Source organism: Algoriphagus aquatilis, from assembly GCF_042657405.1.
Classification (GTDB): Bacteria; Bacteroidota; Bacteroidia; order Cytophagales; family Cyclobacteriaceae; genus Algoriphagus; species Algoriphagus aquatilis.
The window spans coordinates 1-57,671 of the sequence record NZ_JBHSKS010000018.1 but is presented as its reverse complement, the minus strand read 5'-3'; the positions used below and the strand labels follow the sequence as shown (position 1 = coordinate 57,671).

At 44.1% G+C, this 57,671-nt stretch carries 43 protein-coding genes (1 of these 43 running past the window's edge); 11 read left to right on the top strand and 32 right to left on the bottom strand.

Features of this window, described 5'->3' with window-relative positions; genetic code table 11:
- The 6 genes from ACFPIK_RS16695 to ACFPIK_RS16670 all read right to left on the bottom strand — a co-directional run.
- A protein-coding gene (locus tag ACFPIK_RS16695) for a VCBS repeat-containing protein (RefSeq protein ID WP_377917344.1) crosses the window boundary here: on the bottom strand, positions 1-2,932 show its 5' portion. Its footprint begins 344 nt before the window's first position; the window shows 2,932 of its 3,276 coding nt (coding positions 1-2,932); its start codon is at positions 2,930-2,932; the stop codon falls past the left edge of the window.
- Positions 2,932-6,234: a VCBS repeat-containing protein gene (locus ACFPIK_RS16690; protein WP_377917342.1), complete on the bottom strand. Its 3,303-nt coding sequence runs from the start codon at positions 6,232-6,234 to the stop codon at positions 2,932-2,934. The genes ACFPIK_RS16695 and ACFPIK_RS16690 overlap by 1 nt, the downstream gene beginning before the upstream one ends.
- Entirely contained in the window at positions 6,231-6,812 is a 582-nt protein-coding gene (locus ACFPIK_RS16685) for a hypothetical protein (protein WP_377917340.1), read from the bottom strand. Before ACFPIK_RS16685 ends, ACFPIK_RS16690 begins: the two co-directional genes overlap by 4 nt.
- Positions 6,781-10,068, bottom strand: coding sequence for a VCBS repeat-containing protein (locus tag ACFPIK_RS16680; protein ID WP_377917338.1), 3,288 nt, complete (start codon positions 10,066-10,068; stop codon positions 6,781-6,783). The genes ACFPIK_RS16685 and ACFPIK_RS16680 overlap by 32 nt, the downstream gene beginning before the upstream one ends.
- A gap of 139 nt (positions 10,069-10,207) precedes the next feature.
- Entirely contained in the window at positions 10,208-11,698 is a 1,491-nt protein-coding gene (locus ACFPIK_RS16675; RefSeq protein WP_377917336.1) for a RagB/SusD family nutrient uptake outer membrane protein, read from the bottom strand.
- Between the two features lie 19 nt (positions 11,699-11,717).
- The gene (locus ACFPIK_RS16670) at positions 11,718-14,711 is read right to left on the bottom strand and encodes a SusC/RagA family TonB-linked outer membrane protein (RefSeq protein WP_377917334.1); all 2,994 of its coding nucleotides are present in this window, start codon (positions 14,709-14,711) and stop codon (positions 11,718-11,720) included.
- A gap of 514 nt (positions 14,712-15,225) precedes the next feature.
- Here ACFPIK_RS16670 and ACFPIK_RS16665 point away from each other — a divergent pair.
- The 3 genes from ACFPIK_RS16665 to ACFPIK_RS16655 all read left to right on the top strand — a co-directional run bounded on the left by ACFPIK_RS16665 (position 15,226) and on the right by ACFPIK_RS16655 (position 19,466).
- Positions 15,226-17,877 carry a DUF5686 and carboxypeptidase regulatory-like domain-containing protein gene (locus ACFPIK_RS16665; RefSeq protein ID WP_377917332.1) on the top strand — a complete coding sequence of 884 codons (2,652 nt, stop codon included), beginning with the start codon at positions 15,226-15,228 and terminating at the stop codon, positions 17,875-17,877.
- Between the two features lie 1,063 nt (positions 17,878-18,940).
- Complete coding sequence (locus ACFPIK_RS16660; protein ID WP_377917330.1) at positions 18,941-19,147, top strand: hypothetical protein; 207 nt, start codon at positions 18,941-18,943, stop codon at positions 19,145-19,147.
- Positions 19,137-19,466: a type II toxin-antitoxin system RelE/ParE family toxin gene (locus ACFPIK_RS16655; RefSeq protein ID WP_377917328.1), complete on the top strand. Its 330-nt coding sequence runs from the start codon at positions 19,137-19,139 to the stop codon at positions 19,464-19,466. The genes ACFPIK_RS16660 and ACFPIK_RS16655 overlap by 11 nt, the downstream gene beginning before the upstream one ends.
- Before the next feature lie 456 nt (positions 19,467-19,922).
- Here ACFPIK_RS16655 and ACFPIK_RS16650 read toward each other — a convergent pair whose 3' ends face one another.
- The 8 genes from ACFPIK_RS16650 to ACFPIK_RS16615 all read right to left on the bottom strand — a co-directional run bounded on the left by ACFPIK_RS16650 (position 19,923) and on the right by ACFPIK_RS16615 (position 29,811).
- On the bottom strand, positions 19,923-20,990 hold the full coding sequence (locus ACFPIK_RS16650; protein ID WP_377917326.1) for a 6-bladed beta-propeller: 1,068 nt from the start codon (positions 20,988-20,990) through the stop codon (positions 19,923-19,925).
- 54 nt (positions 20,991-21,044) lie between these two features.
- On the bottom strand, positions 21,045-21,266 hold the full coding sequence (locus ACFPIK_RS16645; RefSeq protein ID WP_377917324.1) for a hypothetical protein: 222 nt from the start codon (positions 21,264-21,266) through the stop codon (positions 21,045-21,047).
- Between the two features lie 114 nt (positions 21,267-21,380).
- On the bottom strand, positions 21,381-23,021 hold the full coding sequence (locus ACFPIK_RS16640) for a DUF6734 family protein (RefSeq protein ID WP_377917322.1): 1,641 nt from the start codon (positions 23,019-23,021) through the stop codon (positions 21,381-21,383).
- On the bottom strand, positions 23,022-24,320 hold the full coding sequence (locus ACFPIK_RS16635) for an HlyD family secretion protein (protein ID WP_377917320.1): 1,299 nt from the start codon (positions 24,318-24,320) through the stop codon (positions 23,022-23,024). It abuts the gene before it with no gap.
- A gap of 2 nt (positions 24,321-24,322) precedes the next feature.
- Positions 24,323-26,524: a peptidase domain-containing ABC transporter gene (locus ACFPIK_RS16630; protein WP_377917318.1), complete on the bottom strand. Its 2,202-nt coding sequence runs from the start codon at positions 26,522-26,524 to the stop codon at positions 24,323-24,325.
- A gap of 79 nt (positions 26,525-26,603) precedes the next feature.
- Positions 26,604-27,827, bottom strand: a complete 1,224-nt coding sequence (locus tag ACFPIK_RS16625) for a hypothetical protein (protein ID WP_377917316.1) — start codon at positions 27,825-27,827, stop codon at positions 26,604-26,606.
- A 45-nt stretch (positions 27,828-27,872) separates the two neighbouring features.
- Positions 27,873-28,106: a hypothetical protein gene (locus tag ACFPIK_RS16620; RefSeq protein ID WP_377917314.1), complete on the bottom strand. Its 234-nt coding sequence runs from the start codon at positions 28,104-28,106 to the stop codon at positions 27,873-27,875.
- Positions 28,107-28,239: 133 nt separating this feature from the next.
- Positions 28,240-29,811, bottom strand: a complete 1,572-nt coding sequence (locus tag ACFPIK_RS16615) for a cysteine peptidase family C39 domain-containing protein (protein ID WP_377917312.1) — start codon at positions 29,809-29,811, stop codon at positions 28,240-28,242.
- A 136-nt stretch (positions 29,812-29,947) separates the two neighbouring features.
- Here ACFPIK_RS16615 and ACFPIK_RS16610 point away from each other — a divergent pair, with 136 nt between their 5' ends.
- Positions 29,948-30,202, top strand: coding sequence for a helix-turn-helix transcriptional regulator (locus ACFPIK_RS16610; protein WP_377917310.1), 255 nt, complete (start codon positions 29,948-29,950; stop codon positions 30,200-30,202).
- A gap of 194 nt (positions 30,203-30,396) precedes the next feature.
- Here the strand turns inward: ACFPIK_RS16610 and ACFPIK_RS16605 are convergent, their stop codons facing one another.
- The 13 genes from ACFPIK_RS16605 to ubiE form a co-directional block, all read right to left on the bottom strand.
- Entirely contained in the window at positions 30,397-32,568 is a 2,172-nt protein-coding gene (locus tag ACFPIK_RS16605; RefSeq protein ID WP_377917308.1) for a DUF5916 domain-containing protein, read from the bottom strand.
- 44 nt (positions 32,569-32,612) lie between these two features.
- Positions 32,613-35,006 carry a TonB-dependent receptor gene (locus tag ACFPIK_RS16600; RefSeq protein ID WP_377917306.1) on the bottom strand — a complete coding sequence of 798 codons (2,394 nt, stop codon included), beginning with the start codon at positions 35,004-35,006 and terminating at the stop codon, positions 32,613-32,615.
- 160 nt (positions 35,007-35,166) lie between these two features.
- Positions 35,167-36,123 (bottom strand): calcium/sodium antiporter, encoded by a 957-nt coding sequence (locus tag ACFPIK_RS16595; protein ID WP_377917304.1) that lies wholly within the window; start codon positions 36,121-36,123, stop codon positions 35,167-35,169.
- 90 nt (positions 36,124-36,213) lie between these two features.
- The gene (locus ACFPIK_RS16590) at positions 36,214-37,002 is read right to left on the bottom strand and encodes a 5'-methylthioadenosine/adenosylhomocysteine nucleosidase (RefSeq protein ID WP_377917302.1); all 789 of its coding nucleotides are present in this window, start codon (positions 37,000-37,002) and stop codon (positions 36,214-36,216) included.
- A complete protein-coding gene (locus ACFPIK_RS16585; protein WP_111392661.1) occupies positions 36,999-38,303 on the bottom strand; it encodes an NCS2 family permease in 1,305 nt (434 codons plus the stop codon). The genes ACFPIK_RS16590 and ACFPIK_RS16585 overlap by 4 nt, the downstream gene beginning before the upstream one ends.
- 20 nt (positions 38,304-38,323) lie before the next feature.
- Positions 38,324-38,767, bottom strand: coding sequence for a PIN domain-containing protein (locus ACFPIK_RS16580; RefSeq protein ID WP_377917300.1), 444 nt, complete (start codon positions 38,765-38,767; stop codon positions 38,324-38,326).
- The gene (locus tag ACFPIK_RS16575) at positions 38,764-38,967 is read right to left on the bottom strand and encodes a hypothetical protein (protein ID WP_111392663.1); all 204 of its coding nucleotides are present in this window, start codon (positions 38,965-38,967) and stop codon (positions 38,764-38,766) included. Before ACFPIK_RS16575 ends, ACFPIK_RS16580 begins: the two co-directional genes overlap by 4 nt.
- A gap of 53 nt (positions 38,968-39,020) precedes the next feature.
- On the bottom strand, positions 39,021-39,791 hold the full coding sequence (locus tag ACFPIK_RS16570; protein ID WP_377917298.1) for a 3-ketoacyl-ACP reductase: 771 nt from the start codon (positions 39,789-39,791) through the stop codon (positions 39,021-39,023).
- Entirely contained in the window at positions 39,788-41,230 is a 1,443-nt protein-coding gene (locus tag ACFPIK_RS16565; RefSeq protein WP_377917296.1) for an oxidoreductase, read from the bottom strand. The genes ACFPIK_RS16570 and ACFPIK_RS16565 overlap by 4 nt, the downstream gene beginning before the upstream one ends.
- Positions 41,227-42,606: a glycosyl hydrolase gene (locus ACFPIK_RS16560; protein ID WP_377917294.1), complete on the bottom strand. Its 1,380-nt coding sequence runs from the start codon at positions 42,604-42,606 to the stop codon at positions 41,227-41,229. Before ACFPIK_RS16560 ends, ACFPIK_RS16565 begins: the two co-directional genes overlap by 4 nt.
- Positions 42,596-44,008, bottom strand: a complete 1,413-nt coding sequence (locus ACFPIK_RS16555; protein WP_377917292.1) for a sodium:solute symporter family protein — start codon at positions 44,006-44,008, stop codon at positions 42,596-42,598. Before ACFPIK_RS16555 ends, ACFPIK_RS16560 begins: the two co-directional genes overlap by 11 nt.
- Before the next feature lie 361 nt (positions 44,009-44,369).
- Complete coding sequence (gene porT, locus ACFPIK_RS16550) at positions 44,370-45,179, bottom strand: type IX secretion/gliding motility protein PorT/SprT (protein ID WP_377917290.1); 810 nt, start codon at positions 45,177-45,179, stop codon at positions 44,370-44,372.
- The gene (ubiE, locus tag ACFPIK_RS16545) at positions 45,128-45,850 is read right to left on the bottom strand and encodes a bifunctional demethylmenaquinone methyltransferase/2-methoxy-6-polyprenyl-1,4-benzoquinol methylase UbiE (RefSeq protein WP_377917288.1); all 723 of its coding nucleotides are present in this window, start codon (positions 45,848-45,850) and stop codon (positions 45,128-45,130) included. The genes porT and ubiE overlap by 52 nt, the downstream gene beginning before the upstream one ends.
- 121 nt (positions 45,851-45,971) lie before the next feature.
- On the opposite strand from ubiE, the gene yihA reads away from it, so the two are divergent.
- From yihA to ACFPIK_RS16530, 3 genes are read left to right on the top strand one after another with little or no spacing between them, the layout of a single operon-like run.
- A complete protein-coding gene (gene yihA / locus ACFPIK_RS16540; protein ID WP_377917286.1) occupies positions 45,972-46,583 on the top strand; it encodes a ribosome biogenesis GTP-binding protein YihA/YsxC in 612 nt (203 codons plus the stop codon).
- Positions 46,584-46,621: 38 nt separating this feature from the next.
- Positions 46,622-47,044, top strand: a complete 423-nt coding sequence (locus ACFPIK_RS16535) for a DUF5606 family protein (protein ID WP_377917284.1) — start codon at positions 46,622-46,624, stop codon at positions 47,042-47,044.
- 46 nt (positions 47,045-47,090) lie between these two features.
- Positions 47,091-47,396 carry a hypothetical protein gene (locus tag ACFPIK_RS16530; RefSeq protein WP_377917282.1) on the top strand — a complete coding sequence of 102 codons (306 nt, stop codon included), beginning with the start codon at positions 47,091-47,093 and terminating at the stop codon, positions 47,394-47,396.
- 23 nt (positions 47,397-47,419) lie between these two features.
- On the opposite strand, the gene ACFPIK_RS16525 is transcribed toward ACFPIK_RS16530, so the two are convergent.
- Complete coding sequence (locus ACFPIK_RS16525) at positions 47,420-47,599, bottom strand: hypothetical protein (RefSeq protein ID WP_377917280.1); 180 nt, start codon at positions 47,597-47,599, stop codon at positions 47,420-47,422.
- Between the two features lie 108 nt (positions 47,600-47,707).
- Here ACFPIK_RS16525 and ACFPIK_RS16520 point away from each other — a divergent pair, with 108 nt between their 5' ends.
- Both ACFPIK_RS16520 and ACFPIK_RS16515 read left to right on the top strand, forming a co-directional pair.
- Complete coding sequence (locus ACFPIK_RS16520; RefSeq protein WP_377917278.1) at positions 47,708-48,832, top strand: sugar phosphate isomerase/epimerase family protein; 1,125 nt, start codon at positions 47,708-47,710, stop codon at positions 48,830-48,832.
- Positions 48,833-48,964: 132 nt separating this feature from the next.
- Positions 48,965-50,185, top strand: coding sequence for an ATP-binding protein (locus ACFPIK_RS16515; protein ID WP_377917276.1), 1,221 nt, complete (start codon positions 48,965-48,967; stop codon positions 50,183-50,185).
- A 20-nt stretch (positions 50,186-50,205) separates the two neighbouring features.
- On the opposite strand, the gene rnhA is transcribed toward ACFPIK_RS16515, so the two are convergent.
- From rnhA to ACFPIK_RS16495, 4 genes are all read right to left on the bottom strand, one after another.
- A complete protein-coding gene (gene rnhA / locus ACFPIK_RS16510; RefSeq protein WP_377917274.1) occupies positions 50,206-50,664 on the bottom strand; it encodes a ribonuclease HI in 459 nt (152 codons plus the stop codon).
- Between the two features lie 42 nt (positions 50,665-50,706).
- Positions 50,707-51,288 (bottom strand): MarC family protein, encoded by a 582-nt coding sequence (locus ACFPIK_RS16505; protein WP_377917272.1) that lies wholly within the window; start codon positions 51,286-51,288, stop codon positions 50,707-50,709.
- A 63-nt stretch (positions 51,289-51,351) separates the two neighbouring features.
- Positions 51,352-52,029, bottom strand: a complete 678-nt coding sequence (locus tag ACFPIK_RS16500; protein ID WP_377917270.1) for a DUF2461 domain-containing protein — start codon at positions 52,027-52,029, stop codon at positions 51,352-51,354.
- A gap of 61 nt (positions 52,030-52,090) precedes the next feature.
- A complete protein-coding gene (locus ACFPIK_RS16495; protein ID WP_377917268.1) occupies positions 52,091-53,386 on the bottom strand; it encodes a UDP-N-acetylmuramoyl-tripeptide--D-alanyl-D-alanine ligase in 1,296 nt (431 codons plus the stop codon).
- Between the two features lie 90 nt (positions 53,387-53,476).
- Here ACFPIK_RS16495 and ACFPIK_RS16490 point away from each other — a divergent pair, with 90 nt between their 5' ends.
- Together ACFPIK_RS16490 and ACFPIK_RS16485 are read left to right on the top strand one after the other, a co-directional pair.
- Positions 53,477-55,561, top strand: a complete 2,085-nt coding sequence (locus ACFPIK_RS16490) for a T9SS type A sorting domain-containing protein (RefSeq protein ID WP_377917266.1) — start codon at positions 53,477-53,479, stop codon at positions 55,559-55,561.
- Between the two features lie 215 nt (positions 55,562-55,776).
- Positions 55,777-57,480, top strand: coding sequence for an amidohydrolase (locus ACFPIK_RS16485; protein WP_377917264.1), 1,704 nt, complete (start codon positions 55,777-55,779; stop codon positions 57,478-57,480).
- Positions 57,481-57,671: the final 191 nt, after the last annotated feature.

Below are 57,671 nucleotides of genomic sequence, written 5' to 3'. Positions count from 1 at the left end.
CATAGGCTGGCAGTTTTCTGGCTTTTTCGAGTTGGTCTTCAGGGAAAAGATCAGATGGCTGGCTAATTTTGGCATAGTCGGCATAGGAAGCATGGGTTCGCTTTACTCCTGGAATCTGTCGAATCAGATCATCACGGGTTGGAAAAGGCACAAGCTTTTCACCCATGTAATGAAATAAAATGGGATCAGCCTGCCCATTTGCGTCAAAGTCGTGATGGTACAGCCACACCGGCTTTTCAGCACTGGCTTTCAGCTTGGAGTTCAGTCCCAAATTGCCCACAATCAGGTCGGGTTTGCCGTTTTTGTCTACATCGGCTATACCTAGCGAATTGATCCAGCTGGAGGAAAATTGTAATCCTTTTGGAGTTTTCTCAGTCGCTTTTCCTCCGGATAAGTCAAAAACCCGAATTCCCGTCCAGTCGCCAGCCAAGATCAATTCAGCTTTTCCATCTCCATCCAAATCTGCAAAAGAAGCTGCATTCAGCATTCCCAGTTCGGCTCCTTTCCCAAACCAAGCCTCTGTTTGGTCTTTAAACTGGCCTCTTCCCTGATTGATTAGCAGGCTGCTTTTTGGACTCGCTCCATAGTCTCCTGCACGATGGCTAGCCGTTGCAAAAATGTCCAAATCTCCGTCTCCATCCACGTCATGAAATGCCACTGCTGAGGTATTCTCCCCGATGGGAGGAAGTGAATTCATGGAGAAAAAGAACTTGCCCGTGCCGTCACCAAAGAAGACCCGATCAAAATAAAAGAGATTGCCTGACTCGTATTCCGAGCCTCCACTACCTACGTAGAGGTCCAAGAGTCCATCCCCATTCAGGTCTGCAAATTCGGCCACGGTATCTTCAGCCTTGGCCAGCTGGGTAAACATGGGATTAGCTACTTCTGTAAAACTTCCATCAGCCGACTGGATGAAAATTGCTCCAGGCTGATCTTTTGCGCCACCTAAATAGAGATCATCCAATCCGTCTCCATTGACATCTGCTACTGCCAAGGCCGGTCCCATTCGGGCAAAGCTCTTAGGCGCCAAATACTCGCGCTTGAGTTCGTCCACTTCGTCTTTTTCCAGATGAGTCCAGGAGATTTGAGGAAAAGAAACAGACGCAGGGGTTTCGGAAGTAATCGATTCGATCACCTTACCACTTCCTTTGACAAGTTTCAACGATTGATTCACTGGTCCTCCAGAGAAAATCTCGAGTTCACCAGTTGACCAAGCAACTTGGATGGAATCGACTTGCTGGATTTTTCCCAAGCCAAACACAAGTTCGGCTGCAGGTCCCGACTGAAATCCGCGACTGGTGCTGATTCGCTGAGTCCAGCTTTGGTTTTGGGCAAAAATCTTGACCTGAGCACCGATCGCTTGGCGATTGAAACCATCCTGACTGAGGGTGACTTTCAGGTAGGAGTTGCCCAATCGCTCACTTCGGTTTTGATAGACAAAGGCTTCCTGATCAAGGTTATTGAGTGCCAAATCTAAGTCTCCATCATTGTCCAAGTCGGCATACACCGAGCCGTTGGAATAGGACTCCTGATCCAAGCCCAAGGCTTTTGCCTGATTCTCAAAGCGCAGATCTCCCAGATTTTTCCAGGCAAAATTGGAGATCTTCAGGCTTGGAAGCATGTCGATCTGCTTTTTGCGCAGCTCTGCCAAAGGCGTGCTCGCATCTGCTTCCTGGGAATATTGGATAAAATCTAGGTCATTAGGCCGCTTGACAATTCCGTTGCTCACATGAATGTCAACCAACCCGTCATTGTCCATATCAAATAAAAGCGGTGACCAACTCCAATCGGAAGCAAATACGCCCGCAAAAAGCGCTACCTCAGCAAATCGACCGTTCCCTTGGTTCACTTGGAGGTGGTTGCGCACATACTGATCCTGATAACCAAACTGTTTCTTGATCTGATAGACCTCGGCCTTGTCCTCGCCCACCGATTTCATCCAGATCTCCGGATTTTCTGGAAGCATGTCCGTGGTAAAAATCTCCGGCAAGCCATCTCCATTTAGATCAGCGGCATCATTTCCCATGCTGTAGCGACTGGTGGAGGGGATCATTTCTTCCAGTGCTTCACGAAAGGTGCCGTCCTGATTGTTGAGGTAGAGGTAGTCGTTTTCGGTAAAGTCATTGGACACATAGAGGTCCAACCAACCGTCGGCATTGAAATCCTCTGCGGAGACCCCCAAGCCAAAACCTAGGATACTGGAATAGATTCCTGAGGATTCGGTCACGTCCTCAAAACCGGTTTTTCCTTCGGAAAGGAGGTTTTTATAAAGTTTGTCACCAGTTGGATCGGCTTTGGTCCGATTTTCTGATTTGGCAAAAACCTCCGGTGACTTCACATTATGGTTGAGTAAATAGAGGTCCAAATCCCCATCCCGATCGTAATCAAAAAATACGGAATGCGTGGAAAAGCCTTTGAAATCCAAGCCGTATTCGGCTGCAGATTCGGAAAACTTGCTTTCACCTAGATTGATGTAGAGCTTATTTTGGCCTTTGATGGAACCGTAATCCCCTACTTGACAGACATAGATATCCAAGAGTCCATCACCATTGACATCGGCCATGGTCACTCCAGTGGACCAACCTCCATCACCTGAAACACCGGCAGATTCGGTAATGTCCTCAAACTGGAAATTTCCTTTATTTCGGAAAAGCTTATTAGGAACCTGATTTCCGGTGAAATACAAATCGATCAAGCCATCCTGATCAATGTCTCCTGCGGCTACTCCGCCCCCATTATAGAAATAGAGGTACTCCAAAATATTGGCTTCAGGAGTCGAAGTCAGTCGATTTTCAAAGTGAACTCCAGTTTGTTCCGGACTTTTCAACTCAAAAAGAGGATCCGAAGTGGGTTCGATTTCCTTTTTTTCGCAGGAAATCATCCCTAAAACCCCAACTCCAAATAGAACCCAATAAACGAAATACTTCCGCATCAATACGTCCAGATTTCAGCAGGAGCGCTGTTTTTCACAACCAATAACTGATTTTTCCCGAGTGGGGAAAAAGCCCGGATATCCCCTTCGAGTTTTAAGCCATGCATTCGGTTTGGCCAGAAAGAAAAGGTGCCATCCCCTTTTCCAAGTAGAATCTCCCCATAGCCTGCATCGTATTTTCCGATTTCAGGTTTGACGTGAGAAAGATTTCCTCCCAAAAGTAAATCCTCGATTCCGTCTCCATTCAGGTCCATGGACTGAATGGCAAAAACCCATGTTTTCTGAGCCTCTACCGGAAATGCCTTCCATTCAAATGCACCATTCCCCATATTGATCAACACTCCGGACTGTAGGTGATTCATTTCCTGCACGATGGATCGGTCGATTACTTCTTTTGGGAAGATATCCGAGAGCGACTGGTTGTTGTAATCTGCATATCGGATGTATTTTTTCTTGATACTGGGCACCTGCTTTTCCAACTCATGCTTCAAGGTGTAAGGCACCTGAACTTCCCCCACCTGCTGGGTATAGACCTGCTCAATGGCCCCGTTTTGGTCAAAGTCATTGAGGTACATCCTGATGGGATGAGTGGCAGAACCTTTCATTCGGGTATTCAATCCTTGATTTCCAAGCGCCAAATCAGGTTTTCCATCCCCATTAAAATCTCCTACTTCAAGGGTTCGATACCAGCCTTTAAGCTGCTCCATACCGGTGATAGTGGCTTTTTCCAATTTGTTTCCGGTATTTCTGAAGAAAGTCGGTGCCATCCATTCGCCCACGACGACAAGGTCTTGCTTCCCATCTCCATCATAGTCAACTACTTTGGCATCGGTCACCATACCCAATGCTTTCAATTCGGGTGCAAACGAGGCCGATTGCTCGGAAAAGCTTCCTTTGCCATCATTGATCCAAAGCTGACTGTCTGCAGGAGCACCATAGGTAAACGGTACCAATCGACCACCCACAAACAAATCCAAAGCTCCGTCACCATTAAAATCAAAAACTTCCACGACAGCGCTGCTGCCAAAAATTCCCATCATCCCGGTGTAAAACCCCTTGGAAAAATTGCCCTTCCCATCGTTGAGATAGAGTCTATCCGTCAGATCAAGACTTCCAAAACCTGATTCATTTCCACCTGAAGTGACGAATAAATCCTGGTCTCCATCGCCATCTGCATCAAAAAATGCTGCATCGGTATCTTCAGAAAGTGAATCGGCAACTAGGTCCGGTTGTGCTTTTTCCACAAACCTTCCATTGGCCTGAGCGAGGTAGATTTTCCCTGGATAGGATTTGGCTCCGCCAAAAAATAGATCATCCAAACCATCACCATTGATGTCAGCTTTGGCAAAGGCAGGACCTTCGGTGGAAAACATGTGATAAGTCAATCGATCGCGATCAAAGTCCACAAACTCATTTTCAACATGGGTAAAATCCAGACCTTGGTTTTGAACCTTCGCAAATCTCATAGGAGATACCGAAGCAGGAAAAAAGGAAACTCCCTCGGGTAATTTTTGGGCTTCTTCCCATTTCAGGGTGAGCAATTGATCTACTTTCTGATTTTTCAGCTCGGTATAGCTGCCATCAGGCCAGAGTACCCGAATCTCATCCAAGGTAGTGATCGGCCCTAAGCCAATGGTGATTTTAGGATCAACGCTGGATTGAAACCCACGATTGGGCATCTGCTCGGTGTAAAAGAGCTGATCACCGACTTTTACCTGGATTTGCGTTCCAATCGCCGCAGTATTTTTCCCTTTTCCCACCAATTGGAATTGGATACTATGGTTCTCAGGCTGTAAGGTTTTGCCTTGATTTCTAAAAATCTGAGCTGGCTTATTTACATTGTTGACCACCAGATCCAAGGTGCCGTCATTATTCAAATCCCCATATGCCGAACCATTAGAATGGATTGGAGCTCCAAGTCCCCATTGATCCGCAACATTTTCAAATTGAAGATTTCCAAGGTTGCGAAAGGCGTAATTTGCTACAGGATTGACTGGTATCGGATCCACCAAAGCTTTAAAATCAACGCCTTTGTCAGAGATAATTTTGACCTTGGTTTCCTCATCATCGATGAAGTTGAGGTAATCCAAATCAGTGATATCCTGATAAATGCCATTGGCTACGAAGATGTCCCGCTTGCCATCATTGTCCATGTCAAACAATAAGGCTCCCCAACTCCAGTCTGTCGCTTCGACATTGGCAAGCCGACCCATTTCGCTAAATGTTCCATCTCCGTTATTGACATGAAGCATATTTCTGGAGAATTGATAATGGTAGCCATGCGTCTTGTTAAACTGGAATTTATCCCAATTTTCAAATGTGGTCACTTGCTTTAACCTAGTGGGTGACTCGGGAAGCATGTCGGTTACAAAAATATCCAATAGCCCGTCACCATTGAGGTCAGCGATGTCAGCTCCCATAGAAGCCGCACTGATCGAGCGCATGTGCGACTCGAGTGATTCGGTAAAGGTACCGTCTTGGTTATTGATGTAGAGGTAATCTTTTTCAAAAAAGTCGTTGGAAATAAATATATCCGGCCAAGTATCCTGATTGACGTCACCTATAGTAATTCCCAATCCAAAACCGATAATGGAACCGTATATGCCGGCGGCTTCGCTGACATCGGTAAACTTTTCCCCATCATTTCTGAAAAGCTTGTCTCCACCTACCGGGTCCCGCTTAGGACGCTCATTTTGCATTTTGTTGAACGTACCGATCGCTTGGTAGGAGTTGTTAAGCAGATAGACATCGAGGTCACCGTCTTTGTCATAGTCAAAGAAGACTGCATGGGTGGAAAATCCCTGATCTGCCAGGCCATAGGCCTCAGCCATTTCCTTAAAGGTACCGTCTCCTTGGTTGATGAATAGCTCATTTTGCTTGTTGTCACCGGAGATATCGCCTGAGTTGCATACGTAGATGTCCAGAAAACCATCTCCATTGACATCGGCCATGGCCACGCCGGTACTCCAGGCACGGGTACCTGCTACGCCTGCCTTTTCGGTGACGTCCTCAAATTTGAAATCACCTTTGTTGAGGTAAAGTTTGTTGGGACCGAGGTTGGCAGTGAAATATAAATCCGCCAATCCATCGTTGTTGAGGTCTCCGATGGCCACCCCGCCACCATTATAAAAATTACGATACGTGAAGATATTAAAGTCTTCATTGAAGCTCAGGTCGTTTTTAAAATCCACGCCTGTACTATCTGAAGACAAGTCTTCAAAAAGTGTGACTGTTTTTTCGGCTTTTGGAGCACAGGCATATATCAACCCCAACAAGAGGAGTCCGGCAAAATGACTTTTCATGAAGGTTTGATTTCTTTGAGTTTTTTCTCAATTGGGAGGTCGGAAATCTCAGCCCTCACCACAGAAATGTGTTTTTTAAAGACTCTGATTCTTCGGTTTCCATCCATTTTGACAAATGCGATCTGGCTTTTGTCCTCATTGGACACTTCAATAAACCCTGGGCCATACCATTGTTCAAAGAGTTTGACTACATCTTCACGAAGCTTCTCTACTGCGAGCTCTTCATTCCAAGGTGCCCAACCTTCATAGGTGAATTCAATAGGCATGAGGTAGATTTTTTCGTCCTCAAATTTGGGGTAAAAACGCATTTTCGCAGGGTTTCCGGAAGGCATCTCTGCTTTATACTCGACAGAAAGCTCTGTAGGACCATTATTGAGAATCCCTTTTTTATTAAGCGCCCAGCAGGTTTCAAAGAACTCTTTTCGCTCCATTCCAAGACGTAGGCCTAGAAAAAGGTCATTGGCTACTTTTCCGGAGGCGAGCTGTTCGGACTCCAATTTTTCATAAGGAGACTGACAAGCCAAGGTCGTGAATAGGAAGAGAATGCTAGCGAATAGTAAAAACGATCGGTGTTTCATTATTTCTAAAGACGACTAAGTTGGGTTTGTTTTCGATTTGAATAGGCAGCATGCTTCTGATTTCTCCGGTGACCAAAAACCCACTTTCTTGAGGTTTCATCGCTTTCCAGAGATTGGGGGAAACAGGATTGAGCACCCAACCATAACTCCCGAGTTGGGAGCCGAGTTCTGGTTTGATTCGACTTTGATTTCCACCAAAGATCAGGTAAGGGAGACCTGATTTTCCAGGAATTGAACTTATGGAATAAACTGGAGCAGATTGAACTTCGATAGGTAAAGCTTGTGACTTAAACCCGCCATTTCCTTCATTGATCCAAAGACTGGTCGCCAGCTGATCTGCCTGCAAAGTTAAAGATTTTGCCCATACTGCTTGAGGGAAAAGGTCCTCCAGATGCTTGTTTTGATAAGACTCATAGGTCAGTAGCTGCTTTTTCAAGGAAGGGATTTGCTTAAGTAGCGCAGGCTTTAAAACCAAAGGAATGGTTTTTTGATTCTCATACTTCGAAAGGATATGGTCCAATGCTCCGTTTTGGTCAAAGTCATTGATCACCATTCGTAACTGAGAATCCGGCGAGGTTCTAAGTCGAGAATTCAGGCCTTGATTTCCTGCCAGGATATCGGGCTTTCCATCTCCTGTGACATCCTCTACCAAGAGGCAATTCCAGAGTCCTCGGGTATCTTCAAAGCCAAAATCAGCAGTTCTTTCAAGAAATTTTCCATCAGTAAGAGAAAAAACACGAATAGGCATCCATTCTCCAGTTACGATCAGTTCGAATTTACCATCTCCATCCAAATCCGCCAATGCACCTGCGGTCAACATTCCCATTTGGAGAAAAGAAGGATTTACTTCTTGGGTGACGTCTGTAAAGCTGCCCTTCCCATCATTTTTCCATACTTGTAAACTGGTGGGAATTCCATATCCAAATGGAATCGATCGACTTCCCACTATCAAATCAGCATCGCTGTCGCCATCTATGTCTGAAGAAAGTATAAACGAGGTCGGGGTAGGCGCAAAAACCTGTGTGGATTTTAAGAATTTCCCCTTTCCATCATTGAGATAGAGTCGATCAGCATAGATCCCTGAGTAATCCAAAAATTCAATCCCACCACTTCCAACAATCAAATCCGGGTGCCCGTCACCGTTGGCATCAAAGAAGTGACCAAGCACATCCTCAGCCAAGCTATCTTCTGAGAATAGAGATGCTTGAATTTGTGTAAACGTACCAGATGAACTTTGCACCAAAAGTGCAGAAGCCTGACCTTTAGCACCGGGAATAAACAAATCTTCCCTTCCATCCCCATTGATATCTGACTTGGCTGCATTTGGTCCTTCATTACTTACCATCCAAAACCGAAGGCGATCCCGATCAAAATCAACAAAATCACTTTCCTTGTGACAAAAAGGGATCAATACATTGCGCAGTGCCAACAGCGTGACTTCAGCTGCGCTTGACAATTGCCCGGTGGTTGCTTCGGTATCCGGGGAAATTTGAAGGTGTTGATTGACTTTGACTGAAGTCAAGGTACTAATGGTGCCATTCGGCCATCGAATCTGGAGTGAGTCCAACTGAGAGATCGAGCCCAAGCCAAAATGAATTTTGGAATCGACCGAAGACATGTAACCTTTGACAGGCTGGAACTCCTGGTAATAGGTTTGATTTCCTGCAAAGGCAGTGACTTTAGCTCCAAATGCTCTTCCCAAATCAAGAGTCAGGTAATTGCCCTTTTTAGATTCGACAGCTGTGTTTTGATAGACAAAGGCTCGTTCGTTCAGGTTGTTGACTACCAAATCCAGGTCTCCGTCATTATCCAGATCGCCGTAGGCAGATCCTGTACTAAATGTCAATTCATTCAAGCCCAATTGCTCCGCCTGATTTTCAAATTGCCATTGGCTTTTATTCTTGAATAAAAAGTTGCGCTGAGGTACTGAAGGGAAGGCATCAATCATCTTGGTCACCAAAACTGAATCTTTTTTGAAAGTAGCCGCCTGATCCTGATTATTGGCATAGAAGTCTACAAAGTCAAAATCAGTCAGGTCCTTTACAATGCCGTTGGCCACAAAAATGTCCTTAAGCCCATCGAGATCTGCATCAAAGATCAAAGCACCCCAACTCCAATCTGTGGCTTCTACCCCTGCCAGTCTACCCACTTCGGAAAATACAGGAGTAGACGTCCCTGGACGAAAACCCAAATGCCGCTGCAGCGTATTTCGGGTAAATTGGTGATGATACCCTGCTTTGGCACTTGCCTGATGCTTGTCCCAATCTTCAAAAGGTGTTTTGGTTTTGACTCTAGCCAAGTCATTTGGAAGCATTTCGGTAACGAAAATATCCGGCAAGGCGTCATTGTCGAGGTCGGCGATGTCCGCCCCCATACTTCCCATACTGATTTCGGGCAAAAGATCAGGCAAGACTTCAGAAAAAGTCCCATCCTGATTGTTGAGATAGAGGTAATCCCGTTCAAAAAAATCATTGGAAACATATAAGTCAGGCCAATTATCCTGATTCAGGTCTGCCACTGTTACACCTAGACCATAACCAATGGCACTTCCATATATCCCTGCGTCTTCCGAAACATCGGTAAATCGTTGCCCATCATTTCTGAAAAGTTTGTTACCACCTTCAGGATCACGGATTTCGCGTTGACCCTCCCGAAGATCAAAAAGACCAACTGACCGACCGGAATTGCTGAGGAGGTACATATCCAGGTCTCCGTCCTTGTCGTAATCAAAAAATACGGCATGTTGACTGAGTCCTTCCTCAGCCAAGCCAAATTCCTTGGATTTCTCTTGAAACTTACCGTTTCCAAGATTGATAAATAATTCATTGTGCCGTTTGTCTCCACCCGGAGGCCCGGATTTGCAGACATAAATATCCAATAGGCCATCCCCATTGACATCTGCCATGCTGACACCGGTAGACCAATAACCCGTCGAATTTAGGCCGGTTTGGTCTGTGATATTTTTGAATTTAAGATTACCCTCATTGAGATAAAGGGCATTGGAAGTTTGATTCCCTGCAAAAAATATATCAGTCAGCCCATCATTGTTAACATCCCCCAAGGCGACACCAGCCCCGTTGTAAAAATTACGAAAAGTATAAGGGTTGACTTTCTCAGTATAGGTAAGGTCATTCCTAAATTCAATGCCAGACTCAGATTCGGATAAAAGACGGAAAAGGGAAGAAGCATCTTTCTTTTTTCCCCCACAGGAAAAAAGCACTGAAAAACTGAAAAGATAAAGGATGCTGATTTTCACGGGTAAATTTGAAAAACCTGCTGATTTCCAAGCAATAGACAGATTTGATTCAGTTAAAATTCAATTCTAGGCTAGACCTTTCAGAAAAAAAGGAAGTGTACCAAAGTACACTTCCTTTATTAAACTGGGTCAATTCAAATTAATAACCAGGATTTTGCTTCAAGCTAGGGTTAGCATTGATCTGGTTTTGAGGAATTGGGAACAAGGCTCTGAAAGGCTGAGAAGCCTGCTTTTCCCACCAAGGTAGGTTCCACTTTCCGAAACGGATCGCGTCAGATCTTCTGGTCGCTTCAGCAAACATTTCTCTACCTCTTTCATTGTACAACTCGTCCAATGTGATCGAAGTATAAGCTGGCATGCCTGCACGATTTCTGATTTGATTTACCGCAGCCAATGCATCCGCAGTTTTACCTTGACGGAGAGCAGCTTCAGCTTTGATCAGGATGATATCGCCCAATCTGATCAATGGATAGTCATTGTTCAAGCTGTTTGCAGCACCTGTAGCAAACTCAAACTTACCTACACGAGCACCTGCTTGTCTGAGTGAGTTTGGAGTCAGCATGTTGATCTGAGGAGTGTAAGTCAAAGGCTGACCATCTGGATCGTTTGGTTCTGCAGAGATATCGATCAATCTTTTTCCATCAGAAGAAAACTGAGGACCTACAAGGAATGAGTTGATACGGGCATCATTCTTATCATAGCTATTGTAGAATTCTTCCAATGAAGCATATCCATTCCAAGGCTGATCCTGCAAGTTGAAGGTAGCCTGGCTTGAATAGTGAAGCGTCATTTGAGGAAGGTTGAAACCACCTGCGTTGTTTTGATCGTAAGGAAGCGTCAGAATGTTTTCTGTAGAACCACCGTTACGTTCAGAGAAGTTTGCAAAGTAGTTTGAAGTCAAAGAATAATCACCGCTGTTGATTACTGCATTGGCAGCAGCCTCAGCTTCAGCCCACTTAGGAGTACCTGTGTAAACTCCGGCATTGATGTACAACTTAGCAAGCATTGCTTGGGCAGTAATCTTATTGATGGTGTATTTACCAGACTTTGCAGGAAGAAGGTCGATATTGTTTTTGATTGAAGATTCAATGAAAGCGAATACCTGAGCTCTTGTCGCATTGGTAGGGTTACCACCGGTAGAGTTTTCGTCAATGATCGGAACATTTCCCCAGCTATCGATCAACCACATGTAGACCAAAGCTCTAAGCACCTTCAATTCTGCATTAAGGGCAGGGACATTCGGGTAGCTGATGATCAAGTTGTTGATTTCACCGATTGCTGAATAGCAATAGTTCCAAGAATTGTTGAAAGACTCTTCTTGTGGATTCCAAGTATGTCTGTGCATACGGATCCACTGACCACCATCTTCCCAGTCAGCGCCTTTATGTGCAATGACCATTTCGTCAGATGCTACCTCTTGGATAGACCAGATGCTGTTGTGACCACCCCAAGAACCTACGATACGAGCGTAAGCAGATGCTTTGAGGACGTTAATCAAATTCGGATTGTTGCTTGCAGCAATATCCTCGGCCGTAACTCCATCCAACACCTCTTGCTCCAGCTCTTGACATGCTCCCATGGCAAATACCACAGGAAGCACTAAACCGATTTTACGAAAAGATTTAAACATATCAGTTGAATTTGATTGGTTATTTAAAGTTTACAGTTACACCCAAAGTGAATGAACGAGTTTGGAAGTAAGTATTTCTACGCTCAATACCCGGAGAAAGTGACGTAGTAAATGCATCACCATTTTCAGCGTCATTCACTCTTACTTCTGGGTCGATACCCGTGTAGTTAGTCAAAGTGAATAGGTTCTGAGCAGCTAGGTAGAATCTCAAGGTAGACAAGTTTGGAGACTTAGTCTTCACGTTATAACCCAACTCCATGTTGTCCAATCTGATGAAAGAAGCATCTTCCACGTAAGAGCTGTTGAACGTAGGAGTAGAAGTTACCAATGGGCTGGTTGGTGTCTTGCTCGTTACTACAGAGTTCCAAGTGTTAGAAGCAGCGTCAGCATTTTCGTAGAAACCTCTGTAAGAGTTGTACAAATCATGTCCCCAAGTACCTCTCAAGAATACGTTCAATGACCACTGACCGTACATGAAGCTGTTAGCAAAACCGAATTCACCTTTTGGAAGACCGTTACCCAATTTTTCGAATTGGTTTGGATCTGTTGTAGAAAGGATATACTGGCCGCTTTCAGTGTAACCGGTCAATCTTGGACCATAGAAATCACCCAAAGTCTGACCTACTCTGTTGTAGATGATTGGGTTGTTGTTTTGACCTGGAGAACCAGGAGTTGCAAATCTCAATTCTTCAAATCCAAGTTCACCTGCTGATAAGCTTTCGATTGTAGTCTTGTCATAGATGGTGAAGTTGAACGTTGGAGTCCACTTCAAGCTTCCTTTACCCAGCTGATTTACTGAAGCAAGGAATTCAAAACCTGCAGCTCTCAAGTCGGCCAAGTTAACCCAAGTAGAAGACGCTGTATTGAATCTTCCTGGATCAAATGGGTTTGGAGCACCTGTAGCCACCGGTACGTTGAACAACAAGTCAGAGATATTTCTGGTGTAGTAGTCCATGCTACCTGTCACTTTACCATCGAACAAACCGAAGTCCACACCGACGTTGAATTCTTTCTTAGTTTCCCACTTTAGGTCTCTGTTAGGGTTAGAGAACTGGTTGATACCTACGAAGATGTCATTTTGAGACAATGGATCACCATCCAAGTCGATTCGGTTACCGTTACCAAACACACCCAGCGCCAAGGTTGGAGATGGAGGAAGGTTACCAGTCACACCATAAGAAACTCTTGGCTTGAATTGATTGAACACACCCATATCGAAAATCTGCGTGAAATCAGAACCTACAGAGAATGCAGGGAACACACCTGTTTGGTTGTTAGCACCAAAACCAGAGTAGGTCTCCGCTCTTACTGAAGCAGATACGAAGAATTTGTTGTCGTAGTTGAAGTTAGCTCTACCGAACGCAGAATTCAACTGATCTTCATTTGCGAAAGAAGATACGTTGGTATTGCTACCCAAACGAAGTGCACCGGCACCTAGGTTATTCCAACCTGTATCGAATAGGAATTGTCTAACTCTCGCATTGAAACCTTGGTTGGTAGTAAACTGAGTACCCACACCACCAAGAAGTGTCATGTTCAATTTGCTAGTCAAATCTGTCTCGTACCGAAGTGTAGATTCGAAGATTCTCTGGCTTCTGTCGAAGGTATTTCTTTCAGCAGAACCTTGAGATCCGAAACCTACTTGGTAATCTTGGATTGACCAGAAACCACCAGAAAGTGTATTTCTTCTATCCTGAGAATACTGAGCGGAAACAGTCAAGTTTGGAAGAATGTCATATTCTACTTTGTAAGAAGTCAAAGCAGTCTTCGTCTCACCTACAAATCGCTGCTGTCTTGCCAAAGCCACTGGGTTGAAGAAGTCAAACAAGTCTCTCTGGAAATACCCGCCAAAACGCTGATTAGCTAGGTCGGTATTTTCGAAGATTGGAGCAGTAGGGTTGTAGATCGTAGCATATCTAAATGCTGCATCATTGATAGACTCGGAATCAACATTGGTGAAAGAAAGGTTGACATTGAATCTCAAGGTATTGTTCAAGGCACCTTGAGAAAGGTTCAAACGGGTGTTCAATCGCTCATTACCTACACCGTTAACAATACCGTTATTGTCACGGTAGTTAACAGATGCCATGTAAGAAGTATTGTCAAAGCTACCAGAAACGCTCGCGTTGGTTGTGAATGAAAGCGCATCGCTGATCAATTCATTTCTCCAGTCTGTTTTGCTTCCAAAGTCAGTACCGCCTCTTGCCACAAATTCCTCAGGAGAAAGTACAGGAATCAAATTGGTAGCCTGATCTAATGTACCGAAAGAATTGATGGTCACGTTTGTAGTACCTTCTCTCTTACCTTGTTTGGTGGTCGTGATCAAGATCACACCTGAAGATCCTCTCGCACCGTAGATAGCAGCAGCCGAACCGTCTTTCAATACGTCGATAGACTGGATGTCATTCGGGTCCACGTTTTCAAGCGAAGCACCGATCACACCGTCCAATACGATCAATGGAGAAGAGTTGGCACCGAAGGTAGATAGACCTCTCAAACGGATGTTGAAGCCGTTGTTTGGGTTACCACCTGGTCTAGTGATAGATAGACCTGCCACTTTACCTTGGAGCAACTGCGTAGGGTTGGTCACGTTACCTCGGTTGAAGTCGTCAGGCTTGACACCTACTACGGCTGAGGTAATTTCTTTTTTGTCCTGAGAACCGTAACCGATTACTACTGCTTCCTGAAGGCTTTGGATATCCTCCTTCAAGTTGATCGTCAATACAGACTGGTTGCCGATTTCTACTTCCTGCGTGAGGTAACCCACAAAGGAAACGACAAGGATTTGATCTCCCGGCTGGAGTTGGAGGGTAAACTTACCGTCCAAATCAGTGGCAGCACCTCGGGTAGTACCTTTAACAAGTACCGTTGCACCCGGAACAGGGTCTCCAAGCGACGCATCCAGGACAGTACCTGAGATGGAGCGACTTTGGGCATTGACACCGATGATCGCTCCCAAGAAGAGCGCCACAGCAAGCATCAATGACTTGAGCTTTGGTAAATAATTTCTCATAGGGTTTGTTGTTTTTTAAAAAGCGAAATAGGTATGAGTACTTAATTTCGATTCTAAAGTGAAGTTTAAATTTTGATTTTGCAATTCTTAACAAATGGCCTCTTGCACAATCGAAAAACCTATTTCCAACGGAATTAGGCATATTTTAACAAATAATTAACAATGCTGCCAGAATAGTGAGAATAATTTAATGGAAAACGTTTTCCATTTGTAGATAATTAAAAAAATCAATTTTTATTAATTAAATGAAAATTTACCATAAAATTTTTTGAAGGATTTTAAGGGATTTTCAACATTTATAAAATTTTTCAAAAAGTCATTCGGGTTTGTTTTAAATATCAATTAATAAAAACGTTGAATATATTCAACATAATAATTACTTATCGCTTTTATATAGGTTTACCTACCGTTTATATATCCTCTATTTCCTGCATTCATATTTTTTAACTCAACTCCTGATGCAACCACTCCGTATTTTTCACCATCTATGCAAAAAAAAACATCGCCTACTTTTATGAATCTACGCCTCTTAATCATCTTCTCAGGACTCCTTTTTTTTTCGGTTATCGAAGCATCCAGCCAAGGCATCAAGGGAAAAGTGAATACCAAGGAGGGAGAGCCTTTGCCCTTTGCATCTGTCTTTATCCGAAACTTGGAAGATGGCGTACCTACCAATGAAAATGGCCTCTACGAATTCCGACTTAAACCGGGCTTTTATGACGTGGTCATTCAATACCTCGGATACAAATCCTTAATCAAAACGGTAGAAGTCAAAAACGACTGGGTAGAGCTGAATTTTTCGCTCGAACCCCAAATCTACAACCTGAGCACGGTGGAAGTAAAAGCAGGTGCCGAAGACCCTGCGCTCACCATCATGCGAAAAGCAATCTCCAAAGCCAAGTACCATCGACTCCAGCTCCAAGAGTACTCCATGATGGTCTACCTCAAAGGCACAGGCCAACTCACGGATGCGCCATTTTTCCTAAAGAAAAAACTGGAAGAGGAAGGCCTCAAGCTCAATGAAGCGTACACCTCAGAGTCGGTTTCAAGAATTACATTTTCGCTCCCTGACAAGGTGGATGAAAAAGTGATTTCGATCCGTACCAACGGCGACAATCAGGGCACTTCTCCTGCACCTTATATACAGACCTCTTTTTACCAGGATCAGATCAATGAGATCGTGTCCCCTTTGTCACGCTATGCCTTTCAGTATTACCAATTCCGCTACGAAGGCAGCTTCTTTGACCAAAATGTCATGGTCAGCAAAATCCGGGTTACTCCTCGGTCTCGGGGCGAGCGGGTTTTTGAAGGGTACATCTACATCATCGAAGACCTATGGGCGATACATAGCCTTGACCTGACCTCCTCGCTCCTAGGTTTCCAAATCCGCGCCAAACAACAGTACGCCCCCGTGGCCGAAAATGTCTGGATGCCCTTGACCCACACTTACACCTTTGGAGGTAAAATCTTTGGCTTTGCGGGAGAGTTCCAATACCTAGCCTCTACGCGGGACTACAAAATAAAGCTCAATCCCGACTTGGCTTCCAAGCCGGAAATCATTGATGAAAAGGTCCAAGCGGTACCAGTGCCTGCTTCCAAACCTTCCAAATCACTTTCTGCCCTCGAGCAGCTTGCCAGTGAGGAACCCAAAACCCGCAAGGAATATCGCAAACTCCTCAATGAATACGAGAAAGAAGTCGTCATGCAGGAGAGTGAACCGGATAAGAAAGACGTAATCTCCGAACGCAGCTACAGTGTGGATTCCCTTGCCAAAAAGCGGGGCTTAAGCTATTGGGACAGTATCCGACCGGTACCACTCACGCTCAAAGAAGTCGAAGGCTACAAAAGAGACGATAGCCTCGCAGTCATCGAGGCTGCCAAAGTGAGTAAAGTCGACTCAGTCGCAAAAAAGGCACGAAGCAAATACGAGCCGCTCGATTTTCTGTATGGAGCCAATTACAATTTCGGCAAAGGAATCTCCGTGGGATTCCCTACCAACCTCACCAAGTTTTCATTCAATACGGTCGAAGGCTGGAAGGTTGGGCTTGGCTTTTTCTATCGCAAACAAGAGACCATCAAGCTGGCAGACTCCGTCAATCGAGTCCGCAAAAGCTTCAACATCGAACCCGAACTCCGCTATGGTTTTTCCAGTCAGCGGTTTTATAGCAAAGTCAACTTCCGCTGGTCCCATACCCAACCCACCTCGGGTCAAACCTGGGGGATGGAAGGTGGCCGCTACATCTATCAGTTCAATGCCGATGACCCCATTCAGGAACAGGTCAATGCGGCCTACTCGCTTTTGGTCAGAAAAAATTACATGAAGCTCTACGAGCAGGATTTTGCCAGAGTCTATTGGTCGCACCGAGTCAACTACGGGCTGACTTATCGGGTTAATTTTCACCTTGCCGAGCGAAGGGAGCTATTCAACACCAGCGACTACAGCCTGTACAATAAACCCGAGCGAACCTACACCGCCAACCGACCGGATAATGTGGAAGCTTCGGTAGGTTCGTTTGCCAGTCATTCGATAGCCAGGATTCACGCTTCGCTGGACTGGAGACCGGGACTCACCTACTCGATCCGAAATGGCAGAAAAAACCCGAATTACGACCGGTCTCCCGAAGTCACGCTGATGTACCAAAAGGCAATCCCCGGGATCTTTGGCAATGGCTTAGCGGCAGACTTTGACCAAGTGGAAGCTTCTGTGAAGCATGCCGTCAAATTTGCCGCCAGCGGAAAGCTGGACTTCAATGTCACAGGAGGCACGTTTCTAAATGCCAATCAGGTTTTCTTCCAAGACTTCAAGCACTTTGGAGGCAATCGAACCCTGTTTTCCAACATGGGCGCTGCTGCCAATTTCCGGGTGATGGACTACTACCGCTACAGTACTTCGGGGGCTTATGTGTCGGCTATCGCGCATTATCAGTTCAGGAAATTCTTGTTTACCCAATTGCCCATGCTCAGATTTTCGGGGGTGAGGGAAAATATCTTCGTCAATTACCTCAAGACCGAAAACTCCCCGCACTACACCGAAATCGGCTACTCACTTGACAACCTGTTCCGGTTTTTCAGAGTGGAGCTTGCCGCAGGATTTGAAAACGGAAACTTCCTAAGAGCTAGACCACTTGTGGGTATAGCCACATTTATCAATGTTAATTTTGATTGATTTCCAGCGGAAAACGGTAAAAAACTAGTTGAGGGTTTTCCTCCAATCCATTCGATCTATCCCTAAGAATGGAATAATATCGATCTCCTTTATATGATTATCCTCAGTTGTACCAAAAGCTGAGTTTCCTTTGATTACAGGATCAGATGATTCGACTTCGCTCAGCACAAGCGACTGAAGTACTCCAAATTCAGACTTTTTTCAGAGATATCGATCGCTTAATTTGCTTATTAGCAACAAAGCGGACAATCACAAAATAAATTACCTGACAAATTCCTCAAATGTACCCCGACTTACCACATGGGTTTGATGATTGGAATAGGTCTCCAGGAAGGAGGCCGGAAATCTGACCTTTTTTTCTTGCCATTTTAACCCGCATTATGCATTAGGATCCGTAGTGAGAGTTCAAAATGCAAGAAAATCAAGCATTTAACGAATGAGTCATAGCACCGCTCTGGTGAATGAGTTAAATGCAGCAAAGCGATTGATTTTGAAGCATTTTGGGCTCGGAATAGGAAGTCTAATGCATATTGCGGGTTTAATTCAAATGCTTGAAGAATTGCAGTGCCAGTCCGTATCTATTCTAAAAATTAGGCCTAAAATTTCGATTACAATCTAACTATTCGGCTTTAATGAGAATTCCAGCAGCCTAAACCACCCGCTGCCTAGCAAACTGAGCAGTGATTAGACCTTTTCCTAAAGAAGCCAGTTGAGGTGGAAAAAGAGCAAAAATACCTGAGGGAATTGAAAGAGATTTGGAAAAAAAGTAATTTCTGATAGGCTTGAGACTTTTAAAAACCTCCAAGGTCTTGAACCGATTACAATCCAACTTTTACGTCTTATTTATGAGGCATTGAAAAGATATCTACTTCAAATTTTTGAATCTAAAGCCAAAAAACGAACTTAGATAGGCTGAGTGAACACCCTTTGCAGCGGGTGCGTTAGTAAAGTTAATTTGAGGGAAGGTAAAAAATACTTTAAACCGGCAAGCAAAACTTCTCTAGTTAACTTCAAACGGAAGCGTTTTCAAACCAATAAGTAGATTCAAATTAAAAATCGAACCATGAAAGTTTTATTAGACATACAAGACAACAAAGCCAATCACTTATTGGAGGTCCTGAAAGGGCTTTCGTACGTAAAGGTAAAAACCATTTCAGAGGAAAAGGCATTGCTGATGGAAGAGATCAAAGAAGCGGTCGATAACCTAGCATTGGTTCGAGAAGGAAAGCTAAAAGCCCGTCCTGCGAAAGATCTGTTGAATGAGCTTTAATGTTTTGACCATACCGCCATTTGACAGGCAACTTAAACGACTGGCAAGAAAATACCCTTCGCTAAAAAAGGAGTTTGCAGCACTAATTGAAAGTCTAGAACGAGAACCCGAACAAGGCACTAAGCTTGGCAACAATTGTTACAAAATACGCATCGCCATTGCTTCGAAAGGAAAAGGGAAATCGGGAGGTGCAAGAGTGATTACCAATTTTGTGATTGCAGAAGAAACTGTTTTTCTGATCTCTATTTATGACAAATCCGAACTGGAAAATCTGACAGACAGAGAACTGGCCGAACTCCTAAAACATATCCCTCAATAGAAAGACAAAAAGATATCCTTGTGCCTAGTTTTCTTTATCCCAGAGACTTTATTGATTGATAAGTTTTTTCCTCCCCTAGCATAATTTCAGTGTCTTTACAGGTCGATGGAAAGTCGGAAAATCAGGAGACCTTTTGCCAATCAGACCTGTCAGATTTTCAAAACCCGACAGGTCTAAACTAAGCAAAACACTTGAATTCAATGGCTTAGAGACAAATCAAAAACTTTAAAAAGGATTCTTGAAAAACAGTAACCCCGGCTCGTCGTCAGAAGAAACTGCCAAGTAAAAAGTCGACTCTCTGAGGAACATTTTCTTGGGTTTGATTTTGATTCCTTCCAAGTGGGTCTCCTGCGTCAAGGTTAAGTTTAGATCATATTCAAATAAGTAATTATCATAAGAGTATCTATCAGGTGGTAAATTTCTATTGATCTAATATTTTAAAAAAATTTAGGCATATTATTTTAATTTCACAATTCCAATAAGAGGGTTCATTTCTTCATATTCAGTACTAGTGAAATTTTCCTGTTTTATGTAGTAAAAAATATTCTTTTTTAGGTTAAGAGGTCTTAGAACAACAGTGTCTCCTACCTCATCAATAATCCCTCCTTTCATAATATGATATTTGTGTTTTTTAATTTCATATAAAAGAAACTTTTTATCATATTCCAGTCTATATTCACTTGTAATATAGTCTTTAGATCTATTGATATTCAAGATAGTTGAAGTCTTGAAACCACGTTCATCAAGCTTCGTTGAGAAATCTAATCCCAATCTTTTGAATGGGATAATTCCATCATTTTGAAGTAAAAAAAGAGTGTCTCTATTGAAGTTTTCAGTGGTAAATACAGGTTTATATATGAATGTGCCTTCATCAGTTGTTGAAATATATTGTTTTATAGGAAATCCTCCTATTATTTTCTTATTTATATTTTTAGACAATAGTTCTATTTTCTTATAAATCTCAAAATTACTATCCAATTTATATAGCACTGTAGATTCAATAAAGCCTCCATCAGGGTTGTTGAATAAGTTGTCAGAAATTAGAACCACTTCTCCATCAATCACTTCGATATATTGAAGTAAAAAAGGAAATTTTTTTTCTCTAAGAAAATTATTATTTAAGTCAAATGAAATTAGCTTGTTTTCAGATGCAACATAAAATATACTTAAATTCTCGTCAAAAGCCATAGAATAAATCGTTCCATGTTCACCTGGTCCATCGCCTTTACTTCCTAGGGATGACAAAAAATTCCCATTTAAATCAAATATAAGGACATTGTTAATATCTGAAATGTAAATTTTATCTTTAACTAGTTTTAAATTAGTTATCCAGCTTAGTAAAGAATTTTTTTGAGTTTCTAATGGGATTATAAGTGTTGAGTCCGAAAAATCAGAGATAAGTTTTCCTTCCTCTTTTACTAGTGAGGCATCTATTAACGAGAAATTATTAAACTCGTCTCTATTTGAACAAGAAGTACTTACTATAAGTATATAAATTATTGTGTTTATATAAATTGTTTTCATAAGGTGTGTTTAAATGCTAGAAGATTAGAAATTAACCTTCTAGCATAAGTAAAATTAAGCTCCACTACAAAGTGCCATCTCTTCTCCACAATTCGCTACAAATGTAGGGTCTGTCCCATCGGTGATATAAACCAAAAAAGCCGGTCCATTTCCACATGTACAATACCAATGTCCATTATTTCTTGGATCCTCCCCGCCATAAATTTTGGCCATTTGATTTCTTTGAAGTATCTCCTCTGAGGAATACTTCAATTTTTCAAAATTTAACTTTTTCATTTTTATTGTTTTTTTATTCTCTGAAACAGACTTTCTGTTTCTTTGCTTAAATTCTGAAAAGTTTAAATCTATACCTATACCCTATTTACTAAGTTTCAGTAAATATTTACTGAATTAGGTATTCCTGATTCCCCTAAGATGGATCACTCCGCTGTAGGCTAAAAAGCGAATCTCTTCATCCATCATTTCCAGAATTCGTTTTTCATCTATTAATTCAAAAAAGGTAGCTACTTTACCCACCAACTCACTCATTTGGGTAAAGTCCTCTTCTTTAAGAATAGACAAAAGATAGGATCCAATTGGACCCAAGAGACATTCGATGACTTCCTGATGGTGCCTGTCCCAAAGCAGTATCGTAAGATAATAATGAGGAGGAAGTAAGAGATTGTTTGCAATAGGATTGATTTTGATCCGAGTGAACAAAACAGAATTTTGAGACCAATCCCATTCAGAGCGAATTGATTTGCAATTTGGAGCCAATTTAAGCTCGGCCATTTCTTGCCAGCATTTGTTCTTTAACACTTCATTGGCAGATTGTATGGCTGGAAACCCATCCTCTAGGTCTGAACTGCTCTGTTGAAGTAATTCGATTAATCTAAGCTTCTCTAGTTCAAACTCATACACGTCATCCAAAACCCTGAGCATAAGCGCATCAGTCAATTTTCTGTCCAAATCCTCCTTCAATTCAGAAATGGTGAATTTATCCCTATCCAAGGAAATGCCTTCTTTTTCACAAATGCCAGATAGTATTTGATCAGTTCTGTAAAATTGCTCGGTTTCGGGTTTTGATAAGTAGTTGGAAGTAAATCTTTGAATAGTAATGGGCAGACCCGCTGAAGCGTCTGGAACTGTTTTTTCAAAAGACGCTATTCCATTGTTTTCAAAGAGACCCATTACTCTAGCAAAGTATTCCGGATAATCCAGTCGTAATCGATGCGCTAGCTGGTCACAAACCCAACCGTTTTTCTTATAATCTCCCAAGGCATGCATAAAAGCGATATTATTTGGCAAGTGATGGAAATTGGCAAAGGATTCAAAAAAAGAAGGATCGTAAACGGTATCTAACAGGTAGTTCACTTTAATACCTTGGTCAGTACTGAGGCAACAAAAAATATACTGTTCCACCACCGCATTGAAATTTACCAGTTGGGAAGGGCTTAAGGATTTAATCTGTTCTTGGTTACCTGCTATAAACTGCTCGACCACCTGGAAATAATCTTTAAAAAACGCATGATTTTTTCCTCCAAAAATCCCGGCATTACTGGCCTGAATTTCCTTTCCCTTGTCGATTTGGTCTTTAATCGGCTTTGGAACAAGTGGAAAAGAATCGCCGACGAGCCCGACCAACTCTTTGTAGTAATCAAAATCTTGCTCTATGTTCTGCGCAATCAAAGGAGCGGAGTGTAGTTCATCAGGAAATGGGTTATAAACATATACATCCCCGTCCACATTGAGGAAAGGTTGTTCATGGAGGGTATAGGAATATATTTTTTTCATCACCCATAAGCCAGGAATTTGAACTAAATCTAAATCATCCAATTCAACTCTTACTTTTTTATAAGGCAATTTCAATTGGTCGATCAGCAACTCTTTTCCCTTCCTATCGGTAATCAATTCCAAGTCTTCGTAAAATTGATGAAGTTGTAGGCAACTCAGCGCCCAACTCATCAAATGATACGGAGCACTGCACCATCCAAAACTATCCTTCAAGGGGTCTTTTCCCTCATCAATCCAAAATGTGTGAACAATCTTCATCTAGTATACCATGATTGACCTGAACTTGAAAAATAATCGCTCTGCCACACTCAGTTCTTCAGTGATGATTTCAGCATTTCCCAAGAGTTCTTGGGTAAATAGAATTTCCCTTTTGAAAGAAGTCAGGGTTCCTTCGGGTAGCGTGGCATATACCAAATAGTTGAACTCTTCATCCGGAGACACCGAAATGCTGGAAATCCTCCCGATCAAAGCCCCATATTCCTGAAATGGATAATTGTCCAATTTGATCAAGACTTTTTGGTCCATGCTCACTTTTCCGGCATTTTGAGCGGCTATTTTCATGGCGCCCATTAGTTCGGATTTATTGTCCGGTAATACGGTAAACACTAGTTCCCCTGAATTGACCTGCTGATTGGCTCCCCATACTTTTTGGAAGCTGACTACACCATTAATGGAAGATTTCATCAGATACAAATATTCCCAATCCCGTAAACTCCGCTTAAGTCCCTGGTAGGATTGGATTAGGGCTTTCAATGACCTCGCTTCTTCTTCCCGATTGATGTTGGTGTTTTTAATGGTCTGATTTGCCGTATTCAGTGTTTCCTGCAATTGAGAGATGGATATGGCCATTTGATTGACCTGTTCTTCCATCTGCAAGTATTCCATTTCACGGGATTCAAAATCCTTGTCTGCAATGACCCCTTGCTGATGGAGGTTTCTGTTACGCTCGTAGTCGATTTTGGCTAAGGAAAGTCTTCTGCTAAGTAATTCTTTTTGGGATTGCTGACTGCTGATCCGTTTTTTGATTTCTTCTATGGATACTTTGGTGCTCTCCAACTGTCCTGCAAAGGGCTGTAGCTCCCTGATCAATCGATACTCCAAATAATTCCTTTCGAATTCCAAAAACGGTAATCCCACCTCCCCTAATACCAATTCGGTAAGTGATTCAACAGGAAATAAAAAGTCATTTTCCTTACCAAAGTTTTCTTTTTCTAGGGTAGTTTTCAATAACAGTACATCTTCCAACCTAGCTGTACTCTTGATGCCTGCTAAGGGCTGGTCTATCTTTACCTGATCTCCATTTTTGATAAAAAGGTGCTCTATCTGTCCAGTAACACGGGCAGCTATACGTTCGGTTGGATTGGCAGTAGTGACCAATACTTTAGCTTCTACAAAATCAGGATATCGGATCAAAAAGGATAATCCTATTAAAAGAGAAAGGAGGATGAATATCAATGTAATGCCCCATTGGATCAACCAAGCCGGGGGCCGGGAAATAATCTCCTGGACCTCTTCTGACCGAAGGTTAAGATTATCGTTTTGGCTAATTACAGGCATGATCAGTTTGAGTTAATCTTTTCCAGTTCCAACTGATTTTTCACCAGGTCATAATAGATGCCTTTGGCGTGAACCAATTCTACATGGGGCCCTTGTTCAACAATTTTACCCCGATCGATTACAATGATCTGATCCGCATTACGGACCGTACTCAAACGATGGGCAATGATGAAAACCGTTTTGCCCTGCATAAACTTTTGGAGGTTTTCCATGACCTCCCGTTCATTTTTGGCGTCTAAGGCCGAGGTAGCTTCGTCAAAAAAGAGCATACCCGGATTTTTATAAATAGCACGGGCTATAAAGAGGCGTTGCTTCTGTCCGGTGCTCATTCCCACTCCTTCATTTCCAATTTTTGTATTGAATCCAAGCGGTAGAGACTGGATAAAGTCCAGAATATTGGCGATTCGGGCAGCTTCAAGCAATCTTTCCTGATCAATCCTGTCCTGGCCCACTGCGATATTTGCCGCTATGGTGTCGTTAAAAACATAGCCTTCTTGCATGACCACCCCGCACTGTTCCCTCCAACTTTTTGGGCTAACTGTTTTGAGGTCGTGTTTTCCGTACCGTATTTCCCCTGAGCTAGGCTCATAGAATTTTAGCAATAGCTTCATCAAGGTGGTCTTGCCGCTACCACTTGCACCCACTATTGCAGTGACTTTTTTAGGCTGAAGATGAAGGTTTATTCCAGTCAATACGGGATTTTCAGCACCGACATAGCGAAAGGACAGGTTCTTGGCTTCCATGGTCTCACCAAGCTCAACTGTTCTGACCAGCTGTTTTTCAGAATTTTCTTCATCTTCTTTGTCATGGATTTCATTGAGTCGTTCGAGGCTGATTGTGGCATCCTGAAAAGACCGAAAAAAACCTACCAATTCATTAATGGGGCCATTCAACTGTCCGATGATGTATTGAAGAGCGAGCATCATCCCCAAGGTCAGGTTTCCTTCGATCACGAGCATGGCAGAAGTAAAAGTGATCAGGATATTTTTGAGTTCGTTGATCACGGATGAGCCTACCTGCTGGGTCTGCTCTAGTGATAAGGATTGAATGGATACCTGAAACAGTCTGGCCTGTACAAACTCCCAACTCCAACGCTTTTGAGTTTCGGCATTGTGCATTTTGATTTCCTGCATGCCATTGATCAGCTCGATCACGGTACTCTGCTCCTGACTCAATTGTGCAAATCGCTTGTAATCTAATTCTCTGCGGCGCTTCATAAAAAAGAGCACCCAAACAAGGTAGAGCACACTTCCTCCGAGAAAGATCAAGAAAATAGTAATGCTATAATAGATCAATACAGCCCCAAAAACGATCAAATTGAAGAAAGAAAACAAGGTGGTGAGTGTGGTGCCTGTCAAAAGGTTCTCAATCCTGCGGTGATCACCTATTCGCTGCATGATATCTCCAGTCATTCGGGTATCAAAATAGGAAATGGGCAGATTCATCAGTTTGATAAAAAAATCCGAAACCAGTGAAATATTAATCCGTGTAGTCAGATGCAGCAAAATCCAGCTTCGAAGCACTTCCACACTCATCCTGCCCAAAAACAACATGATCTGAGCAAAGAGAACCAAGTAGATAAAGCTGATATCCTGATTTTGGATCCCAACATCCACGATGCTTTGTGTCAGGAAAGGAAAAATCAGCTGCAACAAACTACCTACCAGCAACCCTATAGTCAACTGAGCTATCAGATTTTTATACTGAAACAGGTAGTTGAAGAGGAAACCAAGGGAACGTTTTTCTTTTTCCTCCCATTTCATTTTTCGGAAGGCTGGAGTAGGCTCCAGTAAAAGCGTGACCCCTTCCTGTGTATGCTCAGTGGCATTATTACCGATCCACCGAGAGATAAACTCTCCCTTGGAATATGAGATCAAACCATAGGCAGGATCAGAGATATAGACGGTATCTTTTCTGATTCGATACACCACCACAAAGTGCTGCTTGTCCCAATGGACAATCAGGGGAAGAGGGGCTTGTTTCAACTTATCAAAGCTTAACTTGGCACCGATGGTCTTAAACCCCATTGCCTCAGCCGCGTCACTGAGCTTCAATAGGCTGCTTCCTTCCCGAGTCGTCTCCGATATTTCCCGGATTTCTTTAAGGGAAATTAGTTTGCCGTAGTGCTTTGCGATTATTCGCAAACAAGTAGGACCACAGTCTTTGGAGTCAGGTTGTTTGTAGTGGGGAAAAGAAGTTCTCAAATTAGCTTATTAATTGAATCTGAATTTTAATCGAAAGATGGAAAAAGGCTTAGATATGGACCAGCTAATTACTATCCACTTATAACCCTACTCGAAACAACCTGAAATAATCTCGTTCAACTTCCTCGTCAGGCTTTTCCATCATCCAGAGTTGCCCATTTCGCAAAAGCATGCTGCGAGGCTCCAATCCCTGAGGAACAAAATCATTAATCACATTTCCAAAGGAGTCAATTATTGCGATACGAGAAGGGTACTTTTTTTGCATTCTTTCACGAAAGCCTTTGGCCTCGTCTTGAGATTTGTTTTCAAAATTGGTTTGTGTATCAAGTTGGTCGTACCCAGGAAAATATGCTACTAGAAAGAAGTCTTGAAATTTTTTAATATTTAAAATCATTCCTGAGGTAAATCGAAGTCCAAAAAATGAAACATCTTCAGAATATTCATCAGCCCCTTTGAAATAATTGTAATCCTTTAAATCTATGGGCAGAGTAGATTCTAATTCATAGGGAGGAGAAGCTTCAAACGTATAAATCACAGGTTCCAAACCGAATGCTACATGAATTTTTTTATTTTCTATGTGAAAAACCGGATCCCATGCATTTCGGAAAAAATACTTTCCACTTTTAAAAATACTGCTTTCAGGAAATTTAATAATACGCTCTTTATACCCTCTTGTAGGATCTAATAAGTCCAATAAGTACATATCATTATATATGTTCTTATTTGAATAGCCATAATCCTCGGGGGAATCCTGATTGATATATAAAAAATTATTTTCCATTTTTTCCATCCCATGTCCCATTAACATGGGAACATAATTTGGAACTTGGAAGTCTTTTGGATTAACCTTATTAATAATTTTTCCTTCAAAATTATAAGTTAAAAACCCCCTATATCCATACACAATAAAAGAATTTTTATCCTTTACTCGTAATGTGGCCATTAATCTTCCATAACCATCAGGAATATCTCCCAATTTTGAAAAGTAGGAATGTATATTCCCTTCGAAATCAGCAATAAAAATTTCCTCAGAAAATTCCTTATGCTCCATAAAAATTACAACTCCAGTATTAGAATCAATATCATGTACTGTTGGATTTCCAAGATATTCTATTTTAATACTGTCAAGCTTTTCGAAGTCGGTAATTATTGGGGGGGCATAACTATTATTTATTATTGTTTTTTTTTCTTTTGAACAAGCAAAAAATAGAAATAATATTAAAAATACTTTATGTAGGGATTTCATATAACTTAAAATATGTTTTTGGATTATTTCAATTTTTGATGAAAATAAAATTCTCATTTCATAGGTTAGAGGGGATGAGAATCCATTCTCATCCCCCGATTATCAACAATAGCTTGCAGAACCACCGTTTGATGCACAACTATCGCAGCACCAATTGCCTCCCCCTGTATTATAAGCTTGGTTTGCTTGGGAATATGTCATTCCGCACCAAACTTGTCCACTTGGAGATTTATATCCACAAGTGCCTCCATAGCCTCCGGTAATCTTCTTCATCTGACTTCTTTCCAAAATTTCATTGGTGCTGAGTCGGAGCATTTCTAAGCTTAACTTTTTCATAGTTTTTATAATTTAAATGGTTATTGAATAATTTTGACTAAATGAGCTAATCCTCCGACTTTTAGAGTCACCGAAGACTGTGACTATTTATCGCGATTGAATATTTTTTTTCTGCATCAGCAGCTTTTGTTTATCAGTTTAAGACATATTTCAAATCCTCCACTGCATAGTTGGATGGCAACTCATAGCCATTGATGAAAATCGTGGGCGTATGATCAATCTGCTCCTTGTCTGCCCAGTCCAGCATGGCCTTGACGTTGGATTCTTGCTTTGCCAGTTCTCCATTCAGTGGATAGTTTGCCGCAAAGGCTTCATAATCCTTCTTGTCCTGACTATACCACTCATCCAAGGCTTGGCGGGTCTGCTCCAAATTACCTTTAGATGCAATCCCCAAAAGGTGGCGAATGGTCTTTAACCTGACCTCATCTCCACCTCCAGGAACAAACACAATCTGCAAATCAATATTCCCGGCTTCATAAAGCTGCTCCAAGAGCGGATGCGTACGGGCACAGGGACCACAGTAGGGATTACAGACTTTTAAGACATGGTATTTAGGATTTGTCCCATTTAGAAATATCCCCAACCCTTCAGGATTGGAAGTGATCTGTCTGGACTTGCTCAGGAAATAGTCGAAAAGCTCCTTGTTGGACAGAACCTTGGCCAACTTGCTTTTGGTAGCAAAAAAATCCTCGTTTGCAATTAGGTAGGGCTTAATGCTGATCCAGCCAAGAACAGAGGATAAGAAAACAAATGAAAACAGCCCCAATTCTCCAAATGAAGGCCATCCCAAGTCAGGCAATAAAAATTGACTGACTGCCACTTCAACAACTAAAATCCCCGAAATCAAAAGGCAGAGGCGGCACCATTTTTTTAGCCTGACTCCCTGATAGTACAGCGAAAATGGGATAATCGCCAAACTGGAATAACTTAGCAAACCCAATAGCGCAAGACCGGAAGAGGAAAACGAAACACCTAAAAGCATAATATTGCTTGCGAAAAAGTAAGCAAAGGCCAAATTCCCTAGACTAATCAACCCCGCAACAGAAAAGGAGTCAATTACAGAATTGCAATCTGTTTTTTCGCCTCCCCCACAAAATTGAGTAATCGCAGCATTTTTCTTATCTACCTCTGACCAGAGCAAAATACCTGAAAGACCTAGGCCTGTTAGCTTTAAAATTAAAAGTGCTATCGATCCAAGGGAATAGGTAGTCAAATTATTCAATTGAATTAAATCACTAATGATCCAAGCCAGCCCAACAGCGCCAAGCAAAAAAAGTAAGGCTTGAAAGACTAATTGTTCCTTTCGTCTATTGGCATATCCAGGTTCTCCGGAATGATCGCCTTTTTCCACGACTAGGGTAACCCCAGTCCATAAGGTTACAAATTCTTTTCTGGCTTGCTTGATCAGCTTTCCCTTTTCATCCAAATACGCTACCCAGTCCTCGGAAACTTGAGACAAGCAAGTGAAATAGGGATGAGAATTTTGGTTAACTTGAACCACACAGGGCAGGGGTAGCTGATCCAATTTATCTGCCCCCATGTGGAGGGCAAGGCTTTCTAGCTTGTACTCAGTCAGCGTATCTGAGATGGCCAATAAAGACTCCGGTTCGGGGTGGGTACCCAATTTTTCTTTCAAAAAGCGATTAGTAAAGGGAACTCCCAATTCGCCTAATAAGGTTTTGCAAACCATCAGACAATTTTCCATAGCAAGAAATAAAAAAGAGAATTTTATTTTGAAAACTAAATCAATTGGATAAATTTGAAAAAAACGATACGTAAACACTATACCGTATTTACTAATCTTCAGTAAATTTTTACTAAGCCAATTAACCTTTTAACCCATGGAACTAGGCCATCATCTCAAAAAAGCAAGAGAATCCAAACGAATGAGTCAGCAGGAAGTAGCGGAGCTTTTGGGCATTTCGCAGAAGACCCTGTCCAATATCGAAAGTGGAAAATCTAAGCCTTCAATAGTGCAGCTTTCGGAGATGGGAAAGCTATACGAAGTGGAAATTATACCCCTACTAGCCGAAAATGGGATCCATTTATCCCCCCCCCCCCCTCAACAAATCGTCATGAGGTCGAAAAAGAGCTAAAATACCTGAGGGAAATGATCAGGAAGATCGGTGAAATGTAGTTTTATGTGTGAATTTTGATCGTGGGCTATATTTGATTAAGTCAACAATTTTTTAATAATCAGCTCTTCCCAGTAAACTTTGGCCTTTTAACCACCCCAAGGGTAAGTCATTACTTAGTCGCGAGAAGAAAGTATAAAACTGGAAACCCCAGCCTACACATTCCACCAATAGGTAAATTTCAGCACTACTGAACGATTCTTCACATTAAACGGTGCGGGCAGGTAATTGTCCGTGTACACCAAAAACAAGTCAGAGGCTGGCTTGAACCTCCACTGAAATCGGGTATTGAGGTTGATGTTTTTGATCTGCTCGTTGTATTGGACAAAGGCGGTGAAAAAGACGGTATTGGTCATCGTCACATCCACTCTAGGGCCTACCAGCCAAAACTGTGTCTTGCCCCAGGGCTGTGGTAGGTTGATCTGATTGAAATTGGTGCTCAAAGCCAAGCTCACATAAGGCTGGAATCTGTAGCCAAAATCCGTGGTGAAATTATACCGCTGCCCGCCTGCATAATACCCTCCAACTCTACTCGTGAATGCATAGGTAAACACACGCTGCGGCTTGGAAGTGTACTCAAGTCCCACCGCATTCCAACTGTGCTCGGTCCCAGAATCCAAGGTTTTGCCTGAGAAATTGGTCGGATCAAAGGGCCGCTGAAGCTTCACAAAGTCATAAGCTACCCAGCCCAAGAGATTGCTCTGGCTTCGGAATCGCACATTATAGGTGGCATAGGTGGTATTGTCCGTCTGCTCTCCCTGCTTATTGAAAAAGATCGAGGTATTGAAATCAGGGCCGTGGCTGAGGATTTTCTCACTTTTGGGAAACCAGCGGTAGCCGATCATCGGACTGATTCGGTAGAACCCATTTCGAGGAACAAAGCCTACTTCAGCAGTGTAGTTTTCGGAGACATACTCATGCTGCCAGTTCCAGGTCAGGTTTCCACTGGCATACTTCAAGTTCGCTGCATGTACAAATCCCCTTCCCTGATTCTCCGGCCCAAAGGATTGAAGCACCATGGCTTTTCCCGTCCACAAGTTATTGGCTGAGGCTAGATTGTATTCCAAGCCCACATTTCGGTTGAACTCAGAATAGACCGGCTTCCCATCCACCACGGGATCGTAGCGTAGTGACTGCTTATTCACCAAAATCCCGCCGATATTAGACCTCGCCCCTACTTGGCGCTGCAGGGCCATCACGGTGAAGTTTTGTGCAGGGAGGGCCGATTCGGCCACTTCACCCGTCTGCATGTTCATGGCACCGATTCTCCAGTCTTTATTCAGCTTTCCGCTGAGTCTTGCCCCGAACTGAATCGGCGCATTGAGACCGATTCTTCTAGAGAAAAATGGCCGGATCGTCGTGTAGCCAAAGCCTGCAAACAAGTCCCCATTTTCCAGAAAAAATTGCCGCCTTTCCGGGAAAAAGAGCTCAAATCGATCCAAATTGGTCACCTGCCTATCCACTTCTACCTGAGAAAAATCGGGATTGACCGTCAAGTCAAGATTTAAGGAAGAGGTGAGGGAGATTTTAGCATCCACGCCAACTTCCCTGCGATAGACTTCCTTGCCTTCTGCCTGATGATTTTTGCTGACACCTCCCAATACGTAGGGAATCACAGAAATATTGGCGCCGGCATCCGGCGGAGGATTGTCCCACACCAACGTGCCCGTGTAAGCAAGGGATGCAGATGGAAACTGTCGGGGTACAGGCGCCCAGCCGGATTTTTCTGTGGTTTTTAGATCAAGTCGGGAAAAATTGATCCCCCATTCGGTAATGCCTTTTTTGTAGCGGATAGATTTGAATGGGATGGCGGCTTCAAACACCCATTTGTCCTCGTAGTTTTTGACTTTGGACACCCACTTATTGTCCCAACTCAGGTCCACAGCGCCACCGTTGTACATCTGCCCGTCCCATTGGGCGCCTGCCGCATTGGCTCCAAAAGAAAATCCATTGGTCAGGTCATCAAAAGGATCCATGAAGAGCAGGAAATTGTCATTTTTTCCAAAAGAGAAATCACGACGAAGCGACTCTACCATGTAGGGGCCCTCTACTGCATGGTGATTGACCACGATCAGGTAAAGGTGCTGCTCATCGTAAGTCATCCGCACATCGGTCTTGACCTTCGCAAAACTCGTGTCCATCGGCGTAATCATAAAAAAGTCCGTGGCGACTTCCGCCTCGAGCCAAGCCTTTTCATCCAAAACCCCATCCACCACAATCGGCGAACTTGCCTTTTGGATAGGAAGTCGATAGGAGGCATTTATTTTTTGCCCCCATACGATAGGATGGAAAAGCAGGAAGACAATACTGATTAGAAGGGTACGCATAATGGGGTGATTGGGGAAGTTTGCCGGCAAGCAACCGGCAGTACTCATTGCTTGATTCGGTAAGTAAAGGTCAAATTGGTCTGCCTTCTGATCATTTGAGCTTCTCCTTCGGTGAAGAAGTTGGCGCCCTCCGTGATGTATCGGTTGATCCGTGTATTGAGTAAATCGGTGATGTTGAAAATCAATGTACCGCGATTGTTCATAATTTTTCGGCTGGCTGACAGATCGATGAAGAAAATGCCTTTTTGCACTCCTTGGGCAGTTTTTCTCCTCGCTTCATAATTTGCACGGACTTGAAGGTCCCATTTATCGGCAATAGTAAATCTGGAAGTCTGTCTGAAAAGCAAAGAGGTGGTGGTGGCCTGAAAATTCTGATCCAGATTGCTGCCATCGATGTCGGCGTAGAAGAAATTGGCGTTGAAATCCAGCTTCCACCATGGTGTTGCCGCATAATCCCCGCTAAACTCTAGGCCGTAGGAAACCTCTCCTGTGATGTTAAACGGTACCGTGACCGAAAATCCATTTTCCTGAACGGTCCGGATCCGCTGGATTTTGTCAGTCGTATTTCGGAAGTAGGCTGTCGTAAACAGTGTGCTTTTCTTCAGGTATTTGATGTACCCCAACTCGTAGGAATCCGTGAATTCCGGATCGAGGTTTGGATTACCGCTAAAGAAGTTTCGCTGATCAGAAAAAGTCACATAAGGACTCAAGTCATTGTAAACCGGCCGACGCACCCGGCGACTGTAGCTGAGTTGGAAGGCGTTTTCCTCGCTGAGCCTGTAGTTCAAGTGTCCGCTTGGAAACAGGTTGGTGTAATCCCTTGGATTGGACTCATTGGTTTCTACCAAGATCGTTTCCACATCGGTGTATTCTGCTCTTAACCCAGCCTGATAGCTCCATTTTCCGATTTCATTCCCCAAGATTCCGTAGGCAGCTAGGATATTTTCGTTGTAGAGAAAAATATTGTCCAGTCCCGGCAAGGTTTCAAAGTCTCCTGACTCATTTCGCTCCTGCACGAGGTAGTCATTTTCCATTTCACGAAAGCTGGTACGGAGGCCTGTTTCGACTTTCCCTTTTTTGGAAAAAGGCTTGGTGTAATCTACCTGAAGAAGGTATTGGTTTTCATACTCGTCATTCAGCGAGGTCTGCACAAGTGCACGAGCTGGGATCATGATTCCCTGAGGGGAAAAGGAGTTTTCGGTAAAAAGCTGATCTGACCTTTCCCAATAGTTCAGGTAGGTAAAGGAGGCATTGAGCTCATGTCCTTTTTGCTCAAAAGACCTTTTGTAATTGATGATGGCCTCCTTGTTGGGTTCGGCCTCGGTTTCATCCTGTCTTCTCATGCTGTAGCCGAGAAAATTGTCGTAGGAATTGAGGTAGTCGTTGTAGCGGATATCTGTGATTCGTCGCACGTCACTTCGCCTCCACACGTAGGAAGCTGTCAGGATGCTTTTTTCGCTAAAAAAGTAATCCAAACCTCCGCGCAGGTTATTGTTGAAGCCGGTGACTGTGGTGGTATTGTTTTGGTCCAAAAGCGAAGTGGTGCCGTCCTCATTGTACACTTCCTGATACAGTTCGCTGATGCCGGGAGTCTTGCGGTGGGCCAAGCCGTAGTTGATAAACCAGTTGATGCGGTTTTTTCGGTAGTTGAGATTTGCGGTAAAGCCAAGGTTGACAGGGTAGCCGGTGATGAGTTCGCCCGAACCGTTGAATCCCTGTTTGCTGTCTTTTTTGAGGATGATGTTGATGACTCCGGCCATCCCTTCGGCTTCATAGCGTGCCGAAGGATTGGTGATGACCTCGACCCGTTCGACAAGATTGGCAGGAAGCTGACGGAGTCCACTGCTGCCTTTGAAGCTGACAAGGCCCGATGGTTTGCCATCGATCAAAATCCGCACATTGGCAGAACCTCTCAGGCTCACATTTCCCTCAGGATCTACTGCCACGGAGGGCAGATTCATGAGAATGTCGGAAGCATTTCCACCGGCATTAGCCAAGTCTTTTCCTACGTTGAAAATCCGTTTATCCAACGAAAGCTCCATAAGTGTTTTTTCACCTTGGACCACAACTTCGTTGAGATCAGATGCAGTTACACTGAGACTCAGTATACCGAGGTCAAGATTGGAATCCTCTCTGGAAAGCGTGAAAACAGGGGATTTTATAGCTTCAAACCCCATAAACTCGACTAAGGCATAATACTGCCCAAAGGGTAAATCCACCTGAAACTTCCCCTCTTCGTCGGTGATACCCCCACCGATAAGACTGTCTTTTTGAGAAAAAACTCCCACCGTCGCAAAAGGCAGGGGCTGTGCATTGGCTTTATCTGTCACTGCTCCTTTTATCCTACCTCGCTGTTGGGAAAAAGTCGAATTACTGATAAATACTCCGAGGAGTAAGAATAAAATAAAAGGGAAGTGAAAGGTAAATCTAGGCTTCATAGGTTAGGCTGGGCTGGTTAATCTCGAAATAAACACGAATTAACAAGCTGTAAAATAGAAGTAAACACGCGTTTTGCTGCTCTGATTTTTACAAGTGGAAAAAAATAGGGTTCCAAGCAAATCTTAGAACCCTGTAAATAATTCAAGTGCTTTTATTGATTTACATTTCCAACCCGACCAAATAACCGGTGTAAAGCAAGTAAGAGCTAAGCAAAACAAGTGCTTGCCATCTGTCCAATCGATGCTTTTTACCGATAAACATGGCTAAGAAAAGGAAGATGGTGCCAGCACCCAAGATGTAGATATCTGTGTTGAAAGACGTGGTAAAAGCCAAAGGCCTAATCAGACCGCTCACTCCCAAAATGAGCAAGAGATTGAAAATATTGGATCCTACAATGTTTCCAATTGCGATATCCGCATTCTTTTTCATCGCAGCGACCACAGAGGTAGCCAATTCGGGAAGGGAAGTACCTGCCGCCACGATGGTGAGTCCGATGATTTTTTCACTTACTCCAAGAGATTGAGCCATGGCGACAGCATTGTCCACCACAAGCTTTCCTCCACCCACCAGGCCAGCAAGACCGATGATAATCAGTCCCCAGATTTTCATGGTAGAATAATCTTTCGCTTCTACCACTTCCGCATCCGGATCAGTCTTCAGCTGAGTAGCCACGTAGTACAGGAAAGCGCAGAACAAAACCAAAAGGAGGATGGCATCATAGCGGGACAGCTCAGCTGATTCGGAAAAGAAATAATTGTTGGCCAAAAAGAATAACACAATCGCTGCCAAAAGCGAGAAAGGAATCTCTTTCCAGACGGTGCTAGACTGAACAGAAAGCGGAACGATCAGCCCTGCTATACCCAAAATGATGAACAAATTGAAATTATTGGAGCCGATCACATTCCCGAACACGATGTCCGGATAATTGCCAGAGGCAGCTACGGCATTCACGACCAGCTCTGGTGCAGAGGTACCAAAAGCTACGATAGTCAGACCAATTGCTAGGTCAGACACATTGTTTTTCTTGGCTAGAACGGATGCTCCGTCCACGAGCCAATCTGCGCCTTTGACCAACAAAACCAGACCAACTGCCAGAAGAATAAGTTGAAGGATCATAGGTAGTTTGAAGAAGAGAGTTTTTGAAGTTTTTGAAAATTTACCATTTGATAAATTCTTCAAAACTAGGATTAATTATTTGGAATTTGGTTAGAGGAATTCGAGAAGTTTTAGAACCAATCCTGCAGAATTGATAGCAGCAGGTTCTACAAACTGATTGAAATTTACGCGAGCATTTTGGTTGGCGTTGTCGCTACAGCTCCGAATAACGAGAAATGGCACCCCTACTGATCGGCAAAGGTGGGCTACAGCAGCACCTTCCATCTCTGTGGCGAGCGCTTGATGATTTTGGTAAAGATTTTCCGCCGTCTCCTGATCACTTACGAAAACATCCCCAGTAGCAATTCTTCCTGAAAAAACTCTTGGCTTCCTTCCCGATATGGACAAAAAATCAACCTTTCCGGCAGCGAGTTCCGCTTGCTTTAAAAGCTCAGCGTCCGCAGCAATGTACAGCTCATCATGTCGACCCCCGGTGAGCTTTCGAAATGGAGACACCTTAAATCCCGTAGAATCAATCTGTCCAAAATCAAACTGAACCAGCTCGGTTCCGATGACGATATCGCCAGGCAAAGCCTCGGGATGCAATCCTCCCGCCACGCCAGTGAAAATCAGTTGGGAAGGCTGAAATCGATCCAAAAGAATAGCCGTGCTATAGGCGGCATTGACTTTTCCCACACCGGATTTGATCACGACTACTTTTTGACCTTTCAGTTTTCCGGTGTAAAAAGTCAAGCCGGATCGTTCCACCTCCTTTTTCCCCTTCATGGAGTCAAGCAAAATGGCGATTTCCTGATCCAAAGCCCCCATGATGGCAATGCGTTGTGCGTTTGCTGAAAGGGAACCAATCAGAAAGAACGCGAGAAGGAGTTTTTTGATCATAGCCACAAAAAGAAAAGCGAAAGTACGCTGATCAGGGCTAAAATAGGGTTGACTTCGGATATTTTTCCCGAAGCCAACTTCAACAGGGTCCAGGAAATAAATCCAAATGAAATACCTATGGATAAACTGTAAGTAAAGGGAATTAAAACGATGGTCAGAAATGAAGGCAAGGCTTCCTCCGGTTTTTTCCAGTTGATCTTGGTCAAAGGAATGACCATAAAGGAACCCACCAAGACCAAGGCAATCGAACTTGCGATCGATGGAATAATGGACAGTAGCGGGGAAAAGAACATAAAGGGTAGAAACAGCAGGCCTGCTGTCACCGCAGTAGCTCCGGTTCGCCCGCCTTCCTCTATTCCGACTGCCGATTCGATGTAAGCCGTCCCCGAACTGCTCCCTACCAATCCTGCAAACAAAGTAGCAAAGGAATCAGTCAACAGCGATTTGCGCATGTTTTGGGGATTTCCATCCGGGTCTTTCAATCCTGAGGCCTCTGCTAACCCTACGAAAGTGCTGATCCCGTCAAATAGTATCGTGAATGTGAATACAAAGATCACGGGGATGTAGCTGTATTTCAGTGAACCGAGAATATCGGCTTTGCCTACCAAACTAAAGTCAGGCCATGAAAAAAATCCTGTGAAATTGACCAGAGTAGAAACCCCGAAATTGACAGCAGCCGCATCTCCCCACCAGCGTCCAATGGGCCAAGCCAATGCTGTTGTAATCAAGATCCCAAAGATGATCGCTCCGGAAACCTTTCTGATGATTAACGCTCCTGTAATCAGCAGTCCAGCCAAAAAAGTCAGGGTAATCGGATCTTTGAACATGGCCATCCCGACCAAAGTAGCAGGATTGTCAATGATGAAGTGGGCATTCTGAAATCCAATAAAGCAAATGAATAATCCGATCCCTGCCGAAACTGCATGTCGGATAGCAGAAGGAATTGCCTGAATGATTTTTTCACGGGTCTTGAAAACTGAAAGCAGCAAAAAGATCACTCCTGACCAAAAGACTGTTCCCAGTGCTTCCTCAAAACTCAATCCGAAGCCTTTCACAGCGGTGTAGGTAAAAAAGGCATTGATCCCCATGCCCGGCGCCACGACAATCGGATTTTTGGCATATAATCCCATCATCAAACTCCCAAATGCAGACACCAAAACGGTAGCAGTCAATACCGCTGAGAAGGGCATACCCGCCTCAGCCAAAATTGCCGGATTGACGATGATGATGTAAAAGCAGGCTAGAAAAGTGGAGATTCCTGCGAGGATTTCGGTTTTGAGGTGGTGGGATTTTGGATACATCAGTAAATGAAGGAATAACACTAATCTAAAGCATTTCTGATTTCCAAAAGAGAATCCGTTTCAATGACTTTGTCATAACTCAAATCCTTCAGCCCGTTTTTCAATTTTTTGTCGCCCGACCATAAATAGCTATTCATATTCAAACTCAAAGCGACAAAAGGAGCATCAAATTCATCGATTTGTTTAACTAGTTGGAACGCCTTCATCCAAGATTCTTCACTGACAGTATCCAAATCAACCAAAGTCACTTTTGACAAAACCAGCTTTTTCAAAAACAAAATATCGCTTTCAGAAAGCTTGGATAGAGAAATCAGTTTTTTGTGATGTCGGGCTAATTCCGTGGTCAAAAAATCTGGAGCAAAAAAAGCGAATCGATCAAGAGGATCGAGAAGTAAATCTCCGATTTTGCCATTGGGATTAAGTATTGCGCTAAAAATGATATTCGTATCTACGACAATATTCACTTGATGAATCGGGATTTATTTTCCTTCCACCAAGTCGATTTGGATTCTCTTGCCAATTCCTCAATTTCCACGTCAGAAACCATATTTTCCGCACCCATTTCTTTCACTCGGATAAAATCTAGAATCCGCTGCAATCCGCTGAGATCAGTTTTTGAGGAAACCCTGATAATGATTTCTTTTTCAGTACGTTCGATTTGCATAACTCAATTTAGAAAGAATATTGATTTAATCGGCTCAGCCCAAATAAAGTTCCTCAAAGCCGCCCCAGCATCATACCTCCGTCTACAGCAATAATTTGTCCGGTCGCATAACTCAAATCTCCCCGGAGAAGGGCCGCTACGATTTTTCCAATATCCTCGGGTTTACCCATTCTTGGCTCTAAGGTCAAGCCTTTTTGGATTCGATCCTGATAGATTTCCTTGACCTTCTCAGTCATATCGGTCTCGATCACTCCTGGCTGAATCTCGAAAACCGGTATCCCAACTTCTGCCAATCGCACCGCAAAAACCTGATTCATCATCGATAGTCCAGACTTAGCCATGCAATAGGCAGCACGATTGGTCGAAGCCAGCTTTGCAGACACGGAAGTGATGGTGACAATGGAAAAATCGGAAGAATCACCTGCTTTTTTCAATTCCAGCATCCAATTGGCAATAGCCTGTGTCAAGAAAAAAGTCCCTCGCAAATTGATATCCATCAGGTGATCAAAGTCCTCTTCAGCCACTTCGAGTACATCTGCCCGTACCCGAGGAGCCACTCCGGCATTGTTGACAAGGAAATTCAGGGAGCCAAACTTGGCTTTGACTCCCTCCAGAATGTGTTCCCGGTCAGCCTTTTCGGCAATGTTCCCTTGGAAATACGCCACCCGAACTCCAGTCTTGCGAAGCTCTTCCAAGATATCCTCTACGTCAGACTGAGGCCTGACTCCATTCAAGGCCAAGTCGATTCCTTCTTGGGCCAGCTTTTTGGCAATTCCAAGCCCAATTCCCCGCGTGCCTCCGGTGATTAATGCAGTCTTTCTCATTCGCCTTTCAGAGTTTTAAGTTGGTCGTACTCGGGCATGGATTTGTAAAACGGGTCCAACGGAAAACAGCCTGAAATCATGCCGTTTCTCGGTGCGGTAGTGCAGTCGGAAAAGGTGCGGCAGATTTTGCCTCGCTTCAAGCCTTGGCCCGACAAGATATCCGCTGGCATATCCGGATAACTCAACACCATTCGGCCAAAGCCAATAGAGTCCGCCTTTCCAGTTTTCAATACTTCCTGCCCTACATTGGGTAGCCATTCCTGCAAGTAGGAATACGCCGATCCTACTACGTAAAATTCAGGAAAAGCCTGCTTCAGCTGAGCCGTAGCTGCGATCTGACGGGCAACACCATGGAGGGGATCTTCGGGAGGCAAATACCCATCCGAAGGAGGAAACAAGGCCGGGCGCTGAATGTGAGGATTGTAATACGGACTTCCGGCGGTGGTACAAAGGAGCTCGACATCCAATTCCTGTAAGACGCTCAAGAAAGCCGAAGATTCCTCAAAATCTTCTCCTATTCCATTTTCAGATCCCCCAAAAGCGTAGCGATAGGAACTTCCCAGAGCAGGAACTCCCTTTTCTTCCGGGCCTTTTTGGAAAGGTACCCAGTCAAAAATGCTCAGTCGAACACCAATTTCCAGACCCGGAGCGGCTGCCCGAATTCCGCTAACGATATCTCTCAGAAATCGAGTACGATTCTCAAAGCTTCCTCCATATTTCCCTTCCCGATCATAGGCACTGAGAAACTCATGTCCCAAGTAGCCATGGCAATGCTTGATGTCCACAAAATGGAATCCGGCCTTTTGTGCCAGCACCGCAGCCTTGATGTAATCTGCAATAATCGAATCGATCTCCTCATCGGTCATCAAGGGATAATCCTCTGACAGTCCAAATTTCTTATTCAGAACCGGATGAGGATACAGGATCCTAGGTTCCATGTGCTTTTTGTCATTCGGTTTGCAAAAGCGCCCCGAATGGGTAAGCTGAAGTCCTACTACCAAATCGGACGTTTCTCCAAAATGCTCTTGATGGGTAGTTTGAACCAAGTCAAATAAGTCGACAAACTCGGAGAAGGTGTCTTCATTGAGCAAAAGTTGATTGGGATTGGCGCGTCCCTCATGACGGACAGCCACTGCTTCACAGCCCCAAAGGAGCTTGGCTCCACTGAGGGCAAAGTTTTTCCAGCGTCTTTTAGTCAGATCGGTTGGGTGACCGTCTTCGGTGCCGTCCCAACCTTCCATCGGTAGAATGCACATGGCATTTCCGATGGTTCTACCTGATCGTAGGGCATGTGCTTTTCCGAAAGGAGAACTTTTCCCCGAGATCAATTCTGAGTCAAAACCCAGCTGAATTCCTTCTTTTTCCAGATACTGCCCAAACTGCTCGGCCGTTTTCAGCTGAGCTACACGGGGATATTGGGGTTTGTACTTTCCACTCATGCCGGCACGCAGTTTAAATAAGTGTAATAAGGTTCCTTATTAGCCATTCGCTGAATGAGCAAGGCCAATTCCCGAGCATGGTAATCGCCCCACATGCTGGACTCACCGTGGGCTACTTTGCCCTTTTCCGGCACATAGTCCCATCCATTCGGCTGATGATAGATGGAATGCAAAATCAAGCCTTGATGAGATGCTTGGGTAGAAAGATAAGGTTCGGAAAAGAGAACACTGGCCAGTTGAATCCCTGCTTGCTGATAGGTTTTGGCACGCTCGGGATCTGAGGCTGTTAGCCAGTTGCCAATTCGGATCAATCCTTGAGCGGCGATGCAGGCGGCAGAACTGTCCACCGGTTCGAACTCATTGAATGGGTCTGCAGGTCGATTGAGGTAATCTCCCAATCGGTGAAGATTTGGAGCTCCGGTATCCCAAAAGGGAATGCCATCCACAGGAGTATGATCTAGGTAAAACTCAGAAGTTGCGATGGCAGCCTGAGAAAGCTCTTCGATCAAATCTTTTTTGGAAATGACCTCTGAATAATCTGATTCATTGATCTGCTCCAAAATCTCCAAGGTCTCTCCCAAACCACAGATCGCCCATGCCAAACCTCTCGTCCAAGTGCTAAAGCCGGTATAGCCCTGCTGAGAATTGGGGCAACGGTAATTGCCATCGTTGGTATTGAAGATGATTTCATGGGCTGTTCGGCCGGAGATGTCGTAGCTGTCACGGCCTTTTCCATAGAAAATCGAAAAGCGAACCGTACTCAACAAATGCTGAACAGCACGCTGAATGAGGGAAATTCGCTTGTCATTTTCTGCCTGAAGTACATGGCCAAGCTGATGGGAAACGACCAAGGCCCGACAGCTGCGAATGGTATCCACAAACAAGGAATGAGGACCATTAAATGAATAAATAAATCCTCCACTTGGAATGGTGGTCCAACGGGTAGCCTGTACGGCTCCTGTTACTTTCAGCGCTAACGTATAAAACTCCTTTTCCCAATCGGAACCTTCGATCTTTCCTTCCAAAATCAGGCGAAGGAGATTCCCATACGTGCTGACATTGTTGAATCCATGATCATGTACTCCGATATGAGTCAGGTGAGGAGCCATTTTGGCAACCGTATTTTTTCTGCCTATTTCCAAAAAATCAGCATCACCTGTAGCATCAAATTGCAAGATGGCCGATCCAAATTGGAAGCCTTGGGTCCATTCAGTCCAGCCTCGGGTGACATAGGTTCCTTTTTCGGTAAAGACAGGAGCCCCTTTGCCAGTATCAAAGGTGGATTCGATGGAACGGATTTTTTGACCCGAAAGCTCCCAGAATCGAGGGAGTTGTTGGTTTACTTTTTCTAAAGAAAGATTGAAATCAAGCTTCATGGGAAGATTTAGAACTGAAATGATGAATAAGCATAAGAATCACAGTGGCAGGAATCAGGATGAGGTACATCGCTGCATCTGTAGGTAATCCCGCAAATCCGGCAGGGACCAATTCGGCCAGCGAAAACACAAAATAAACGAGCGCAAATGCTGATAAAAAAAGGAGTGATTTGGGCGGATGCTTAAACATCACCGCTCCCAAAACCACCGGAGCGATCATGGAAGTACCTGCAAAACTCACTCTTGCCAAAAGCACCAATTCATCGCTCATGTAAGTGGAAAACACCAACACGATGATGGAAAAAACAAAGATGGCAACCTGAGTAATGCGCATGACCTTTTTGTCCGATCCTGTCAGCAATGACCTCAATTCTGTGCCCAAAGCAAAGATCTGAGCATTGGTTGTGGACAAACACGCAGCAAAAAGGCCCACCACAGCCAATGCCGCCACAGGGCTGGCCTGATCAAACAATAAGGCTGCTGAAAGAAACTCAGCGGTTGTGCTATCAGGATACTTCACAGCGCCATAAAGTCCAATAAAGGCTGTGGGAAGGATAACCAAAATGGCAAAAAAGCCCACCGCATAAGCCATTTTATGCACCGACTTGAGATCTTTCATCACCACCAGTCGCGTGGTAAATTGAGGCTGGGAGACCGGAATCATCACAATCGCAATTGCTGACGCGATCAGAAAAGGACTGCTAAATAGCCCTTTTGGGCCCGGCAAGCTGAGGAGACCTACATTGGACTCCGTTACTTTCGCAATTCCGGCTTCCAAGCCGCCGGCCATTTGCAAACAAGTGTATCCGATAATCCAGATTACTACCAGCATGATCAATCCTTGGATGGCATCACTGTACATGATTGCCTTAAGTCCGCCAATTTCAGAGTAAACCAGCATCAAAACCACCAAAAGAGACGCCCATCCCCAGCCCGGAATCAAGTCGGGAAAAGCGGCATCCAAGAAAATCGATATCCCACGGATCTGGATGGCTACATAAGGGATCAAAAACAAAAAGGAACTGAGAAACAATAGATAGCCCGCCCACTGGGTTTGAAAGCAACCTTGAACAAATCCCGCCACCCCTTTATAGCCGACTTCTGTTGCTCTTTTTCGAAGCTTGTATCCAAACCATAGCAGAAAGAATACCATCAGGGCATCCGAAAGTCCAAGGAAAATCCAAGCACCTACACCATGAACCCGAAAGAAATCCGGCATACCCATAAAGGTAAACGCACTAAACAAGGCTGCCGAAAAGGTCAAAAAACCCAATATCGCTCCAATATTGGAGCCGGCTAACATAAAGTCATCCGAACTACGGTTTTTGCTGTAGGATCTGTAAGAGGCGTACCCAAGAGAAGCCAAGAATAGGGTGAAGAAGAAAATCAGCCAGCCAATCATGATTTCGAATCTTCTTGATGTGGGAAAATTTTAGAACCAATAAAAGTGGCTACCACGATTAATAGGGTCACCGCAAAGCTGGTCCAAAAAACGAAAGGGACTGATCCCAGCATAGGGTCTATTTTACCCTCTTGGAAAATCCACCAAAAGGCAGCTATCGTAAGCAGAAGTACCGCTGTGGCAAGAAGATGCCATGATTTGAAAGTCATCGTCAGGTTATTGGGTTAGGTTGGGAATGAAAAAGCCGAACAGGCTTTTTTGCTTGTTCGGCTTAAAATAGCAATAATCCAGTGTTTGGCCTGAAATCAAAGGTTTCCAAAGAACCTTTAAAGTCAGGTTTTTACGGAATCAATTTCGGAACTTATTGAAAATTGAAGTAGATGGTAATTCCTTTTCTTCGGATAGAAGAAATGGCATCTCTGAATTGGGGATTGTTTTTCTCGGGAACATACAGGTTATTCAATCCATGGGAAAAACGGATCTCCGGGGCAAACTTGAAGTATCGGAAATAAACTTCGAAACCCATGCCCGCCTCAAGGGTAAAGTCTTGCCCTGTAGTTACTATAGGATCCAGATTGGCCTCATCCTGAGACTTCGTACGAAATTGGTAACTACCTCCGCCAATGAAGTACATTCGGGTATTATTGAATCGCTGGGAGCGGTACTTGAACAGAAGCGGGAGCTCTACAATGGTCGCTTCATTGACTAATTCTTCTGTTCTGTATCCAAGATTACTTTGCACAGGATCAACATTATTTCCAGTGCCAGGATAAGTGATTGTGGAACCCGTTACATAATTGATATCCACCCTGTACTCATAAAATCCGATTTTCGGAGTGAACAAGAGGTTGGTTTGGTCATGAAGTCTCAATATTCCCGTGAATCCCAATGAAAACCCGGGGTTATACTTTGGGTAAATGGAGTAAATCTGATTACCAATCGTATTTGCTTGATTGAAATAGAGATCGGAATACTTGATTTGGTAGGTGGCGGTGTGAGTTGCCAAGAAAAATCCATAAGAAACCGTCTTGTCATCTGAACCAGATGTACTGGTTAGACCAAATAAGCCCTGAGCGTGCGCTTGTACTCCCAACAAGAAGAAAGAAGCAAAAAGGAAAATTACTTTTGACCTACGTAGATGGAGCTGATTCCAAAAGTGAGTGGCTTGCATACGGTGCTGTGAAATCCGACTTTTTTCAAAACTGCCAGAAAATCCTCCCCATCCGGAAAGGCCTGTACAGACTCAGGAAGGTAAGTATAGGCAGAATTGTCTTTGGATACAATTTTTCCGACCTGGGGCAAAATCGCATTGGAATAAAACGCATAAGCCTGCTTCATTGGGAAAGCTTTCGGCTTGCTGAATTCCAAAATAACGGTTTTACCTCCTGGCTTTAGTACCCGATACATGTCTGCCAGACCCTTTTCCAGATTCTCAAAGTTTCTGACTCCAAATGAAACGATGACCGCATCAAACTTATTATCCTCAAACTGCAAACCTTCGGAATCACCTAGGAGCATTTCGATTTTGTCTGAAAGGCCACGCTTGATCATCTTCTTTCTTCCCTCAGAGAGCATCCCCTCCGAAATATCTACTCCGATGATTTTGTCAGGATTCAAGGCAAGCGCTTCGATGGCGAAGTCTCCTGTGCCTGTGGCAATGTCCAAAATGAGCTTTGGATGATCTTTCTTGAGCATCTTCACAGCCTTTTTTCTCCAGATGATATCAATTCCCAAGCTGAGCACATGGTTGAGTAAATCGTATTTGGAACTGATGTTATTAAACATTTCAGCTACCTGTGCCTTCTTTGGGTCTTGCTTATCTTTGTAGGGTACGACGGACATCACGAATCTTCTTTGGTGGCACAATATTACTACACAAACCCGAGGAATCGAAAATTGTTGAACTCAAAGGCTAAAAGCCCTTACGAAATAAAAACGTATTTTTGCCACGAATTGAAAAGTTATGATCCGAAAAGCAACCTTTTTAGTAAGTAATACTGACCCGAAAAAGTGTCCAAAGCCTGACCGGGCAGAAATCGCTTTCATCGGACGATCTAATGTCGGAAAAAGCTCCCTCATCAATATGCTCACCGGAGTCAAAGAACTCGCCAAAACTTCCCAAAAACCCGGCAAAACCCAGTTGATCAATCACTTCACTATTGACGATCGCTGGTATTTGGTGGATTTACCCGGGTATGGCTTTGCCAAAGTGAGTAAAGACAAAAAGGTGAAATGGGAAAAAATGATCAGTGATTACCTGACTAATCGCGCCAATCTTTGCGGAGTAATTGTATTGATTGATAGCAGACTGGAGCCTCAGACAATCGACCTGGAGTTTTTGAATTGGTGTGGAGAAGAAGGCGTTCCTTTTGCGGTAGCATTTACCAAAGCCGACAAACAATCCAAAACCCAAACCGAAAAAAACGTCAGAACCTTCCTGAATAAGCTCGTGGAAATTTTTGGAGAAACACCCGACTACTTCGTAACCTCGGCTGAGAAAGGGCAAGGGAAAGAGGAATTGAGCGGATTCCTTTATGAATTGGTGTCTGAGTTTGAAGCCGAGGGAAGAAATTAATCGAGAGTTCTATATTTGCAGCCTGAATAAAGAAGACCATGAACTTTAAAGACATTGCAACAGTAGCCGGAAAGCCGGGTTTGTATAAAATTATCAAGCCGACGCGTTCGGGTGTAATTTTGGAGTCTCTGGATGAGAAAAAAGCCAAGTTGGTAGCTGGCATGTCCATGAGAGTATCCATCCTCAACGATATTTCGATCTATACCATGACCGAAGAAGGCGCCGAACCTCTCGAGTCCGTGATGAAAAAAATCGAAGCCGAATACAAAGGAGACACGGGAGTAGATTCTACTTCCTCCGATTCAGAATTGAGAGCTTTTTTGAAGTCAGTCCTTCCTGACTTTGACCAAGAGCGAGTGTATATCTCCGATATCAAAAAACTCAACGCATGGTATCAATTGATCCGAAAAAGTGCTCCTGAAGTGCTTCAAGAAAGTACAGAAACAGAGCAAAACTCCTAATTTTCCAAAGCCCTGAGTGATCGGGGCTTTTTTCTTGGACATGACTATGGATCAACCTATCTCTCAGGAAACCTACTCGCTTATCACCAAGGACTTTCAGCTGCCGGAAGTCAAAGAAGAATTTTCTGAGGAAAAAGCAATTGAAATTCTAGCCAAAGCCATCAGCCAATTGATGGATCGCAACTTGGAACGATTGCTTCAAATCTGCTATCGGGTGGATCTTTCTGAAAACAAATTGAAGCAGATCCTTCACGAATCAGATCCTGACCAGGTGGCTTCTGATTTAGCTAAAGCCCTTTGGGAACGACAAAAGCAAAAGGTGGAAATCAGAAGAAAATATTCGGAGGGATAATCACGAATCCCTCTTCTTTGGGTTTAAGTAAGGTCTTTTTCTGCAGCAGAACCTCCCTCTAATAAATCCTCCTTGGAGATTCTTCTTATTTTATTTCTGAGAAAGGCCTCTAAAAATTCGATGGACTCCACATCCTCGATTTCCAAAATTCCTTTGATGATCTCCAATTTTCTTCCTTGGATCGTTTTCTTTCCGCTGCGCATCTTCCAAAGGTAGCCTAAAATATTCTTTGATATCTTTTTTACCGACTGTACTGAGGGTGTTTTCCTACTTAAAGTCTTTGTTTTATTTTTAGGCCAAACCCAAAACCCATGGCAAACCCAATCTGGATCATGACTTCGGCGTTTGATCAGCTTAATTTGGATCAGACCGTCGAGAAAGCAATTGAAATCGGCGTTCAAGGATTAGATCTCTGCGTGTTTAGAAAAGACGGTACCCGAGATGACTTTGTAGCTACACATCTAGATTATGAAAACTTCGGCCCTGACCAAGCGAAAGCACTGATTGATCAATTCAACGGAGCAAAACTTCGACTTTCTATCGGAGCGTTTGAAAATCTGATTGGAGGCGATCCTATCCATAGAGTCAAAAATCAAAACCACCTGCTGCGTCTCATCCGAATGGCTTATCTGCTTGGAGGTGATGAAAATGATGTAAAAGTTGGAACCTTCGTAGGATACAATCACGAACTGGGCAATCAGGAGGGAGGTTTTGAAAAAAACCTGCTGGAATACCAGCGGATTTTTGGACCGATTATCCGCTATGCCAACAGCCTTGGGGTGACTGTACTCTACGAAAACTGCCCCATGGAAGGCTGGAGAAGTTCGGGTTTTACTGGCACGTTCAATAACCTGACCGGTGTACTTGCTGCACGCAAACTCATGTACGAACTAGTCCCTGAAAAAAATCACGGGGAAATTTACGACCCTTCCCATGACGTATGGCAGCATACCGATCCGGTAGAGGTGATGAAACATACGGATATGTCGCGCCTAAAGCGGATTCACGTGAAGTCCACCCGAAATGTACCAGATCCATTTTGGGGAAACATGTACCCAATGCAGCAAATCCACCCGGAATGGGCTGAAAAACTGGGCATCAGCTCCAGTAAAAATCCTTGGGACCGGCATCATTACGAAGCTACGCTTCCAGGCTTTGGATTAGGAGACTCCATGGATTGGAGGGCTTTTGTGAATGTGCTGAAAGAAAAAGGCTTCTCCGGACCCTTTGAAATTGAAAATGAGGCAGTCCTATCCAAGCAAACCGGAAAAATGGGAGCCATCGTCCAAGGATGCAAAGCAGCTGTTCAAAACTTAGCCCCATTGCTATGGGAACTCACCGATGAGGGCTGGACCTATCCTTCTCGGGAATATGCGCCTCTGAAGGATTTGAACAGGGTTGATATTCCGTTGGTGACGATGGATGACTTGGGCTAAGTTGTCTCTATAATTTATCTAAAACCGTACAAAATTTTACGTTGACAGCGTAAACTTTTGTACTTTTCAAAAGTAAATATTTTTACTTCCTCAAAATAAATCATATCTTTAGGCCTTTAACCCACTAGAGAAATGGTACTTAAGGAAGAATTAGCGGCAGCAGTGAGTGGGCAGAAAAAAGGACTATCAAAAAAAACCAAGCTCACTGAACGAGAAGCAATCGCTGGATTTAAGCATTCAAGTACACATATAGAAGTAATCACAGGCATACGACGTTGTGGAAAAAGTACCCTCATGCGTCAGCTGATAACCAATACTCATCAAGAATTTGCCTATCTGAACTTTGAAGATCCAAGAATATTCGGATTTGAGGTCAGTGACTTTTCTAAATTGGATGAAGTGTTTGGGGAGGAAGTTTCCGTTTATTTTTTTGATGAGATCCAGAATGTCACTGGTTGGGAGGTTTTTGTGAGACAGCTACACGACCGCGGAAGCAAAGTGTATATCACCGGGTCCAATGCCTCTCTTCTCAGCAGCGAGTTGGGTACAAGGCTAACTGGACGCCACCTTTCCTATGAAATGTTTCCATTTTCCTACTCTGAATATTTGGCATACAGCGAGCAAGAAGACAGCAAGGAGAGTTTCCTAGACTATCTGTATTCAGGAGGATTTCCTGAATTTCTTCGAGACCGAAATCCCGAAGTCCTTCAGAATCTTCTAAAAGACATTGTCTTCAGGGATATTGCCATCCGCTATGGTATCAAAAACACCAAAACGCTGATGGAGATCGCTCTATTTCTCCTGTCCAATGTGGGAAAGACGACGAGCATCAATAGTTTGAGAAAAACCTTTGATGTGGGCTCTCCCAGCACAGTCTCTGACTATTTATCTTGGATGGAAGATGCCTACTTGTACTTTTTCGTACCAAAGTTTAGTTGGTCCGCTAAAAGCATTTCGAAAAATCCTAAAAAAGTCTATGCTATCGATACAGGATTTGCAAAAGCAAACTCACTCAGCTTCAGCAATGACAACGGTAGACTCCTGGAAAACTTGGTTTTTATCCTCTTGAGAAAAAAAGATTTTGAGCTATACTACTTCAATGAGCGAAGAGAATGTGATTTCGTTGTAATGGAAAATAAGCAGTGCAAGTGGGTCATCCAAGTAACTGAACAGGTGCACGGGGATAACAAGCAACGAGAACTGGATGGATTAGTAGAGGCTATGACCTTCTTCGGGAAAGAGGAGGGCTTCATCATCACGATGGACCAAAATGACAAACTAACTCTGGAAGAAAAAACTGTCAGGCTTATCCCAGTCAGAACATTCCTAAAAGAATTCCTCTCCTCGCCATAAAATCCAAAGCCTTTAGCCAATCAATTCCCCAATCCTTGCTCATACCCTTTATCAGCTGGAAGATTGGCACCCATTGAGGCAGCCACTGCCAGTTGATCACAGCGTTCGTTTTCGGGGTGACCGGCATGTCCTTTTACCCAGATGAATTTAGGCTTGTACTTCAGGTGAAGCGGAATGTATCGAAGCCAGAGATCGGGATTTTTCTTGTCTTTGAAGCCTTTTTTCTGCCAGCCCCAAAGCCAGCCTTTCTCGATGGCATCTACTACATATTTGCTATCAGAGTAAATCTGAACAGGAAATTCAGTGGTCTTGAGCTCTTGAAGGGCACGGATCACGGCAAGCAATTCCATGCGATTGTTGGTAGTAAGTCGAAAACCCTCGGAGAGTTCTTTACGGTGTTGGCCAAATTTGAGCACCACTCCATAGCCTCCCGGACCGGGATTTCCTTTGGCAGCACCGTCGGTAAAAATGATAATCATGGCACAAAGAAATAAAAAAAGCCGGGGTCTCCGGCCTTAAGTTTATCCAACTGTGATTGGAAAGGCGTTTGATTTGAAGATTTTCACTGCGATGGACAAGAGTATAATACCGAAAATTCTACGGAGCACATCGACTCCTGTTTTTCCAAGTTTGCGCTCCAGCCAAGTGGTACTTTTCAGGACGATGTAGACAAAAATCAAATTGAGCAGGATTCCAATGGCGATATTTACCTGCTCAAACTCTGCTTTCAAGGTCAGAATGGTAGTCAAGGTACCTGCTCCTGCAATCAGCGGAAAAGCAATCGGGACGATTGAAGCACTGGAAGTAGCCTCAGGATCGGGTTTGAATAGCTCAATTCCCAAGATCATCTCCGCCCCCAAAGCAAAAATGATCAATGCCCCGGCGATGGCAAAATCCTCCACACCGATGCCAAAAAGACTCAGGATGGATTTTCCTACCAGCAAAAAAGCAATCATCAACACCCCTGCGGCTAAGGTGGCTTTTTCGGATTGAATATGACCTACTTTTTTACGGAGATTGATAATGATCGGGATTGATCCGAGGATATCAATGACGGAAAAAAGGATCAGCGAAACAGAAAGGATTTGTTTGAAATCAACCATGGCGCAAAGGTAAGGGGATTTTGCGCAGCAGCCAGATGGAAGAGATTAATTCAAAGTAAAGTCTCAGAGCAAACCCGAACCATCCTCGACCTCCTCTATCGCCTGTCGGAGGAAATCATTGAACGGCTTCATGGTCCGAAAACCATCCAAGGCAAAGGTCAAAAAAGCACCTGAATCCACGGCCTTGTCCGAGATCGGATGCGACACCGTGAAGCTTTTCAGCTTCAGGTACTCGATGTAAGGATGCTCTGCTTCATAATCTCGCGGACTGGTTTTGAGCTTATCTCCTTCGATGGATGGGAAAAGTTTTTTGAATTCCGGATCGTTTTCGATTCGCTCAAGTTCGGCACCGCTATAGTCGATTTCTTTTCGAATTTTCTTCAGCGTATCCGCTTCAGGCATCCAGATACCTCCTGCCAAGAATGAATTCCCAGGCTGAATCTGAAGGTAATATCCAGGACCGGGTGACTTTTTGCCGCCAACCGAAAAATATACCCCGAAATTCGTCTTATAAGGATCCTTATTGTTTGAAAATCTCACATCGCGATTCTGTCGAAAGACACAATCCTTGGGTTTGAAAGCCGATAGTTCCGGTTCGATCTCCGTCATTTCTTTAAGCAGAACCTCCACATCTTCCAGCAACCTTGTCCTCGTCTCGGTATACCATTTCTTATTGGCATCCATCCAGTCTTTGTGGTTGTTTTTGGCAAGGGTAGATAGAAATTCGAGATATGGACGCATAGAAGGGCTGGAATTTGAAGGCTAATTACTAAAGGTCAAAACCGCCAAAATGAGGTTAAGTTTAAATAAAATCCACCAAGGTCTCCAGCTTCATCCCACGGCTACCTTTGATCAGAATGAGGTAATCTTCCAGCTTGCTGTCTTCCAACCAATTTCTAAAGGAGAACGGATCAGGAAAATACAGTGCCTTTGGCGCTTTTTCCAGTGCAGAGACGATCAGTTTTCCAGTGAAGCAAACTTTATCAATCGGATATTCGCTGACAATTTCTCCTAGCTTTCTGTGCTCTTCCTCAGCATGTACCCCAAGCTCAAACATATCCCCGAGGATGATCATTTTGTGCCTTTTCCCGGTCATCTGACCAAAAGTGCGGATGGCCACTTCCATGCTGGACGGATTTGCATTATAAGCGTCCAGGATGATCAGATTGCTGCGCTTCTCGATAAGTTGGGAACGCATGTTTTCGGGTTTGTAATTGACAATCCCCTCCACGGCTTTTTCCATGGGCACTCCGAAAAACTTCCCTATCGTCAGTGCATTGGCTATGTTTCCGAAATTGTAAGCTCCAATCAACGAGGTCAAGTGCTCACCGGAAACCCCTTCTACAGCAAACTTCACGAAGGGATTGGCCCCGAGAAAAGTGACTTCGCAAAAATCCCCCTTGGCAGGATAGAGAACCGGGTTCTCAAAGCGCTTGATCATATTGGAAAAAATCGGGTCTTGAGAGTTAATGAAAACTGTCCCCTTGTTTGCTCTCAGGTGCTGATACAGTTCAGTTTTGGTTTTGAGAACTCCCTCCGGCCCGCCCATTCCTTCCAAGTGCGCCTTACCGATATTAGTAATAAAGCCATGAGTAGGCTCTGCGATATCGCAAAGCTCTTGAATGTCGCCTTGCTTATTGGCTCCCATTTCGATGATGGCGATCTCGTGTTCAGGTTTCAACCTGAGCAATGTCAAAGGCACGCCAATGTGATTGTTTAGATTACCAATGGTTGCCAATGTGTTGAACTTTTGCTTCAAAACAGCATGCAACAGCTCCTTGGAAGTGGTTTTCCCATTAGATCCTGTCAGCCCGATAAATGGAATGTCAAACTGTCTTCGGTGGTGCGTTGCAAGTTTTTGCAAAGCAGTAAGCACGTCTTCACAGAAAAAATAGCGCTCGTCGCCCTCCACCAAGTACTTCTCCTCATCGATCACCACAGCCGAAGCCCCCATTTCTAAGGCCTTCGCGGCAAAGTCATTCGCATTGAAATTGGGTCCTTTCAGCGCAAAAAAGAGATTTCCCGCATCGATCTTGCGGGTATCGGTACTGACGCCGGTGCTTTTCAGAAAGAGCTGGTAAAGGAGTTCGAGGTTCATTTTTCGGGAAAATTTGCCACAAAATAACGCAAACGGTACATCTTTGCGGAGCTCGATTCGTTTTATTTTGGAGTTTCATTTTACTCTACCATGCAAAAATTCCTTGTCCTGATTTTTCTGTTGATCGCTTCTCCCGCTTTCACTCAGGCAATTTTTGAATGGGATCAAGGCAAATCTGTGCAGGTAAATGGTGAAACTGTTCCTATCGGTTTTTCCCAAGGTATCAATTCCGCCCAAATCCAAACCATCGATCTTACCGGTGATGGCGTCGAAGAATGGGTGGTATGGGATATCAATTCCCGGCAACTTCAGGTGTTTGAGCAAAAAGGTGAAAACTTCAGTCTAAGACCTGAGCTCAGCTATTTTTTCCCCCTAGAGATCAGCGGGTTTTTGGTATTGGCTGATTTTGATAGGGATGGGAAAAAGGACCTCTTCACATCCACTCCTCTGGGCATACGGGCATTTCGAAATACTTCTTCAGGAACTCAGGTGGCCTGGACTTTGGCACAAAACTTCCTCCGCCTGGATGGAGCCAATAACATCCCCGCCAACAACCTAGACACGCCTCTGCTGCAGGATGTGGACGGAGACGGGGACTTGGATCTGGTGATTTTCAATTTTGCTGTGGGAGACTTTTTGGAGTTTTACCGCAATACTTCTGTGGAGCGAAAAGGTACGCCCGACATCGACGGTTTTGCTTTTCCTGTCCGGCATTGGGGAAATTTTGAGTTTTGCGCCTGCGCTCAAATCAGTTTTGGGCAAACCTGTGACGGAAGACTTCTGAATTCAGGAAATCTGCAGGATGAAAACGCCCGAATCCAGCATGCAGGAGGGCATAGCATCCTGTATCGGGACTTCACGGGTGACGGCATTCCGGATTTGCTGCTGGGTCGGGACGAGTGCAATACCCTGTATTTCCTTCCCAATTTGGGAACCTCAGTCAACCCACGATTCAGCACCTTTTCTACTCAAGTTCCCGGCTATGGTTCCCTGCCTCAATTCCCGAGATTTCATGTGGGTAGAATGATTGGAGATGAGTTGATCGTCAGCTTAAATACCAATGAAACTGCGGCTACCTTTCGCATTGACTTTGCCAATTCGGTAGTGAAGCTGGAGAGAAATACAGGCGTTATTCGTCCGATTCTTCAGGATCAATTGTTCGATTTGGGAGAAAACGTAAGGCCGTATTTCAAGGGGAATGTCTTTGCCGGGGAACTTTGGCTGACTGCCAATGTCAAAAATGAAAATGCGGTTCAAGGGCATGCCTATCGCCTGAGCTATTCAGGAGATCGATTCGAATTACTGAATGAAGATTACCTCAGCCTTTCTGCCTTGAATCTTTTGGAAGTCCAACTCATCGAATACGGGAGCGTCAAAAACCAATCCTATCTTTTGGCCTCAGGAGTGCGGGCTACCAATGGTGTTCCAAACCAAGTACTTCTAAGAGGTCAAGGTCAAAATTGGAATGATTTTCAGCTAGTTGGCCTGACGCTTCGGGTGGGCGATCAGCTTACATTTTTCCCCTACCAGGGAAAAGATCAGTTACTAATTGCTGCGCAAAATGGAAGCCTGACACTCTACGAGGTAGATTTAGAGGCTCGGACGGCAACTCTGAAAACGGCCAATTTTCTAGGCTACCAGGACAATCCCGCCAACCGAAACCTGAGTGTAGCGGTGCGAATTCAAGACAAACCGGATCTGTACTCCGTGGATCAAACAGGTCGAATTTTCTTGGCCAAAGACATGATGAATTCCGATGTTCGGGAGGAGGTATTGGTAAAAATCGGAGAACAAAACCTTCCTTTCCGACTGGGAAGAAATACCTGGATATCAGTCGTCAATCCGGGATTTGATGAGAATGTAGATTTGATTTTGGGAAGTCGAGGCGGGGGAATTACCTATTTGAAATCCGTAAAGTCAGATTCTCCCACAGATCGTGAACTCTTGGTCAAACTCTACCCCAATCCGACATCAGGGCCGTTTAAGGTAGTCTCAAACACCCCTGCCAAAGCCCGATTGATCACCTCCTTGGGACAAATCCTTTTGGATGAAATCCAGATTCCCGCCAACCGGGAAATCGAAATTCAAGCCCAAGCCCTTCAGCCCGGAGTTTACTTTTTACAACTGGAAACCGAGGATCGGAAAGTGGTCGTGAAGAAGGTACTGGTGAGGTGATTTTTGTTTCTCACAGATTTACACTGATTTTCTTCACAGATTCGCACAGATATAATATGACATTTTAGCTTCCCACTGAATGATAATTACAAAATCTGTATGATCTGTGATTTTCATCTGTGAAAATCTGTGGGAACTAGAACCTTTCCTTCCAAATAATCCCATTTGCCCACCTCCCCCAAAACGGCTAGCTTAGAACTAGAATTAATCTACACATGAAGAACATCTACTCCTTCCTTTTTTTGGCGCTTTTCGCCTGGGCATGTAAATCCGGCCCTGAAAATCCCGCCGATTCAGTCTACATCAACGGCATCATCTACACCGTCGACGAAGCTAATCCCAAAGCCCAAGCCGTGGCCGTTAAAGACGGATTAATCCTGGCGGTAGGCTCGACCGAAGAAATCCAAGCCTACGTCGGCAAGTCCACCGAGGTGATCGACTTGCAGGGCAAAACCATGACTCCGGGATTTATTGAATCCCACGCCCACCTGATGGGCATCGGGTACAACAAGCTGGAGATCGACCTGATGGGTGTCAAAACCTACGACGAACTTATCCAAAAAGTAGCCGAAGCCGCTGCCACCGCCAAGCCGGGAGACTGGATCACTGGTCGTGGTTGGCATCAGGACAAATGGCTGCAAATGCCCGAGAAAACCGTCAAGGGCTTCCAAACCCATGATGCTCTCAGTGCGGTCACACCCAATAATCCAGTGTACCTCGCCCATGCTTCCGGTCATGCCTCTTTTGTCAATCAGAAGGCGATGGAACTTGCAGGCATTACCCCTTTACGAAGTGAGAAACCCACCCAGGAAGTCGAAGGCGGCGAAGTCCTCCGCGACGAACTTGGCAACCCAACTGGCGTTTTGGTAGAGCGAGCCTCCACTTTGGTGGCAAAACTTATTCCTGAAACTACCCCTGAGAAAAATGAAGAAGCACTCACCTTGGCCCTACAGGAACTGGCCGAAAAAGGAATCACTTCCTTCCACGATGCGGGTTCAGGTCAGGATGTGATCGACTTGGTTCAAAAGTTCAAAAACGAAGGCAAACTCACCTCCCGCATGTACATCATGCTTACGGGTCGTCAGCCAGAGTTGCTGGAAACATGGTACAAAAAAGGCCCGATGATCGACCCTGATCATTTCCTTACGGTGCGCTCGATCAAACTGAATTGCGACGGTGCCCTTGGTCCTTGGGGAGCTTGGTTGCTAGAAGATTATTCCGACAAGCCCGGTCATCGAGGCCATGAAACACTTCCGATGTCTGTGGTGACAGAGGTATCCGAAAAGGCCCTTCCGCTCGGTTTTCAGGTTTGCTCCCACGCCATCGGCGACCGGGCCAATCAGGAGATTTTGGATCGATACGAAGCGGCTTTTGCTAAAAATCCCGAGGCCAAAGATCATCGCTTCCGCATCGAGCATGCCCAGCATTTGCATCCGGATGATATTCCGAGATTTGGTCAGTTGGGCGTGATTGCGGCCATGCAGGCGATTCACTTGAGTTCGGACCGACCTTGGGCGATCGATCGCTTGGGTGAAAAGCGCATCATCGATGGGGCCTATGTGTGGCAGAGCCTGTTCAAGACCGGTGCCCGCATTGCCAACGGAACCGATGCCCCCGTGGAACCCGTAGATCCGATTCCTTCCTTCTATGCTTCAGTGACCCGCAAGACCCTTCAGGGACTTCCGGAGGGAGGCTACGAAGGCGAACAAAAAATGACCCGTGAGCAGGCTTTGAAGTCCTACACCCTAGACGGCGCTTTTGCTGAGTTTGAGGAAAACTTCAAAGGATCGATTGAAGTGGGAAAGGCAGCCGACTTTACCGTTTTCGACAAAAACATTATGGAAATCCCCGAGGATGAAATTTTGCAAACTAAGGTGCAGATGACTGTAGTGGGGGGAAAAGTAGTGTTCAAAAGGTAGAATTAAGAAATCTCAAGTCATAAATCTGAGTTTGACCTTCCAGGTTTTGAAAACCTGGAAGGTCTCTGATGTTTGGCTCTTTACTAGTCGATGAAAAAAAGTAGGTCATAATTTGGAGTTATGGCCTTTTTTTATGGATATTGTATCTAGTTATTAGACTAGATATGGGTTATCCGACTAAAGTACAGCTC

Excerpts from the sequence above, each read along its gene's own strand:
- ACFPIK_RS16600 (WP_377917306.1), bottom strand. The coding sequence starts at position 35,006 with ATGAAGCCTAGATTTACCTTTCACTTCCCTTTTATTTTATTCTTACTC.
- ACFPIK_RS16670 (WP_377917334.1), bottom strand. The coding sequence starts at position 14,711 with ATGAGAAATTATTTACCAAAGCTCAAGTCATTGATGCTTGCTGTGGCG.
- ACFPIK_RS16610 (WP_377917310.1), top strand. The coding sequence starts at position 29,948 with ATGGAACTAGGCCATCATCTCAAAAAAGCAAGAGAATCCAAACGAATG.
- ACFPIK_RS16490 (WP_377917266.1), top strand. The coding sequence starts at position 53,477 with ATGCAAAAATTCCTTGTCCTGATTTTTCTGTTGATCGCTTCTCCCGCT.
- ACFPIK_RS16525 (WP_377917280.1), bottom strand. The coding sequence starts at position 47,599 with ATGCGCAGCGGAAAGAAAACGATCCAAGGAAGAAAATTGGAGATCATC.
- ACFPIK_RS16590 (WP_377917302.1), bottom strand. The coding sequence starts at position 37,002 with ATGATCAAAAAACTCCTTCTCGCGTTCTTTCTGATTGGTTCCCTTTCA.
- ACFPIK_RS16575 (WP_111392663.1), bottom strand. The coding sequence starts at position 38,967 with ATGCAAATCGAACGTACTGAAAAAGAAATCATTATCAGGGTTTCCTCA.
- ACFPIK_RS16515 (WP_377917276.1), top strand. The coding sequence starts at position 48,965 with ATGGTACTTAAGGAAGAATTAGCGGCAGCAGTGAGTGGGCAGAAAAAA.
- ACFPIK_RS16685 (WP_377917340.1), bottom strand. The coding sequence starts at position 6,812 with ATGAAACACCGATCGTTTTTACTATTCGCTAGCATTCTCTTCCTATTC.
- ACFPIK_RS16505 (WP_377917272.1), bottom strand. The coding sequence starts at position 51,288 with ATGGTTGATTTCAAACAAATCCTTTCTGTTTCGCTGATCCTTTTTTCC.
- ACFPIK_RS16690 (WP_377917342.1), bottom strand. The coding sequence starts at position 6,234 with ATGAAAAGTCATTTTGCCGGACTCCTCTTGTTGGGGTTGATATATGCC.
- ACFPIK_RS16675 (WP_377917336.1), bottom strand. The coding sequence starts at position 11,698 with ATGTTTAAATCTTTTCGTAAAATCGGTTTAGTGCTTCCTGTGGTATTT.
- ACFPIK_RS16625 (WP_377917316.1), bottom strand. The coding sequence starts at position 27,827 with ATGAGAATTTTATTTTCATCAAAAATTGAAATAATCCAAAAACATATT.
- ACFPIK_RS16660 (WP_377917330.1), top strand. The coding sequence starts at position 18,941 with ATGAAAGTTTTATTAGACATACAAGACAACAAAGCCAATCACTTATTG.
- ACFPIK_RS16535 (WP_377917284.1), top strand. The coding sequence starts at position 46,622 with ATGAACTTTAAAGACATTGCAACAGTAGCCGGAAAGCCGGGTTTGTAT.
- ACFPIK_RS16650 (WP_377917326.1), bottom strand. The coding sequence starts at position 20,990 with ATGAAAACAATTTATATAAACACAATAATTTATATACTTATAGTAAGT.
- ACFPIK_RS16635 (WP_377917320.1), bottom strand. The coding sequence starts at position 24,320 with ATGCCTGTAATTAGCCAAAACGATAATCTTAACCTTCGGTCAGAAGAG.
- ACFPIK_RS16495 (WP_377917268.1), bottom strand. The coding sequence starts at position 53,386 with ATGAACCTCGAACTCCTTTACCAGCTCTTTCTGAAAAGCACCGGCGTC.
- porT (WP_377917290.1), bottom strand. The coding sequence starts at position 45,179 with ATGCAAGCCACTCACTTTTGGAATCAGCTCCATCTACGTAGGTCAAAA.
- ACFPIK_RS16565 (WP_377917296.1), bottom strand. The coding sequence starts at position 41,230 with ATGAGTGGAAAGTACAAACCCCAATATCCCCGTGTAGCTCAGCTGAAA.
- ACFPIK_RS16520 (WP_377917278.1), top strand. The coding sequence starts at position 47,708 with ATGGCAAACCCAATCTGGATCATGACTTCGGCGTTTGATCAGCTTAAT.
- ACFPIK_RS16645 (WP_377917324.1), bottom strand. The coding sequence starts at position 21,266 with ATGAAAAAGTTAAATTTTGAAAAATTGAAGTATTCCTCAGAGGAGATA.
- rnhA (WP_377917274.1), bottom strand. The coding sequence starts at position 50,664 with ATGATTATCATTTTTACCGACGGTGCTGCCAAAGGAAATCCCGGTCCG.
- ACFPIK_RS16555 (WP_377917292.1), bottom strand. The coding sequence starts at position 44,008 with ATGATTGGCTGGCTGATTTTCTTCTTCACCCTATTCTTGGCTTCTCTT.
- ACFPIK_RS16605 (WP_377917308.1), bottom strand. The coding sequence starts at position 32,568 with ATGCGTACCCTTCTAATCAGTATTGTCTTCCTGCTTTTCCATCCTATC.
- ubiE (WP_377917288.1), bottom strand. The coding sequence starts at position 45,850 with ATGTCCGTCGTACCCTACAAAGATAAGCAAGACCCAAAGAAGGCACAG.
- ACFPIK_RS16615 (WP_377917312.1), bottom strand. The coding sequence starts at position 29,811 with ATGGAAAATTGTCTGATGGTTTGCAAAACCTTATTAGGCGAATTGGGA.
- ACFPIK_RS16665 (WP_377917332.1), top strand. The coding sequence starts at position 15,226 with ATGAATCTACGCCTCTTAATCATCTTCTCAGGACTCCTTTTTTTTTCG.
- ACFPIK_RS16620 (WP_377917314.1), bottom strand. The coding sequence starts at position 28,106 with ATGAAAAAGTTAAGCTTAGAAATGCTCCGACTCAGCACCAATGAAATT.
- ACFPIK_RS16500 (WP_377917270.1), bottom strand. The coding sequence starts at position 52,029 with ATGCGTCCATATCTCGAATTTCTATCTACCCTTGCCAAAAACAACCAC.
- ACFPIK_RS16585 (WP_111392661.1), bottom strand. The coding sequence starts at position 38,303 with ATGTATCCAAAATCCCACCACCTCAAAACCGAAATCCTCGCAGGAATC.
- ACFPIK_RS16640 (WP_377917322.1), bottom strand. The coding sequence starts at position 23,021 with ATGAAGATTGTTCACACATTTTGGATTGATGAGGGAAAAGACCCCTTG.
- ACFPIK_RS16570 (WP_377917298.1), bottom strand. The coding sequence starts at position 39,791 with ATGAGAAAGACTGCATTAATCACCGGAGGCACGCGGGGAATTGGGCTT.
- ACFPIK_RS16655 (WP_377917328.1), top strand. The coding sequence starts at position 19,137 with ATGAGCTTTAATGTTTTGACCATACCGCCATTTGACAGGCAACTTAAA.
- ACFPIK_RS16560 (WP_377917294.1), bottom strand. The coding sequence starts at position 42,606 with ATGAAGCTTGATTTCAATCTTTCTTTAGAAAAAGTAAACCAACAACTC.
- ACFPIK_RS16595 (WP_377917304.1), bottom strand. The coding sequence starts at position 36,123 with ATGATCCTTCAACTTATTCTTCTGGCAGTTGGTCTGGTTTTGTTGGTC.
- ACFPIK_RS16530 (WP_377917282.1), top strand. The coding sequence starts at position 47,091 with ATGGATCAACCTATCTCTCAGGAAACCTACTCGCTTATCACCAAGGAC.
- yihA (WP_377917286.1), top strand. The coding sequence starts at position 45,972 with ATGATCCGAAAAGCAACCTTTTTAGTAAGTAATACTGACCCGAAAAAG.
- ACFPIK_RS16485 (WP_377917264.1), top strand. The coding sequence starts at position 55,777 with ATGAAGAACATCTACTCCTTCCTTTTTTTGGCGCTTTTCGCCTGGGCA.